The sequence below is a fragment of the Methanococcoides methylutens genome (genome assembly GCF_000765475.1).
GTDB classification, from domain to species: Archaea; Halobacteriota; Methanosarcinia; order Methanosarcinales; family Methanosarcinaceae; genus Methanococcoides; species Methanococcoides methylutens.
This window is the reverse complement of the sequence record NZ_JRHO01000013.1, coordinates 173,015-230,685: the sequence shown is the minus strand read 5'-3', so window position 1 is coordinate 230,685 and position 57,671 is coordinate 173,015. Positions and strand designations below refer to the sequence as shown.

55 protein-coding genes, 1 tRNA gene and 1 pseudogene (2 of these 57 running past the window's edge) are annotated in these 57,671 nt (G+C 40.1%); 39 read left to right on the top strand and 18 right to left on the bottom strand.

Going from position 1 to position 57,671, the window contains the following annotated elements:
- Positions 1-81, bottom strand: the 5' portion of a protein-coding gene (locus LI82_RS07235; RefSeq protein WP_048194580.1) for a hypothetical protein. It extends 804 nt beyond the left edge of the window; the window shows 81 of its 885 coding nt (coding positions 1-81); it begins with the start codon at positions 79-81; its stop codon lies beyond the left edge, outside the window.
- Positions 82-400: 319 nt separating this feature from the next.
- On the opposite strand from LI82_RS07235, the gene LI82_RS07230 reads away from it, so the two are divergent.
- From LI82_RS07230 to LI82_RS13405, 5 genes are read left to right on the top strand one after another with little or no spacing between them, the layout of a single operon-like run.
- Positions 401-1,042 carry a hypothetical protein gene (locus LI82_RS07230; protein WP_048194579.1) on the top strand — a complete coding sequence of 214 codons (642 nt, stop codon included), beginning with the start codon at positions 401-403 and terminating at the stop codon, positions 1,040-1,042.
- Between the two features lie 12 nt (positions 1,043-1,054).
- The gene (locus tag LI82_RS07225; RefSeq protein WP_048194578.1) at positions 1,055-1,387 is read left to right on the top strand and encodes an HNH endonuclease signature motif containing protein; all 333 of its coding nucleotides are present in this window, start codon (positions 1,055-1,057) and stop codon (positions 1,385-1,387) included.
- Entirely contained in the window at positions 1,380-3,275 is a 1,896-nt protein-coding gene (locus LI82_RS07220) for a DNA polymerase (RefSeq protein WP_236622704.1), read from the top strand. The genes LI82_RS07225 and LI82_RS07220 overlap by 8 nt, the downstream gene beginning before the upstream one ends.
- Positions 3,238-3,498: a hypothetical protein gene (locus LI82_RS13410; RefSeq protein ID WP_236622703.1), complete on the top strand. Its 261-nt coding sequence runs from the start codon at positions 3,238-3,240 to the stop codon at positions 3,496-3,498. Before LI82_RS07220 ends, LI82_RS13410 begins: the two co-directional genes overlap by 38 nt.
- Positions 3,495-4,049 (top strand): hypothetical protein, encoded by a 555-nt coding sequence (locus tag LI82_RS13405; RefSeq protein ID WP_236622702.1) that lies wholly within the window; start codon positions 3,495-3,497, stop codon positions 4,047-4,049. Before LI82_RS13410 ends, LI82_RS13405 begins: the two co-directional genes overlap by 4 nt.
- Positions 4,050-4,065: 16 nt before the next feature.
- On the opposite strand, the gene LI82_RS07215 is transcribed toward LI82_RS13405, so the two are convergent.
- On the bottom strand, positions 4,066-5,499 hold the full coding sequence (locus LI82_RS07215; protein ID WP_048194577.1) for a hypothetical protein: 1,434 nt from the start codon (positions 5,497-5,499) through the stop codon (positions 4,066-4,068).
- An 821-nt stretch (positions 5,500-6,320) separates the two neighbouring features.
- Positions 6,321-6,539, bottom strand: coding sequence for an MTH865 family protein (locus LI82_RS07205; RefSeq protein ID WP_048194573.1), 219 nt, complete (start codon positions 6,537-6,539; stop codon positions 6,321-6,323).
- A 191-nt stretch (positions 6,540-6,730) separates the two neighbouring features.
- Between LI82_RS07205 and LI82_RS07200 the strand changes: the two genes are divergently transcribed.
- Together LI82_RS07200 and LI82_RS07195 are read left to right on the top strand one after the other, a co-directional pair.
- Positions 6,731-7,483: a winged helix-turn-helix domain-containing protein gene (locus LI82_RS07200; protein ID WP_160174964.1), complete on the top strand. Its 753-nt coding sequence runs from the start codon at positions 6,731-6,733 to the stop codon at positions 7,481-7,483.
- 237 nt (positions 7,484-7,720) lie between these two features.
- Positions 7,721-8,800, top strand: coding sequence for an epoxyqueuosine reductase (locus LI82_RS07195; protein WP_048194569.1), 1,080 nt, complete (start codon positions 7,721-7,723; stop codon positions 8,798-8,800).
- Positions 8,801-9,473: 673 nt separating this feature from the next.
- On the opposite strand, the pseudogene LI82_RS13720 reads toward LI82_RS07195, so the two are convergent.
- Positions 9,474-9,611, bottom strand: a pseudogene (locus LI82_RS13720) (CRISPR-associated endonuclease Cas1); the annotation flags it as partial.
- Positions 9,612-9,716: 105 nt separating this feature from the next.
- Between LI82_RS13720 and LI82_RS07190 the strand changes: the two are divergent.
- A complete protein-coding gene (locus LI82_RS07190; protein WP_048194567.1) occupies positions 9,717-10,346 on the top strand; it encodes a type 1 glutamine amidotransferase family protein in 630 nt (209 codons plus the stop codon).
- 95 nt (positions 10,347-10,441) lie between these two features.
- On the opposite strand, the gene LI82_RS07185 is transcribed toward LI82_RS07190, so the two are convergent.
- A complete protein-coding gene (locus LI82_RS07185; protein ID WP_048194565.1) occupies positions 10,442-10,699 on the bottom strand; it encodes a hypothetical protein in 258 nt (85 codons plus the stop codon).
- Between the two features lie 117 nt (positions 10,700-10,816).
- Between LI82_RS07185 and LI82_RS07180 the strand changes: the two genes are divergently transcribed.
- A complete protein-coding gene (locus LI82_RS07180; RefSeq protein ID WP_236622701.1) occupies positions 10,817-11,680 on the top strand; it encodes an SDH family Clp fold serine proteinase in 864 nt (287 codons plus the stop codon).
- A gap of 174 nt (positions 11,681-11,854) precedes the next feature.
- On the opposite strand, the gene LI82_RS07175 is transcribed toward LI82_RS07180, so the two are convergent.
- Positions 11,855-12,343, bottom strand: coding sequence for an AraC family transcriptional regulator (locus LI82_RS07175; RefSeq protein WP_048194562.1), 489 nt, complete (start codon positions 12,341-12,343; stop codon positions 11,855-11,857).
- Between the two features lie 343 nt (positions 12,344-12,686).
- Here LI82_RS07175 and LI82_RS07170 point away from each other — a divergent pair, with 343 nt between their 5' ends.
- Positions 12,687-13,916, top strand: coding sequence for a M28 family peptidase (locus tag LI82_RS07170; protein WP_048194560.1), 1,230 nt, complete (start codon positions 12,687-12,689; stop codon positions 13,914-13,916).
- A gap of 457 nt (positions 13,917-14,373) precedes the next feature.
- Positions 14,374-16,263: an acetate--CoA ligase gene (acs, locus tag LI82_RS07165; RefSeq protein ID WP_048194559.1), complete on the top strand. Its 1,890-nt coding sequence runs from the start codon at positions 14,374-14,376 to the stop codon at positions 16,261-16,263.
- Between the two features lie 280 nt (positions 16,264-16,543).
- Here acs and LI82_RS07160 read toward each other — a convergent pair whose 3' ends face one another.
- A complete protein-coding gene (locus tag LI82_RS07160) occupies positions 16,544-17,794 on the bottom strand; it encodes an MFS transporter (protein WP_048194557.1) in 1,251 nt (416 codons plus the stop codon).
- Positions 17,795-18,044: 250 nt separating this feature from the next.
- On the opposite strand from LI82_RS07160, the gene LI82_RS07155 reads away from it, so the two are divergent.
- Positions 18,045-18,224 (top strand): hypothetical protein, encoded by a 180-nt coding sequence (locus tag LI82_RS07155; RefSeq protein WP_048194554.1) that lies wholly within the window; start codon positions 18,045-18,047, stop codon positions 18,222-18,224.
- Positions 18,225-18,232: 8 nt separating this feature from the next.
- On the opposite strand, the gene LI82_RS07150 is transcribed toward LI82_RS07155, so the two are convergent.
- Entirely contained in the window at positions 18,233-18,754 is a 522-nt protein-coding gene (locus LI82_RS07150) for a DUF2115 domain-containing protein (protein ID WP_048194552.1), read from the bottom strand.
- 235 nt (positions 18,755-18,989) lie between these two features.
- On the opposite strand from LI82_RS07150, the gene LI82_RS07145 reads away from it, so the two are divergent.
- Positions 18,990-19,463 (top strand): hypothetical protein, encoded by a 474-nt coding sequence (locus tag LI82_RS07145; protein ID WP_048194551.1) that lies wholly within the window; start codon positions 18,990-18,992, stop codon positions 19,461-19,463.
- A 302-nt stretch (positions 19,464-19,765) separates the two neighbouring features.
- On the opposite strand, the gene LI82_RS07140 is transcribed toward LI82_RS07145, so the two are convergent.
- The gene (locus LI82_RS07140) at positions 19,766-21,880 is read right to left on the bottom strand and encodes a thioredoxin domain-containing protein (protein ID WP_048194549.1); all 2,115 of its coding nucleotides are present in this window, start codon (positions 21,878-21,880) and stop codon (positions 19,766-19,768) included.
- A gap of 2,222 nt (positions 21,881-24,102) precedes the next feature.
- A complete protein-coding gene (locus LI82_RS07135; protein ID WP_048194546.1) occupies positions 24,103-24,642 on the bottom strand; it encodes a hypothetical protein in 540 nt (179 codons plus the stop codon).
- A 117-nt stretch (positions 24,643-24,759) separates the two neighbouring features.
- On the opposite strand from LI82_RS07135, the gene LI82_RS07130 reads away from it, so the two are divergent.
- From LI82_RS07130 to LI82_RS07120, 3 genes are all read left to right on the top strand, one after another.
- Complete coding sequence (locus LI82_RS07130) at positions 24,760-25,080, top strand: DUF2551 domain-containing protein (protein WP_048194544.1); 321 nt, start codon at positions 24,760-24,762, stop codon at positions 25,078-25,080.
- Positions 25,081-25,107: 27 nt separating this feature from the next.
- Positions 25,108-25,509, top strand: a complete 402-nt coding sequence (locus LI82_RS07125) for a hypothetical protein (protein ID WP_048194542.1) — start codon at positions 25,108-25,110, stop codon at positions 25,507-25,509.
- Between the two features lie 68 nt (positions 25,510-25,577).
- Positions 25,578-25,653, top strand: a tRNA-Gln gene (locus LI82_RS07120).
- A gap of 519 nt (positions 25,654-26,172) precedes the next feature.
- Here LI82_RS07120 and LI82_RS13685 read toward each other — a convergent pair.
- Positions 26,173-26,379, bottom strand: a complete 207-nt coding sequence (locus LI82_RS13685; RefSeq protein ID WP_394297411.1) for a NosD domain-containing protein — start codon at positions 26,377-26,379, stop codon at positions 26,173-26,175.
- A gap of 88 nt (positions 26,380-26,467) precedes the next feature.
- On the bottom strand, positions 26,468-26,593 hold the full coding sequence (locus LI82_RS13570; RefSeq protein WP_269078520.1) for a hypothetical protein: 126 nt from the start codon (positions 26,591-26,593) through the stop codon (positions 26,468-26,470).
- A gap of 276 nt (positions 26,594-26,869) precedes the next feature.
- On the opposite strand from LI82_RS13570, the gene LI82_RS07115 reads away from it, so the two are divergent.
- A complete protein-coding gene (locus LI82_RS07115; protein ID WP_048194540.1) occupies positions 26,870-27,394 on the top strand; it encodes a hypothetical protein in 525 nt (174 codons plus the stop codon).
- Between the two features lie 151 nt (positions 27,395-27,545).
- A complete protein-coding gene (locus tag LI82_RS07110) occupies positions 27,546-28,889 on the top strand; it encodes a hypothetical protein (RefSeq protein ID WP_048194538.1) in 1,344 nt (447 codons plus the stop codon).
- A gap of 460 nt (positions 28,890-29,349) precedes the next feature.
- On the opposite strand, the gene LI82_RS07105 is transcribed toward LI82_RS07110, so the two are convergent.
- Positions 29,350-29,556: a hypothetical protein gene (locus tag LI82_RS07105; protein WP_048194536.1), complete on the bottom strand. Its 207-nt coding sequence runs from the start codon at positions 29,554-29,556 to the stop codon at positions 29,350-29,352.
- Positions 29,557-29,940: 384 nt separating this feature from the next.
- Between LI82_RS07105 and LI82_RS07100 the strand changes: the two genes are divergently transcribed.
- On the top strand, positions 29,941-30,132 hold the full coding sequence (locus LI82_RS07100) for a TRAM domain-containing protein (RefSeq protein ID WP_048194628.1): 192 nt from the start codon (positions 29,941-29,943) through the stop codon (positions 30,130-30,132).
- 400 nt (positions 30,133-30,532) lie between these two features.
- Here LI82_RS07100 and eif1A read toward each other — a convergent pair whose 3' ends face one another.
- On the bottom strand, positions 30,533-30,853 hold the full coding sequence (gene eif1A / locus LI82_RS07095; protein WP_048194535.1) for a translation initiation factor eIF-1A: 321 nt from the start codon (positions 30,851-30,853) through the stop codon (positions 30,533-30,535).
- Between the two features lie 697 nt (positions 30,854-31,550).
- On the opposite strand from eif1A, the gene LI82_RS07090 reads away from it, so the two are divergent.
- From LI82_RS07090 to LI82_RS07080, 3 genes are all read left to right on the top strand, one after another.
- Positions 31,551-32,300: an ABC transporter ATP-binding protein gene (locus tag LI82_RS07090; protein ID WP_048194531.1), complete on the top strand. Its 750-nt coding sequence runs from the start codon at positions 31,551-31,553 to the stop codon at positions 32,298-32,300.
- Positions 32,279-33,502: a SufB/SufD family protein gene (locus LI82_RS07085; RefSeq protein ID WP_048194529.1), complete on the top strand. Its 1,224-nt coding sequence runs from the start codon at positions 32,279-32,281 to the stop codon at positions 33,500-33,502. Before LI82_RS07090 ends, LI82_RS07085 begins: the two co-directional genes overlap by 22 nt.
- Before the next feature lie 268 nt (positions 33,503-33,770).
- Positions 33,771-36,602 carry a DEAD/DEAH box helicase gene (locus LI82_RS07080; RefSeq protein ID WP_048194527.1) on the top strand — a complete coding sequence of 944 codons (2,832 nt, stop codon included), beginning with the start codon at positions 33,771-33,773 and terminating at the stop codon, positions 36,600-36,602.
- Between the two features lie 126 nt (positions 36,603-36,728).
- On the opposite strand, the gene LI82_RS07075 is transcribed toward LI82_RS07080, so the two are convergent.
- Positions 36,729-37,412, bottom strand: coding sequence for a DUF169 domain-containing protein (locus tag LI82_RS07075; RefSeq protein ID WP_048194525.1), 684 nt, complete (start codon positions 37,410-37,412; stop codon positions 36,729-36,731).
- Positions 37,413-37,640: 228 nt separating this feature from the next.
- Positions 37,641-38,342 (bottom strand): DUF169 domain-containing protein, encoded by a 702-nt coding sequence (locus LI82_RS07070; protein ID WP_048194523.1) that lies wholly within the window; start codon positions 38,340-38,342, stop codon positions 37,641-37,643.
- 178 nt (positions 38,343-38,520) lie between these two features.
- Here LI82_RS07070 and LI82_RS07065 point away from each other — a divergent pair, with 178 nt between their 5' ends.
- From LI82_RS07065 to LI82_RS07040, 6 genes are all read left to right on the top strand, one after another.
- Positions 38,521-38,985, top strand: coding sequence for a NifB/NifX family molybdenum-iron cluster-binding protein (locus LI82_RS07065; protein ID WP_048194520.1), 465 nt, complete (start codon positions 38,521-38,523; stop codon positions 38,983-38,985).
- Positions 38,986-39,065: 80 nt separating this feature from the next.
- On the top strand, positions 39,066-40,985 hold the full coding sequence (locus tag LI82_RS07060; protein ID WP_048194518.1) for a Coenzyme F420 hydrogenase/dehydrogenase, beta subunit C-terminal domain: 1,920 nt from the start codon (positions 39,066-39,068) through the stop codon (positions 40,983-40,985).
- Between the two features lie 71 nt (positions 40,986-41,056).
- Positions 41,057-42,292, top strand: a complete 1,236-nt coding sequence (locus tag LI82_RS07055) for a cation diffusion facilitator family transporter (protein ID WP_048194626.1) — start codon at positions 41,057-41,059, stop codon at positions 42,290-42,292.
- A 29-nt stretch (positions 42,293-42,321) separates the two neighbouring features.
- Entirely contained in the window at positions 42,322-43,176 is an 855-nt protein-coding gene (locus LI82_RS07050) for an ATP-binding protein (RefSeq protein WP_048194516.1), read from the top strand.
- 19 nt (positions 43,177-43,195) lie between these two features.
- Positions 43,196-43,378 carry a CGGC domain-containing protein gene (locus LI82_RS07045; protein WP_048194514.1) on the top strand — a complete coding sequence of 61 codons (183 nt, stop codon included), beginning with the start codon at positions 43,196-43,198 and terminating at the stop codon, positions 43,376-43,378.
- Entirely contained in the window at positions 43,375-44,253 is an 879-nt protein-coding gene (locus LI82_RS07040) for a 4Fe-4S binding protein (protein WP_048194512.1), read from the top strand. The genes LI82_RS07045 and LI82_RS07040 overlap by 4 nt, the downstream gene beginning before the upstream one ends.
- A gap of 42 nt (positions 44,254-44,295) precedes the next feature.
- Here the strand turns inward: LI82_RS07040 and nadA are convergent, their stop codons facing one another.
- Positions 44,296-45,216 (bottom strand): quinolinate synthase NadA, encoded by a 921-nt coding sequence (gene nadA / locus LI82_RS07035; RefSeq protein ID WP_048194510.1) that lies wholly within the window; start codon positions 45,214-45,216, stop codon positions 44,296-44,298.
- A gap of 322 nt (positions 45,217-45,538) precedes the next feature.
- Here nadA and LI82_RS07030 point away from each other — a divergent pair, with 322 nt between their 5' ends.
- The 10 genes from LI82_RS07030 (at position 45,539) to LI82_RS13565 (ending at position 56,018) form a co-directional block, all read left to right on the top strand.
- On the top strand, positions 45,539-45,742 hold the full coding sequence (locus LI82_RS07030; RefSeq protein WP_048194508.1) for a heavy-metal-associated domain-containing protein: 204 nt from the start codon (positions 45,539-45,541) through the stop codon (positions 45,740-45,742).
- Between the two features lie 148 nt (positions 45,743-45,890).
- Positions 45,891-48,674 (top strand): heavy metal translocating P-type ATPase, encoded by a 2,784-nt coding sequence (locus tag LI82_RS07025; RefSeq protein WP_048194506.1) that lies wholly within the window; start codon positions 45,891-45,893, stop codon positions 48,672-48,674.
- A 263-nt stretch (positions 48,675-48,937) separates the two neighbouring features.
- On the top strand, positions 48,938-50,269 hold the full coding sequence (locus tag LI82_RS07020) for a COG1470 family protein (protein WP_048194504.1): 1,332 nt from the start codon (positions 48,938-48,940) through the stop codon (positions 50,267-50,269).
- 184 nt (positions 50,270-50,453) lie between these two features.
- A complete protein-coding gene (locus tag LI82_RS07015) occupies positions 50,454-51,008 on the top strand; it encodes a helix-turn-helix domain-containing protein (RefSeq protein ID WP_048194502.1) in 555 nt (184 codons plus the stop codon).
- Positions 51,009-51,069: 61 nt separating this feature from the next.
- Positions 51,070-52,743: an AMP-binding protein gene (locus tag LI82_RS07010; protein WP_048194500.1), complete on the top strand. Its 1,674-nt coding sequence runs from the start codon at positions 51,070-51,072 to the stop codon at positions 52,741-52,743.
- A 139-nt stretch (positions 52,744-52,882) separates the two neighbouring features.
- Positions 52,883-53,125: a 4Fe-4S dicluster domain-containing protein gene (locus tag LI82_RS07005; RefSeq protein ID WP_048194498.1), complete on the top strand. Its 243-nt coding sequence runs from the start codon at positions 52,883-52,885 to the stop codon at positions 53,123-53,125.
- 24 nt (positions 53,126-53,149) lie between these two features.
- Positions 53,150-54,211 (top strand): 3-methyl-2-oxobutanoate dehydrogenase subunit VorB, encoded by a 1,062-nt coding sequence (locus LI82_RS07000; RefSeq protein WP_048194496.1) that lies wholly within the window; start codon positions 53,150-53,152, stop codon positions 54,209-54,211.
- A gap of 2 nt (positions 54,212-54,213) precedes the next feature.
- Positions 54,214-55,641 (top strand): 2-oxoacid:acceptor oxidoreductase family protein, encoded by a 1,428-nt coding sequence (locus tag LI82_RS06995; protein WP_048194494.1) that lies wholly within the window; start codon positions 54,214-54,216, stop codon positions 55,639-55,641.
- Positions 55,642-55,688: 47 nt separating this feature from the next.
- Positions 55,689-55,865 (top strand): hypothetical protein, encoded by a 177-nt coding sequence (locus tag LI82_RS13105; protein WP_160174963.1) that lies wholly within the window; start codon positions 55,689-55,691, stop codon positions 55,863-55,865.
- Positions 55,866-55,889: 24 nt separating this feature from the next.
- On the top strand, positions 55,890-56,018 hold the full coding sequence (locus LI82_RS13565; protein ID WP_269078519.1) for a hypothetical protein: 129 nt from the start codon (positions 55,890-55,892) through the stop codon (positions 56,016-56,018).
- Between the two features lie 108 nt (positions 56,019-56,126).
- On the opposite strand, the gene LI82_RS06990 is transcribed toward LI82_RS13565, so the two are convergent.
- Positions 56,127-57,353 (bottom strand): ammonium transporter, encoded by a 1,227-nt coding sequence (locus tag LI82_RS06990; protein ID WP_201770307.1) that lies wholly within the window; start codon positions 57,351-57,353, stop codon positions 56,127-56,129.
- A 283-nt stretch (positions 57,354-57,636) separates the two neighbouring features.
- Here LI82_RS06990 and LI82_RS06985 point away from each other — a divergent pair, with 283 nt between their 5' ends.
- A protein-coding gene (locus LI82_RS06985; protein ID WP_048194490.1) for an ABC1 kinase family protein crosses the window boundary here: on the top strand, positions 57,637-57,671 show its 5' end (the start). It continues 1,591 nt past the right edge of the window; only the first 35 of its 1,626 coding nucleotides appear in the window; it begins with the start codon at positions 57,637-57,639; its stop codon lies off the right edge, out of view.

Sequence of the window (57,671 nt, the reverse complement as noted above, 5' to 3'; positions counted from 1 at the left end):
ACCTTTTTCAGAAACATAATCAACAACTTCGTTGTCAAATTCTATTATTTCTTCTTTTCTTATAGATTTCTTAGTGGACATTCTTAGTTTCTCCAAGAAATAAGCTGTTCTATATCAACAACGATATGAATACTACATCAATCTATACATCAAATATGTATTTATTGCCATAAATATATTGCTATTTCTACATCATTTTCTATATCAAACTATACATCAAATAGGTACTTAATGATAGCTTGTGTACACGTTTTTTGATGAATATGAATCAAACAACAAGAGTTATCGTATCGCTTTCTCCTTACCTGAAGGAGAAACTTATGCAGAAATCAGAAGAATACGGATGTTCTCAGGCAGAAATTCTCAGAATGGGATTAATTCGACTTTTGGAGGTTGAGATATGAGCAGAAAGAGATTCTCTAAAGAATACAGGACTTATGGAGAATGGCTCAAAGCTCAACCAAGAACCACAGAGTATGCCAGAAGGATAATCCGATTCCATGAGAGATTCCCAAACCTCAGTTTGAATGAACTGAGAAATACCAGGCTAAAAGATCATGATCTGAGTACAGCATCTTGGAATATTTTGAATTCGCAACAAAAGAGGGATAGAAAACTATCTCTTCAGATTCTCAGGCTCATGAGGAAAGATGTTCCATTTTCAAAAGCCGTTGAAAAGACTGGGATTCACAAGAAAGATGTAGTCAGAAATCTTGGAAAGTATCTCTATAAGTCCAAAGGAAAGTGGAAGGTAACTGCAACAGACAGAATTGAAGTTGAAATGCTGATTTATGACAGAGATGCAGGTCAAATATCAATAGTAACCACAAATTCAATTGATAGATCATTGATTGGTTCATATTTCAATGCGGTTAATAGAGCCTTAAAGACTGGAGATTCAAGTTTATTGAAAAGATTTGATGATATACAGATCATTGATGCAAACGGTGAAGAGCATTCGTTTGTAACTGACCTCGACGAGCTTTATGAGATTCAGGATTCTCAGGAAGAGCCTGAATTCTTAGAGATATATGGAAACTGAGGAGTGGATACTATGGAAAAGGAAAGCTATGCTAATTACATTAAAAGAAATAAGAAAGGGAAGAAGCCACCTATTGCTTGTGCAGTATGTGGGGAAGATGATGCAAATATCATTGAGATGCATCATGTTGAAGGAAGGAATAATTCAGAATGGATCAAACCACTCTGTAAGAACTGCCATGCAAAGATAACAGCAGAACAGAACAAGCTCAGTCCTAAAGTGAGATACAGCAAGGCTTCTTTACAGAACAAAAGAGCCTTTAATATCATTTCAATTGGTGCATTATTGAGAGAGCTTGGACAGCAGTTGATTAATGTTGGAATGGGAATGACCGAAAATGTCTAAGATTGCTGTAAGGGGATATACTCAGAAGATTAAGGGATCTTCAGGAAACCCTTTCTTCAAATCAAAAGAAGTTCCACTAAGGCACAATAGGATATTGGCATTTGATACTGAAACAACAATAGATCAATACCAGAATTTCAAGATCGGTTTCTTTCAGATATATCAGGAAGGTTACATTCAGCATGAAGGGTTATTCTATGATCCTTCAATGCTCACCGAAAAAGAAGATAAGACTTTTTCAAGCTATGCAAGAAAGAATGAAATTCCCCTTTATCTTCTGAATGAGTTTATTGATGATGTTTTCTATCCTGAAATCTTTGAATCGGAAACCCTTTGTGTTGGATTCAATCTCCCTTTTGACATAAGCAGGATCTCAAAAAGAGTTGGAGATTCAAGAGGGAGGAACAAGGGAGGATTCACTTTTACTCTTTCAGAGAACAAATTCAATCCTCCAATTATTGTTAAGAAGATGGGAGATGCTCATTCCTTCAAATTTACATCAACTAAGGAGAATAAAGGGGATAACAGAAAATACGTATATTTCCTTGATGCTCAAAAGCTTGCTGAAGTATTGCTTCAAACAAAAAGAATCTCCCTAGATAAAGCAGGACAGAAGCTCAATACCAGTATTAAGAAGATGAAAGGAATTGAGCATGGAAAGATAACAAAGCGATACATTGATTATTTGATTCAGGATGTTGAAACAACCTATCAGGTTTATGAGAAGCTTATTGATGAGCTTGATCTGTACCAGATAGACATCCCACCAACCAGAATATTCAGCTCTGCGTCCATTGGAAAACATGCTTTAAGGCAATTGGGTATTCAATCGTTTTTAGATCTTAATCCCGATTTCCCTTCTGAGATGATTGGAAACATCATGACGTCTTACTATGGCGGGAGGTGTGAATGTAAGATCAGGAAAGAGCCTGTAAATGTAACAACTCTTGATTTTACTAGCATGTATCCAACCATTACTATGGATATGGATCTCTGGAAATACATGATTGCTGAATCACTTGAGATGAAGGATGCTACTGATGAGATCAAAGACATGCTCTCAAAAGTAGATTTTGCCTATCTTCAAAATAAGGACAACTGGAAAGATTTTGTTGTAATGGTTAAGATTGTACCTGATAATGATATATTGCCTGTCAGGATGGATTACAAAGGCTCTGGAGCAGGGTTTAACGTAGGGATTAATTACTTTAGTTCTGATCTTGAGTTATGGTATGCTCTGCCTGATATCATAGCCTCAGTTATTCTTACTGGCAAAGTTCCAAAGATCGTTGAAGCTATCAGGTATATTCCAAAAGGTATCCAGAAGGGATTAAGAAAAAGTCAGATACTTAGAATTGACATTGATCCCTCAAAGGATAATCTTGTTCAGGTACTTGTTGAGGAAAGGCAGAAGATCAAGATTAAGATGAAGGGTATCAACAGGGTAGATCCAGAATATCAAAAGCTAAAGAGCAGAGCACAGGCTATCAAGATACTAGTTAATGCTATGAGTTATGGGATCTTCATTGAGCTTAACCCAGAGGATAAGAAAAGTGATATTCAGGTTTATGGTTTGGATGACTTCAATACATCTGAGAACAGGTTTGAGAAGGCAGGTAACTATTATCATCCCTTGCTTGCTGTTATGATTACAGCAGGATCTAAGCTGTTCTTGGCAATGGCAGAAGCCAAAGTTAAAGAGCTTGGTTCTGTCCATGCCTACATGGATACGGATTCAATCTTTGTTCCTCCTGAACATGCTCAGGAGATCATTGATTATTTCCAGCCACTCAACCCATACAACCTTAATATTGATCTGTTGAAGCCTGAAAAAGAGGAGATGTGGTTTTATGGGATTTCCTCCAAGAGATATGCCCTTTACTTATGAAAATGGAAAGATCAAGTTCATGGAAGGAGAGAGATCTTTCAAGTTACATGGACTTGGGCATTTAACAAATCCGTTTCCAAAAGCTGTTGAGGATTGGCAGGCTGAGATCTGGGTAGATATTCTCAAGCTTCATTATGGGATGATCTCAGGAATAGACATTGAAGAGAATATTCAGGATTATATGCTATCTCAAGACTTACTGTTTCAACTGCAAATGTTTTGAGAAGGTTCAAGGGATTCAATGCAGGCAGAGAATGGAACGACCAGATCAAGCCATTCAATTTCTATCTTGTAGGATTCCAGGCAGTTGAGGAAGATGGTAATGCTGTAAAGCCATTAGCTCCTTATTCAAATGATCCTCAAAAGGTTGTTTATGAACCATTCATTGATTATGAAACTGGATATCTCAAGGAAGGTTCTCATTATTTCAAGCCATTGAGCAGGACAATTGGGCAATATGTGGAACATCCTGAACACAAGTTTAATGGCGAGGTTGGGATTCTTGAGAGGAAACATGTCCATGCTGATGGTGTTGTTTACATTGGGAAGGAAGCAAACAACATTGATGAGCAGGAATTGGATGTGAAGCAGGCTCAGGTATTTGTTGATGTGGAAGAGGTAAAGAGGAAGATTCTTTCTTTAACACCTGCTGAAGCTAGGAAGATTGGAATCAAGTACAGGAGTACATTAAAAAAATTGAAGGATAGGGTGAGGGGAGGGGAGTTTAAGCTGGATACGAAGGAAATAAGAAAGATAGTTGGTACAATTACATAAATTTTAAATTATTAGTTTAGAACAAATAATTAATTAAATGATTGATAACCATTTTTAGAGTCCAATGGTCTAGAATTAGTTGAATTAATACTAAGAATATCTGGACAAAACTAATAACGATTATAAGAACAGTCAGAAGCAGAACAATATTTTGCATCTTTTTACTATATTCTATATTTTTTAGTGCTAAAGTGTTATCTGAGTGGCGATTTAATGTATTAATAAATTCATCCATATAATTAATATTTCGATTTATATTTTCAATAATAAAATCAAATAAATATTTCTTTTGTTCACCCAGTAATTCAAATTTTGGGCTATTATTAGTAAGCCTAAAATCAAATTTATTAATTTCTATTTTAAATCTTTCAAAATAGAAAAGGTATTTAGCAATCTTCTCTCGGTTGGAAATGACCTTCTTAAAATCATTTTTAGTAATGTATTCTAGTTCTTTTGAAACTAACAGATTTAATTCGGTAGCATTTCTTTGTTCTATCTCTAACCATCGATTAAGGCTAAGCAATTCAAATGAATAATGATTGAGTGGGTATTGAATCGAGCTTTTTATGCTAGAATACATTTTATTCTGATTTGCTGTTTTACGATTTGCAATTATCAAGTAATTTGAAAAAACATCATCAGTATAAGACTCAAAAAAAAGATAATTATCACATCTATATACAGTCAGCGGGTGAGCCGAAATATTAAAAGAGCTATAAAAATCATTATTAAGTAACCATTCATTTATCTCTTCTGTTTCTTCAGGATAGTTTAGAGAAAACAAATCAATAGACGGAACATTTGATATGTGTTTCTTGGCTTGCTTGAAAAAAAGTCCCTCAAAATATGTTGATAAAAAGTTAATAACATGATTTTTTAGATTATTTCTAATTTCATCTATCTCTTTTTTCTTTATACTGCTTGGTTGATGTATAGTTGTAACTTCACCATCTAAAGTGTCAATTTTTTCTTCAACTTTATCATGATATGTATATATTATGTCATTTATTTTATCAGAATAACTCGAATCCAAACTTGCTTGAATTTGTAAATTTATAACTGATGGTAAAGTAGCTTGTAGAGTTATATTTATACTATCAATATTGTCGTCTAAATCTTGAAAAGTTCCATGAGTAAAAACTTGACCTTTAAATTTTGTATTTATTATAGGTGGAAGGTATAATGAGCCTCTAAATGAATTATTCTCGTCATCCTGAAGTATCTTTCTATACATCAATCTCGACTTTTCATAGTCTTTTAGATTTGAATATAACTGATCTAATCCATCAAAAAGGTTACTAAATTCCTCGATGCAAATCATCTCTAATAAAATAATTGAATCGTAGTGAATATTTTCATTGTTGGGAAGAAAACAGCGTTCATTATCGCGTTTGACAAAATCATTATTTGAAACCTTTCCCGATTTTATATTTCTTGTTTTTTCATTCATATTATTCACATAACTTTTAAATTATTAGAAATGATTTTATATTAACAAATGGAAATTTTAATCAACTATTGAAGTTTTTAAGTTAATGGAACACATTTTAAAAATAACTTTTGACACATTTATATATTTCACGCAATTTTCTGTGAATAATATGTGGTATATTCTAATCCTTATACATAATACTGTAAAAATGGGAGAATCTCTACAAAATTATCAGTAGCCGTTCTCTTAGGTGTTTGAAATCGGGTTGTGCATATTTATTACACAAGCCCGTACACTTTTTTCTTGTTAACTATATCCCCGCATAGCATTTCGGGGATATAGGCAAATAGGGAAAAGGCAACTCCCGAAAATTAATTTAAAATATTCGTATTAGTAAGACACTATATCTCTACCCATATTTTAATAATGTTGTGCGTAGGTAGCTCCTAAAACTTCTCGGAAGTTATCGATATATTTGAAGATTGTTATTAAGTCTTATTTTTTTTAAAAAAAATAGGATTACAATTATAACTTCGAAGTCAAAATTTCCTTGTGATTTTGGAGATCCATTTCGAACAAAAGGTTATACTATCAAGCATGAAATGAAGCATTGTGCGAATTAGTCCAAAGAAAGAAACCATGCCATTCACAATAAAATAAGCATACAGCATTACAATAAATATATCAAAGGTTAGTACTCTTTTCTTAAAATAGCTTTTTACATTCATTTAGCACCATTTCCCATTCATGATAGTCCTCTAATAGAGACGCTTAGGTTCTATCGATTTCAACCTTAACGACTGCTTTTCAAAAAAAAAAGAATGAGAAAGGGAGGGAATTTATAGCCCTGCCCTTTCAACGAGGATGTCAGCAATCTGCTTTGCACTTTCGATTGGGAAGTCCTCTGCTTTAATAAGTTTACGGACATCTTCTGTCTGACACGCGGCGTCTGGACCTGCAGGCATTGCTGCAAGAAGGTCTTCGGGTGTGTTTATAGGGAATGTTGCATCTGCAAGTCCACCAACTATCTCGGAATGGATTTCTTCTTTTACGCTCATATTTTTGTCTCCTTTATAGGCGTTGTATATGGCTGCATGTCTTCCGGAAGATCAGAACCACAACAGATAAATGGAAGGTTTCTAATATATACTTAAGCGGCATTGAAATGTATCTATGTCAGGTAGGTTATTCAAATGACCTATAAGGTTGTATGGGTAATCCTTATTAGCAATGGATGCGAATTTCCATTATGAGCAAAAAACCCAATTTTGAAATTGAAGACATCGGTGCAAAGCTCGATGTAATTCACACAGACATAAAAGCATTTATCGAAGATTCTAATAGGCATCAACTTGAGTCCATCTTGGCGTTTGTTAGGAGCGAATATACCACTGTCCTGGAGAATCATCTTGTTGCTAATATAGAGATGGGACTTTCAAAGAACATGGTCAAAAATTGTGAACGTATGGAACAATGTAAATCTGTGTTCACGGATTTGTTACAAAAAAATGCAGCACTTATCAAGCAGCCCCATGTAGATGTTAAACTGATTGATAGCAAACGCGTTGAAATAAAGACTTTAGGGGATGTGATGCCATATGACAAGTGCGAAACCTGCTTATCCGAAGTCTCAGACCTTCTCGAAACGCAAATAGATCTAATGCAGTCTCTGAAGGTATATGAAACAAATGCAGACAAAGAACAGGATATTTCAGATGTTAAATCAGAGTCTATGGTTAATGATGTGCTCGAACCTCTTTGTAACATCACGCGTTTTGATATACTTAAAGCAGTTTCCAGCCAACCAATGAGTTTTTCGTCCCTTTCCAAGCTTACAGGACTTCGTGGCGGCAACCTTTTTTTCCATCTACAAAAGCTTTTGGATAGCAGAATGATCATACAGCAGCATGAGAGGGGTGATTATATGATAACAGGTAAAGGGTTCAGGCTAATGGAAGAGACCACTGAAATGTATTCCATCTTTGTTCATGACAATAGCTGACCTTTTAAAATGTGAACTTTAAGTTGCTTGCTAATGTTCCTGATCTAAAAGTCTCTTCTATGAAAGTCTAGTCATTCTCCTTCTTGTAAATTGTTCTAGAAGAATATGTGTAAAAAGGTTACTTGAATATACTTTATAACTTCGGTACACTGGAATGCAGATAAAGTATATTAACCTAACACCAATAATACTATATTAACGCTTAATCGTTCCAATTTAATTAATGGAGAGATAAAAATGGAAGAGCAAACAGAATTAAACATGGAATATTTATCCAAAACACTTCAGGAGATGGCTTTAACTCTTGGAGCATTCAAGGCGGGGATTGCAACAACTGAAACCCTTGCAGGTGGGCCTCCATCGGCAGATCTGACATATGTGCTTCCAGAAGCAAAATCTGCAGTTGTTTTTGCCATAGCTTTTGATCAGAATCTTATTGAATCTTATTTCAGGAAAGAAGACCACAAATCTATGGAAACAAACAAAGTGCGATCCACTACTCTTGCCAATGGAATTGCTCTTGAAATGGCAGCTTTTCTGGAAGATTTTGGCTTTAAAGCCGTTCCCTTAAATGCAAATTTTGTTTACCGTGAGAAAGTTATGGAATTTATGAAAGAACAGAAATCGGAACTACATCCTCCTGTTTCTCACAGGTATCTAGCTGTACGTTCCGGCATAGGCCATTTCGGATATTCAGGCCACATTATTACCAAGGAAAATGGGTCTGCAATTGTATTAGGGTCTGTAGTTACGGATGCTGAACTCATTCCAACAGAACCTTTGCCTGAAGAAGAGAACTATTGCGATGGATGTAAGATATGCCTTGCAGCCTGTTCATCTGGATACGTGGATCCGCTTGAAAAGGTTACCGTGACCCTTGGGGGAAAGGAGTTCAGCTACGGCAAGAGAAAAAATTTCTTCCGCTGTGGTCTTGTCTGTGGAGGACTTGCAGGTCTGAGTTCTTCCGGAAAATGGTCTACCTGGTCGCCGACTCGTTTTGACATTCCTGAAAAAGATGAGGATTTTCGAGCAGCAATGATCGAAAACCAACAGGCTCAGTGTGGAAGGCCGGAGGCAAAAGGTGGTTTCTTTTCAGCCGGAGGAAGAATGGAATACACATGTTCCAACTGTAATTTAATCTGCCATCCTGATAAAGAAATCAGAAAAGCACGATTAAAGATGCTCAGAAAAAGTGGAGTGGTTATCGAAGAACCCGATGGAACTCGTAGAGCTGTATCTCCAGAAGAAGCAAAAGAGTATCTCAAATCCATGCCTTTAGAGAGAAGAAAGTTCTATGAAGATGTTTCAGAGGAATAAGTAGCTAAAACTAGAATCATCAGAATATTGAGGAAATGTCATAACGACATTTTCTCTGTAATTCTTCAAATCCCATCTAATTCAAATTTTAATCACATGTCCTACGAAGGTGTGCTTGACCATTTATTCTCTAGTTAAAATTAGTTCCATTTACATTCTCACAGTTTAATGACTATGAAGCGCATAAGCATTAACTTAAAACGAATAAATATTAACGATAACTGGATATAGATTAATCTAAAAGTAATATCTTCTATTGAACTATTTATTCCCTATTTAGAAAAATACCGAAGATTAATCGAGACTTATATGAGGTCGATATTCTTAAAAAAAGAATAGACTAAAGATAGTCTCTTTAGTGTTTAGACTAAGATAATAAACTATAATCTAGGATATAGACTAAAATAAAATTTTTGCTTCAATATCCTAAATTTAGATTTAAACTCGAAATATTTATAGTGTGCCTAAAAAACGATATAGATATTTCTCTAAGAGATAGATAACTATAAGCGCTAAGAGCTTTACTAAAACCGTTAAGGATCTAACTAAATACGTTATAAATATGCCGTAAAACGGCATAAATATATACTTAAAAGGTATACTCGATAGTTATACTTTTTTTAGAAGGTACATAGCTAGAACTATTTCTCATACTTACCAGCACGTATCCTGCTTAACTTTCCCTTACATGAGCGTTAAGTGTAATAGGCTTATCAGACTCGGCGTTCTGCTTCATGTAATGCAAAGTATCTTTAGAAAAACCCATCTTCTTCCATTCGGTGTAAGATATGTCAATAATCTTCTTTCTCAACTGCTTGAATACTGCCTAAAGTAAATTTCAAAAATAGTTTTGTACCTACAAGTCAGTTTAGTAAATGAAAATATAGAATCACATACCAAAATCAGGAGTAATATAATGACTAAAATAGCTCATCTTTACGTTCTTAACACGATGGCCGACTGGGAGCCGAGTTACCTGATCGCTGAATTGAATTCCGGCCGTTATTTCAGGAAGAATGCAAGCGAATACACGGTCATGACAGTAGGTATTACAAAAGAGCCTGTTGTTACCATGGGTGGGTTGCGTATTGAGCCAGACATTAGCCTTGATGAATTAATGACTGACGATGCCGGAGTGCTGATCCTGCCAGGTGGCGATACCTGGCTTGAAGATATTCACACGCCAATACTGGAGAAAGCAAAGGAGTTCCTGGATGCAGGTATCACTGTTGGTGCCATATGTGGTGCAACTCTGGGTTTTGCTAAAGCCGGCCTTCTGGATAACAGACTCCATACAAGTAACGATCTGGATTACCTGAAAACGGTCTGTCCCGATTACACAGGAGAATCATTTTATCGTCAGGAGCCTGCTGTGACTGATGGTAACCTTATAACTGCCTCAGGGATTGCCCCTCTTGAATTCGCAAAGGAAGTTATCAGGAACCTGGATGTATTTTCGGCTCAGACCCTTGAAGCATGGTATCAGTTATATGTTACTCATAAGACGCAGTATTTCTATGCAATTATGGAGTCGCTGGAAGAGTGAGGTAAGAGTTTACAGTGTATTTTAGGTTTGGTATTCTGCTCCATGTCGTCCAAAAATGGATATATAAAAAACTAAGATATTCTTTGTTAAGGGAATTAAAAGGTGGGAACAATGGAATTAGGCGCATTTTCAGTTAGTCTTAATGTAAAGAATATTGAAGCTTCAAGGCTCAGAGATCCACTTCTTCCATACACAACAATACTATCAATATCCATTCTCTTTGGAGAGAACACATACTCTTCTTTTTCAGGCTTCAACAAATCAATATCAAGATTGTATGGATTAAGTGGTTGGAAATAATCTATGATCTCCTGAGCATGTTCAGGAGGAACAAATATTGAATCTGTATCCATGTATGCATGGACTGAATCAAGCTCTTTTACTTTAGCTTCTAATTTGACAGTCTCATTGATGTAAAAAAAGATTAGAGAAGTAAGGTTATATGGGTTATGTAACTAAAAAGTAATATAGTGGATATTATTGCTGATCAAGGGGGTATCATTCTGGTCTCAATTTCCGAAATCACCGTCACAGAAATTCTGATAATCTTATCTCTGATCTTCTTCTTGTACGCTTTTGTCTATCCTCAGTCCCAGCTCAAGAAGATTAAGATGCAAAGGCTTTCCATGATCAAACGGATGGAGCGCATGTGGGGCACAAAGGTTCTTACCATGATACACAGGAAAGAAGCAGTTTCTATGGTAGGTTTTCCTGTCTACCAGTACATAGATGTTGAGGATGCTGAACAGGTACTTCGAGCCATCAGGGAGACCGGTGACCGGCCCATAGATATTATCATGCAAACACCCGGAGGTCAAATGCATGCCAGCATACAGATCGCACGGGCTCTTAATAATCATAAAGAAAAGGTCAGGATAATGATTCCTCACTATTGCATGTCAGGGGGTACCATCATTGCCCTTGCTGCAGATGAGATTTTAATGGATCCTGATGCAGTCATAGGCCCAATAGACCCACAGGTGGGTGATCTCATTCGTGGAACATACCCGGCACCCTCATGGATCTATGCAGCCGAAAAGAAAGGAATGGATGCTGATGACACGACCATCATCATGAGCGAGATATCAAAAAAAGCAATGGAGCTTACAAAAGATGTTATCATGGAATTGCTTGAGAAGAAAATTCAAGATGAAGAAAAAAGGAAGTCCGTTGCTCAAAAACTATTAAGTGGGGAGATGATACATGTCACTCCGATCTCTGCAAAAGAGGCTATTGAACTTGGTCTGCCGGTCAGCACTGAATTGCCTTCAGAAGTCCATGATTTCATGAAGTTTTTCAGGTCTGCAAAGATGAGCGTGGAATATGTTGAGTAAATTGATTTTTTGAATTACTTGATTTTAAGAAAGGGTTAACAACCTTTCTGATTACCATTTTCAAACTTTTCCACTAACCCTTCTATCCTATCTTTCTAACCTCCCCCTTCCAATCCCAGATTACGATTGTTAAGAGAAGCATTTACATTTCAGAAATGCCCCTCTGGTTCTTATTCACTTGACTGGCATGCATATATCAAGAATATGATGCTTTTCCGGATGCTCCTCTGGATCATTCAAATAGATCTCATAACTTGCCCGGGACATATCCATTTCAAGATTATTTTCCATAAGCCACCCTACGATCTTTTCCCATGCAGGGCCATATTCTTCTGCTCCTGTCAGTTCTGCATGCATTACTACATACTTTCCACCGGGGAGTTTCTGCTTCTTGATCTCACCCTCGACTTCAACATCATCGTCGATGGTCATGCATGCATCCAGCTTAAGTTCTTCCGGAGGGGTAACGCCCGGATCATCGTAATAGGCAGACATAAAAAGAGTATTCGGTCCCATCAATTGCTTCGGGCCTGCCCAGTTGCCCAATTTACCGAACAGCTCTGCAAAGACCTCTACCTTACCCACATAGTTACCGACAAAGGAAACGCATGCTACGGTTCTTTCTTCTAATTCTGTTATCTCTGTTTCGTATATTATTTCCAAACTTAGCACCCACCTTTAATTTCAAATTATTTTTTGTAATAAGTACTATAAAAGCTCATAGTAAGTTGATTGAAAGTAATAACCATTCCTTACCAGAAAATCCTGTATGGGAGCCATCATACAATTGATCATCTATTCAATTCCAAAAGACATAGTTAAACTCAAGGGGTGGAAAAATGTTAACCAGGAATGTTGATTGACTATTATTAAATGTTAATCGTAGCAAATATATTTTTTACGATGAAGATCTAAGTATAGATGGGTACAGATTAATTCACACTAAAATAAGGAACTATCTTCTGATTAGCAAAGATGGGTTATATCAATTCTTGGAGAAATTAATATGAAGTTTAATAAAAGAACTGAGAATGAAGAATATTCAGAAAAAGCAAAGGTCTATTTGAATACTTTATGTGATGTAAAACCTAGCAGAAGCACTGGTTCGGCAGGCAATCGTGAAGCAACAGACTTCTTTGAAAGAATTGTCAGCCCTTATGGATATACAGTTGAAAGCGAGTCCTTTAATTGCATGGATTTTGAGAGCGGGGAATCTTCCCTTAGAGCTATGAACAGATCATTTGAGATATATCCGAGCCCTTTTTCTCTTGGATGTGATGTAGAAGCGGAATTAGAAACTGTTACTACCATTGAAGAATTAGAAAAATGCAACTGTAGGGGCAAGATCCTATTTATGAAAGGTAAAATATGCGATGAACCGCTGATGCCTAAAAATTTTGTGTTCTATAATCCGGAAGAGCATAAGAAAATATATTCTCTTTTAGAAACAAAAGAACCAGCAGCCATAATCACTGCGACGGAAACCAAGCCCGAACTTGTAGGGGCAATATATCCCTATCCACTTATAGAAGATGGTGATTTTGACATACCTTCTGCATATTGCACGGACGATGTTGGAGATGAAATAGCTGAAGGAACAGGGGGCATGTTCAAATTAAGGATCAATTCCAAAAGGATCCCTTCAACCGCCTGTAATGTCATTGTGCGGAAAAATCCGGACGCAGAGAAGAAAATTGTTATTTGTGCACACATAGATTCAAGGGCAAGCACACCCGGTGCATCAGATAATGCTTCAGGGACGGTGGTACTATTACTCCTTGCTGAAATGCTTTCTGATTATCAAAGCAACATTTGCATTGAAATTGTGGCTTTCAATGGGGAGGATCACTATAGTGTGGCAGGGCAGATGGATTACCTGCATAAATATCAAAAAGAGTTCGATATAATAATTCTGGCGATCAATATAGATGATGTTGGTTACAAAGAAGGTAAAACCGCTTATTCATTTTATGAGTGTTCAGATGAAACAAAACGAAATATCTATAGCACTTTATCTAACTACAAGGGCTTAACAGAGGGTGAATCCTGGTATAGCGGAGATCATATGATATTTGCACAAAATGGCATAGAAACTATGGCATTAACATCAGAGTGCATTCCTTTTTTGATGAAAACAATTACACATACAGAAAAAGATACGCCAGATATCATTGACTGCGATAAACTTGTGGAAGTTGCAGCTGCACTAAAGGATATTGTAGAGAATTGTAATTGAGTGCTGATTTTTTTTAGAGCAAAATTCTTCAAAGGAGACTATAAAATTAGTTAAATCTATTTCAAAAGGTTGTACACTTGAAATTGAGATTGTGGTCTCTGATAACTGATGGTCACTCTTCCTTTTTTTCATCATTTTCTTTGCGAACAGCAGGGGCCTATATTATGGCACTTCTGTATATTGGGTTCCATTGATGTCTTTTTTTATTCAATGGGTTGCTAATCCAAAGACCACAACAGATAAATACATCCCTCATCATTATTCATGATGGATGGGAACTATTAACCTGTGGTTTCATTATCTCTTCCTTATTTGGTCCCATCAATTTCCATAGCAGGCAGCTGTATTCTCCTCCTAGTGAAATCGATTGTATGGTTCCAAAGCTGAGTTCAATTGATCTGAAACAAAGTCAGGTCATGTGAAATCTGTAATGAATATTAGTTAGGAATAGAGAAACATGTCTGAAAATTTTGATATTAAGCTTGACAGTAAATGTTACTATCCTGATCCATCGGTAAAGGAAAACTCCTGGATGCAGGATTATGAAAAGATCTACAGTGAATCTCTCAAGGATCCTGAAAAACACTGGGAAAGTGTGGCAGAGGAACTTGAATGGTTCGAAAAGTGGGACAAGGTTTTGGAATGGGACCATCCTTATGCAAAATGGTTTACCAATGCCAGGATGAACATAACCTCCAACTGCCTTGACCGCCATGTATTCAATGGGAAAAGGAACAAGGTCGCAATGATCTGGATAGGCGATGGTGGAGAAGAGCAGGTTATCACATATCGTCAGCTTTACCGTGATGTCATGAGATTTTCCAATGGTCTCAAATCCCTCGGTGTTGAGAAAGGGGATAAAGTATGCATATATATGCCACAGGTTCCTGAGCAGATCGTGGCCATGCTGGCATGTGCACGTATCGGTGCAGTCCACAGTGTCGTTTTCGGAGGCTTCGGTGCCAAAGCATTACATTCCAGGATAAAGGATGCACAGGCAAAGATCGTCATTACTGCAGATGCAAGCCTTCGGCGTGGTAAGCGCATTGATCTGAAGTCTCTTGTGGACGAAGCTGTGGTCAATGCGTCATGTGTTGAGAAGATAGTGGTCCTGAGAAGAATGACTCCTCAAATGGAACTCTTTTCTGAGATCGAGGTTGACTTCTATGAGATCATGGAAGATGTGGAGAAGGAATGTGAACCTGAGATGATGGATTCCGAGGACCCTCTGTTCATCCTCTACACCAGTGGAACAACCGGTCCGGCCAAGGGAATAGTTCATGCATGCGGTGGCTACATGGTAGGCACCTACTACACCACAAAGAACATTCTGGACCTGAAGGAAAATGATGTAATGTGGTGTACTGCAGATCCCGGATGGATCACAGGCCACAGCTACATTGTCTATGGTCCTCTTTCTATGGGTGCAACGATCCTCATTTCCGAGACAACACCCGACTATCCGGATCCGGGTGTCTGGTGGAACATAATTGAGGAGTTCGATGTGAGTGTTTTCTATACAGCACCAACAGCGATACGCATGTTCATGAGACTAGGGGAAGAATGGCCCGGGAAGTATAACCTGAGTTCCCTGAGGATCCTGGGTTCGGTCGGAGAACCTCTGAATCCCGAAGCGTTCAAGTGGTATTATCGTGTTATCGGCAAGGAAAAATGTCCTATTCTGGATACCTGGTGGCAGACCGAGACAGGCATGCATATGCTCACCACAGCGGTTGGGGAACCCATGAAGCCGGGATTCACGGGAAGGCCTGTACCAGGTGTGGTTGCTGATGTTGTAGATGAGAATGGTGACCCGGTACCTGCAGGAACAGGTGGTTTCCTTGTGATAAAACAACCCTGGCCTTCCATGATGAGAACCGTTCATGGCAATGATGAAAGATATCGCCAGTATTGGACAACGATCCAGAATTACTACAGTGCAGGTGACTTGGCCGTAAAGGATGAGGATGGCTATATCATGATACAGGGGCGTTCTGACGATGTACTTATCGTTGCTGGCCACAACATTGGCAGTGCAGAGGTCGAGAGTGCGCTTGTATCCCATGAGGCCGTGGCTGAAGCTGCTGTAATAGGAAAACCTGATCCTCTGAAAGGTGATTCCATCAAAGCTTTCGTCATACTTCGCATGGGCTTCAACTATTCCGATAAACTGAAGCTTGATCTTATGTATCATGTAAGAATGAATCTGGGCCCAATTGCAATGCCTTCCGAGATTGAAATTGTTGACTCGCTGCCAAAGACCCGCAGCGGTAAGATCATGAGAAGGTTGCTTAAGGCACAGGAGCTTGGAATGGATCCCGGGGATGTATCCACTTTGGAAGACTAAGTTCCTCCATCCAGATCTCCAGCTCCAGATCACGCTTCTGGAGCGCGGAACGAGGTGATGAGCTACGCTCTCATCACCTCATTTTAACATGATGGCTATACTGTAATTTATTAAAAATAAATTCTGGGTAGTGTGGTAATAACTTTTGAGCCCGATGATAAGATCGAAAAAGAACCTGTTATGTGAGTCGATCCTTCCAATTTCTTTCACATGAGCATTAGACTAAACGTTCTCTGGATCCTGGCATCCTGCAATTATCCGAAATATGTCCTATTTTCTCTCAAACCTCTTCCTGCACTTCCTTTTCAAAAGAAAGCATCCTGAAGGACAGCAGGAATACTGTGTAAATGATCACTGCTGCTACTATGAACGACACTCCTCCAAGTATTTCATAGAGGAATCCTCCTAGGATCAGTCCTGCAATGCTGGCCAGGCTTGAAAAGCTACTGGCAAAACCCTGTACAGCACCCTGATGGTCCTTGCCTGCAAGTTTTGAGATTATTGAAAGGATCGAAGGCCACATGAGTCCGTTCCCAAGTGCAAAGAAAGCGGCTGCAAGGTATGTAAGAGCAATATTTCCGGATACGAGCAGGAGGAAGTTCGTGCCAAGTATAATGCTTCCTGCTATTGCAAGGTATGCATCTGAATACCTCTTTACCGCCATGCTGAGGATCGGTCCCTGAACTACGATCATCAGGATGCCTAGTACTGAAAAATAGATTCCCATGTCAGCAACAGACCACTGAAGTGTGCGGATCGCATGAAGGGGGAATGCTGTGTAGAATATATTGAATCCAAGGAATATCAGGAAATATAGCAGCAACATATATGGTATGTTCTTTAGCCCGATCACTTCCCTGAAGCTGATCTTCTTTGCTTTCCTTATGGTACACTGCCTTGATTCCGGAAGGTACAGAACGATTGCAATAGTTCCTGCAAGGGATATGAGGGCAGCAGCAAGTACCGGGATAAGTTCTCCGTAGATCGTTATGCTAAGCAGGCCTGCAAGTGCCGGTCCTATTATGAATCCGAGATTTGCAGAAATGGACATTTTTCCAAAGTTCTTATTGCGGTCCTTTTCTTCAGTTATGTCTGCAAGGTAAGCATTTGCTACGGCTATGTTCCCTCCCGTCAGCCCGTCAAAGCTTCTGGCGATGAAAAGTATCAGAAGTGGTATCGTGATAACAAATGCTCCAAAAAAAGCTGAATTAATGCTCACAAGGCTCTTCACAGGGGTGAAAAATGCAAGGAGGAATATGATCCAGGATAACAATGTGCCTGCCTGGGATATTAACAATATCTTCTTTCTTCCGTGAATATCAGACCATCTTCCAAGTATGGGAGCTCCTATTAGCTGGAATGCCGGATACATGGCACCAATGAATCCGTAAACGATTGCATTTCCACCAAATCTCTCTACCAGAAAAACAAGGAATGGGATGACTATTCCAAAGCCAAGGGTATTGATAAAGTTGATTAACAGTAAAGGAAAAAGCCTTGGTTTTTTTGGTTCACAGCCATTCTGGTCCATCTATACATATTTTCTGTTTCTAACTATTTATAGGGTCATGTACCATGAAGGAATTGAATTCTAAGCTGCTTTTTATGGATATTTGATGATTTGAATTACCAAATTGTTCATTGAGAATATGTTCGGTTTTTACTGAACCATTTTAATCAATTTTAGTTGATTATTTGTTAAATATAATTTTTAAAAACAGTTATATACCATCAATTGGCTATTTACTATTATAACATAAAACTCAAAAAGAGGTGTAGTCATGGCATGTTGGGAATATGATATTAAGTCCGTTCGAATGGGTGAAGTTGGTAAGACAAAAGAAGATCTTAATCAGATGGGTCTTGATGGCTGGGAATTAGTCAAGTTTGTTGGTCAAGTAGATGAAGATGGTATGTCTACTGCATTTTTCAAGCGTGTTTTGGATGGAGCTAACATCTAAGCTTCATCTTATACCTCCATTTTCCATTTATCTCCTTTTACCATTTCTTCTGCATCCCTGCAAATACAGAATTTACACAGAGCACACTCCACATTATTCTGCTTGTCTTTAACAGGGCAATAGTATATTCCATCCTTTTCCAGGACCTGATCTCCTCCCGGAAAGACCATACCTATTGGATGGATTGGTTTTTTGACGATGAATACAAGATAGGGTGCTGTAAGATTAACTAATTGATTGAAATACTTTTGATTCTTATCTTCTGGAACGCCCATTTGTTCCAGCCTTTTCATAAGATCTTCATACTCTTCTGCATCAATGGTCTCATTCATTTCAGGTTGTTTTGAATTGCTGATCTCTGTAAAGATGGTATATAGGTAGTTGAAAAGCTCAGTTGAATAGGCTTCCCTGTACTTTTTAGGCAAACCGGAAGCTGATCTGACCATGAAGGCCCTTGCTTTCATAATATCTGATATAGGAATGCTTCGTGCAGATTTTTGAAGCGAGCTAAGAAGATCTGCAGTGTTCATAAGGGATATTGTGTTCTTCTTTCATTTAAAAATTTGTAAGAATTCATAATATCATATTTTATTAACTTCATTTAATGTAACTTTTAACCTAACAGAAACATTTATATAACATTGGTTCGCATATACACGAACGTTGATATTAAGTCTTATTTTCTTTAACTAATTTACTTAATTACTTACATTTTTTCTTGTTTGAATCGACCTTGAAACACAAAAAATTTGATGGAGGCAGACCATGACCGAAAAGGAAAACAACGATGATGGTTCAGTTCCTCTTCCGATGAAGGAACTGGAAGAAATTGTCAGATCCCTTATTGAGCGTATCATGGACGAGATGGCTGAAGAGGGATTCGAAAAACCCGCATTTTATGGTTTTTCCGTAGTCTACAATGGAGCTGATAACTCTGAGCAGCAGCACTTCTCTACCATAAAACTAGGCGATAATAACTTCTTCTATGTTTCAAAGAAGGATGCAGTCGTAGAATACACTGAGGTCGATGATAAGCTGTATGTTACAGTTGATACCGGAGTTGATGTTGATGATATCTCATACACTGCATCAGGTTCAGAACTTGAACTTCAGTTCGAAACTGAAGAACAGGTCTTTACCCAGCATGTTGAGCTTGAACCAAAGGTCGATCCGGAAAGTTCACAAATGACATGCAAAAATGGAGTTGTTGAGATCGTGTTCCAGATACTCGATGAGTGATCATCGTAACTGTACACGACCTCCTTTCTTTTTATGGTTTAATTCTTCAGTTCTCTTATTTTGTCTTCTTTCTAAGAATAGCAAAAGCTATAGCTACGCAAAGAAGTGCAATTGCCGGACTTAAGGGGCTATCCTGCTCATCCGCTAGGGGCTCAAGAACCACTCCTTCAAGGAGATACAACTCGGTTTCGGGATGGAATGCATACCATGCGAACCAGAAGTCCCTTTCTTTAACTATTTCTTCCCGGGTATTCTGGTTGGTTATAGTGACAATTCACACATCGTCCCTTTCTATCTTTTGCTTATTTCTTAGCTTTAAGCAACTGCATCATCTTTTCCGGATCAGTAGTTGGTTCTTTGCAACTTAGATCTCTACATACGTAAGCAGTTGCTTTTCCATCTTTCATAACAATATTCTCAGTGTACTCCGCGATCCTGGTGATCGCATTCCCTTCGGTTCCCGATGGTTTGACCATCACGACCTTGTTAGGAAAATACTCCTTATGAAGCTGTGATAGCATCAACTTTGTGTCCTCAGAATTAAGGTCACCTGCGATCACAACTTCACTTGAAGGTCCCAGAATAAAGTTCACACCCGACAGGAACTGGGTATATCCTATAGGTATGGCTGAAATTGTTCCGGAAAATGCCGTCATGATCTCATAGGCCTTCTTCCCAAGTTCGTTATTCCCAGTCATTCTTCCAAGGCGGATCAGGTTAGAAAAAGCAATAGAATTACCACTTGGGATCGCGCCGTCATAAACTTCCTTTTTCCTGAAAAGAAGGCTTTCTGAAGTATTTGCTGTCTGGTAGAATCCGCTATTTTCGTCATCCCAGTAATTGTCAAGCAGATATTCGTTGAGCTTCAATGCTGTATTTAGATATGATGTTTCAAAAGTAGTCTCATATAGCTCGATCAATCCCCATATTAGGAATGCATGGTCTTCCAGGAATGCCGGTGTTTCTGTTCTTTCGCTGCACAGATGGGAAAGACTGCCTGTTCTCATGTAGGTGCTGGTGAGAATAAGGTCTGCACATCTTTTAGCCATATCTGTATATCTCTGTTCTCCAAGTGCTCTTGAAGCGATGGCCAGTGAAGCTATCATTAGTCCGTTCCAGTCAGTGAGTATTTTATCGTCCTTTGAAGGGTGAACCCTTTTCTCACGAATTTTAAAGAGCTTCTGCCTGATTTTCTCAATGGTACTTTCAAATTCTTCGATCGTTATATTGTGTTTACGTGCGATCTCATCAGGACTAGTTTTAATGTGTAATATGTTCTTCCCGGTACGTTGGCGAGTGCTTTCATCAAGGAAATTGCCGCTTTTTTCCACGTTGAAATGATTTATGAACAACTTTGCATCAGTTTCTTCAAGAATCTCTCTGATCTCATCAATGTCCCAAACGTAGAACTTACCTTCAACACCCTCGCTGTCGGCATCTTCAGCACAATAAAACCCTCCTTCCGGGGATGTCATATCTCTTTCAATATAGTCGAATATCTCTCTGACCGTTTCTGCAAATTCAGGCTTGCCTGTTGCCTGGTATGCTTCTGAATAAGCTATTGCCAGCATTCCCTGGTCGTATAACATCTTCTCAAAGTGAGGTACTAGCCACGTACTATCCGTGGAATACCTGTGAAACCCAAAACCGATTTGGTCATAGATGCCTCCTGATTTCATTGCACTGAGGGTTCTTTCTACAATTTCCAGTGCTCTTTTATCACCGCTCCGGTTCCAGTATCGAAGGAGGTACATGAGATTGTGTGGGGATGGGAACTTAGGTGCATTTCCAAACCCTCCATTATCTTCATCGAACGTATCCTCAAGATGCTTGAAGGCCAAATCTAGGACATTATCATCAATTGTTCCTTTTGCCATAGGCTTCTTAGTTGTTCTTTCAGAGAAATGGGAACGTATCATGGATGTCTGCTCGTCAATCTTGTGATGTTCTTTTGTCCAGATCTCATTTATTTGTGGTAGAAGTTCCATCAGCCCAATGCGCCCTAGAACGCTCTCTTTTGGCATATACGTTGCAGCTACGAAGGGCACTTTTTTAGGTGTCATTATAATGGTAAGCGGCCAGCCGCCATTCCCGTTCATGGCCTGGCATACTTCCATGTAAACAGCATCAATGTCAGGTCTTTCTTCCCTGTCCACTTTTATGGCAACAAAATTGCTGTTCATTATATTTGCCAGATCCTGATGTTCAAAAGACTCCCTTTCCATCACGTGACACCAGTGGCAGGTCGAATATCCTATTGACAGGAAAATGGGTTTGTTCTCATCTTTTGCTTTTTTGAATGCTTCTGCTCCCCATGGGTACCAGTCCACTGGATTATATGCATGTTGCAAAAGGTACGGACTTTTTTCATGGATTAGCCTGTTCGTCTTTCTGTTGTCATTATCATATGTTTTCATTATAGCCCCCCCATCTCCAACTTTGCCAGTATTAATCAATATTTATTTGCCTGGTATATAGTTACTTTCCATCTAATTTCAAGGTCAGCCATCCTCATATTTGTGAGGGCATAGCTATACATTTGTACATTCTTAAAAACAAAAGGTAAAAAACGATGAGTTGTTGGCACCTTATGGTACTGAAAATAATAGTACACTTACAGTTATATACTATTTAGTATTTACATTATATAGTTAGCCTTTATTTAATTATAAATCAATATGTATATTTAATTAAATACTATTAATTATATTTTTCATATAATTTATACAATTATGATTATATTTTTAAAAAATAATATTTATTTATCTTATGTTATTTAATTAATATATTTAATATTTAATGAATGCTTTTTATTATATACTTTTAAACATATTATTTAATTTATTGCCAATATTTATATTTATGGAATATGATATTAAAAGACATCACTTTTTGATGTATGTTGTAAACTATATATGTTGAATTGCAATAGCATTTGTTACAATTTTAATAAGAATCTCTATGGGGATCTTTAACCATATAATAAGATATTTACACACACATACACACACACATATATATATATTAATTAAATCAAAATAAATCAATTTATTATTATTTAACTTTGGTAATGTGTAAATTTGTTAAGTAAACGTTGAATTTAGTCATTTTTAAAATAATGGTTTTAATTTTATATGCCTATATTTATTTATTATTTTATAACTTGAATAGTGTATAGGTTTTGATTTGAAAATGCCTTGATTCGTATAGATAACTGATCTATAAAATTTACATAGGACTGGCTATTATTTTTAGTATACTTTAAATTATATACTATATAATAGTTACTTTATAATAATTACTTTTTACTATATTTTTAATTTGCTATGCTATTTATTATCTTTTAAAACGTATAGTCATTATTTAGTATATTATAAACTATAGATATTAAGATAAGTACATTATAAAACTTATTTTTGTAGCTATAATAAGTATTGCATTATTAGTAATTTAGAAACTTATTTTTTATAATATATATTATACAATACATTTTTACAAAAGTTATTATTATATGCCTATTTTTATATAATACTTTATTACTTACTGAGTCTATAGGTGCCGCTTCAAAAAGACTCTAATAAACATAGCAAATTTTAGCTAAAAATTTTAAGTTTTCAGTATTTCTAGTGAAAGTAATCAATTATTTAGATAATCTAATCGAGATATTTTTAACTTAATTATTAACTTTAGCTAAAAAGCGCTCCTTTGTTCGGAGTAGATCTCAACAAACTGCATACGAAGACCATTCACATACAATATAGGAATGGAGTCCACGCAGGTGCTTAATCGGGAACTTTTCCAAACAGGACAATTCTAAATACTATAAGAATATGCGGTTTGTGACTTGCAGACCCCCTATTCTCTGCAAAAAATAATCAAGAAATGCATAATAGGAATATTACTCCAACTTATACACATATACTATGTGAAAGGAGTTTTCAATTTTTAATCTCTCAGTCATTCCAGGCATGATCATTAAGCAGATCTAATTTGTTTGAATTTTTTCAATTATATCTTCAAATTTGGTCTATTATTACTCAAAAACGACTATGTTTTTCTATGGTTTTTCAGATTACAACTGGTATAGGTTGCATTCAATGTTATACCGAAAAAGCATAGATATTTTTGCCCATAGTTAATTGCTCTATTGGAGCAATAAGCAAAAAGTGAGATCTTTTAATACTAAATCATCACTTCTTTTTTTGAGTTAGATTTTAGTAAAAACATTCTTTTCTTCCTCTTTTTCTTGTAGTTAACAAAATATCCTTAATTATTTTTTAAAAATATGCCTATGTGTTTTTACCATTTTTTAGTCTGTAACATATACACTCTGCAATTTGAAAGTGTTTAAAAAAACATAGAGTTAAATTGGACAACTTTTTTAAATTTTGTAGCCATTATAATAATCTGATATTTGATCTTTGTTTCTCATCTAGAAAATTAATTATGTTTATTTTGTTTGGTCATATGTAAACAGTTGCAATTAAATAAATCAGTTCCTAGTTTAATTTATTACTTAGTATATAATTAAGTAATAAATTTAAATTATATTTTTAAATTAATTATCGTAATATTATATTATTACATTAGAACTATTCGTATATTTTCATTTCCCAAAAGTGAAACTATATGTCAAATTTTAAATTGTGAGCTTAACTCCAAAGACGTCTTCAAAAGTTTGATACTTCTTTCTGGCATTATAGAGATATTGTCTTATACATTCCTCACCTTTCGCACGTGCAAAAAGTGCTGTGATCTCTGTGGGTGAAAAAATAGCCTCTATCTGTTTCATAGGGATGCTGTTCAATAGTTTCAGGCCATCAATTTCAGGCATTTCTGCATTTTTTGGACCTTGAGCATTAAGTCGTGTTCCAGATAGTTCATCGGTATTGTTTTCAGAGACAGATCTGGAAAAGTGAGGGATGGCGATTTCACAGACCCAGTTCCAGCCAGGATCATAGATGTTTGCGGAGAGAATTCCACAATTCGTACATTTGCCTGCAACAATGAATTCGTCATCTGTTTCATGATAACTGAGACTTATGATGGTAGATTCACAATTGCCACAAGTGCCTATCTCATTTTCCTCCAGCTCATAAGCAGGCACCTGTTGGTCTCCTGCGTAAAGTAGATTTTCTTTCAGATCGTAACTATAATTTCGAGTATCCGGAGTGGTCATTATAATCCCCTTATGAATTAATTATTCTGATACCAATTTTGCGTTATTATTTTACAAAGATATATATACTGCTATCTACATAATATGTGTTACTGTTCTTTAGGGAGAATACATATCATGGCATCTATTCGATCTAAAATTAAAGACCGACTTGAGAAATTTATTGAACTGGATGTTAATGGACTTAGGAGCTACGTCCTATCATTATTTTTAAACTTAAAGAAGTCTACTGTAGATGAATTACACAAGACCATCACTAAAAAGTATGATGTTTCCAGAAGTGCAGTTGCTTCAATGGTGGGCTACATACATTCAAAGCTGGGAATTCTCAGATCCCATAAGGAATCTTACAAGACCCCTACAGTTTATTCTTTAAAGGAAGAATATGCTGATCTTTTACAGTCAGAGCTTAGTTCTAAGGGGATTGCCGCAAGCTGATCTTTGATCAGCAGGCTTTGATCTTAAATGGTATCTGTAAAAGATGCTCCCAGAACCTCTACGACCTTAATGATACGTTCCGATACAAATGCGCGCATAACTCGCTCCAGAGATCCTTATTTTAGCCTTATGCGCCGTCTTTTCCAGGAAGATGCCACAGCCATGCGCGGGCAGAAGTTCCTGATAATGGTCGAAGAACGCCAGAAGGCGGGCAATCCTATCAAGACCAGCGAATGGCAGGATGTCATAAAAGAGCTTGACATAGGCCGTGCATCGTTCTACGCAATGCGAAACAAGCTGCTTGGTGCCGGCATGATCACTAACAAGAACCACAAGTATCGATTATCAAGCCAGTTCAGCCACGATCTTATGGATATGGCAAGATGGTGGATGACAGCCATTCTGGACGAGAATCCTGACGATCTGTGAGCCTTATTTAAGCACCACCCGATACCTTTATTAATTAGAATTACTATGTAGGAGCTGCAATCATAAGCAGCCCGGTAGTGTAGTGGTCAATCATGCAGGACTCTGGATCCCGCAACTTCGGTTCGAATCCGTGCCGGGCTACCAATTTCTTTTAGGTAGTCTCGTTTTTCAATACTAATTTTTGAGTTATTTTTTATATACAGATTATCGTATGATTTTCACTTATTCTATAATATGCATATATCTTGGCATATATAATTCTACGATTATAATCGTATGCCTCTTGCAACCATATCTTCCTGACAATTGTGGAGTCTTTCACTGAAGGAATAGACCATTTTCAATCTTGTATACCATTTCCTTCTCAAGAAATTCTCCAACAATCTCGAGATTATATTGCAGTTGATTTTTCAATTTTGATTAATGCTTGTCAAGCCACCTAGAAGTATCCTTAACATCTGCTTTAATTGAGATAATTTTACCAAACACGCAATTGTATCATAAAGTAAGTTGAGAATTATACCAAGAATAGCACAAACTCCATAGGTAATGGCTTTCCATGACCCTGCACCGGATACAAGTGCACACTTCGTGAGTGTGAATTATTTACCGCCTGCGCTGCAAGTCTTGGTGCCGACTTTGACAATCGGAAGCGTTATAGAGTCACCTTCGGTAAGTGGTTTTTCTGAAAATGGCGTGGATTGAATTTGTGACATGCCTGGTGCTCTCACGTTGGATTAATAAAACGGAACCGATGGCAGTATTATTTTGCAAAATATTATTGCTGGACTTCCATAACCAGATCCCTTTTAATCTGCTGTAGCTCATGTCGTTATTCTTCAGTGTATTGTTATCGGAATCAACTAAAATGATACTTATGCAAAATATTAATAAACTACAAAGATGTTTTTAATATATGAATATTTTCATCTAATGTTTCGACCCATTTCAATGAAAGTTAGTCATTGTTCATCTTCTCATACATCTCCTTCACACCCTCCAGCATTGCGATTACTGTCTCAATCTCAGCTTCCTGTAGCAGAGTCAACGTTATATTAATCACTGGTTCTTCAGTGACCTTCATCCATTTGTGATTGCAGGATGCTTATCATTTTTGTTCTGAAAGCATGTTCATTTTTTTTATTTGCTGCATCACTTAAGGATTGTGTATAATGTGTGTTTTCCTATTTGCTTCAGATCATTGACAAAAAGGACTAATTTTGGTTCCATGTGTCGTATTGTACATCTATTCGATTTTTCAATAGCAAAATATAAATACTTATAAAAGTTTTAGCTAATTTTACCGATGAATATGTGGGGTACTAAATCGATGAGGCCAGTCTTCAAATTAATATCATGTATGGCAATTGTGATTCTGTTGCTTACTACAGTAACTTTAATTGATACGGATGATGCATCAGAATCCATAAGAGGGGTAGCTGGATCTACACAAAACAAAATGCCAACCATAGAAGACACTTTGATGTCAGAATTAACTGAAGTATCACTTGATTCTGAGGTGAGGATAGTTGGAATAAGTTACTACGAAGACATTGATGCAGTAGTTATCGGCCTTGAAAAAAGGACATATTCTGATAACGAACATTTGCGTAATGCAATGATCAATTCAATTTTTGAGATCATGCCTGTAGTTCTTGATCATCAAGAAGAGTTGAATGAGACAAATATTGTATTTACCGGCAGCTCGATCTCGCTGACTGCAAGGGGTAGTCGTACAATGATGAAGATATTTCACACTGAAATAAATTTTGATCTGGCCACCCATATCGATTGGAATAATTTCACTACTAATGAAGATAAAGACCAATTATTATTAGATGAATTTGAATACGTGTGGTGGCATGCAGTGGTCAAAAGGGATTGATTTTTTGTTGATGTTATCACTATAAGTTTCTTAATTTTTCCTCATTTTAACTTAAATTCACTTTAAATTTATCCTCAATTTTCATTTTAAATTTGACGTTCCCGGACGAAATGGTATATAGTTTCCCACTAAAATAAAAAAGGGGAATAATATGTCTGGTAATCTGAAAGAAAGGGACGTTTCTAAGGAATCGATAATTTCGTCGGCTCAGAATTACATTGGTTCTATGCTTAAGAACCTTCCACAGAAATTGAAAGAATCAACTGGCGAGGTGGCTTTGAACATTATTTGTGAGGAGGTTCGTAAAATGCCTGTACCTCTTCTGGGTACTGTACTTGCTTCTACCATAAGGCGTACCTTCGGGGAAGAACAGGGCATGGGCAGGAATTATTCTGATGCTATCGAAATGCTAATCAGTATTCAGAATTCGACCAGTTCATTTGAGAACGAATTGAGGTCCTATAATATTCAAATGGATGAGATCGCAAATGAGATATCTCTTCTAAGGCAATTATTAATGGAGAAAAAGGAGTCTTCATGCCTCAGGATGATCAGGCCTACTTTAGCTCTGGATTACCCCCAGGGGGACAATGAAATACATTTCATACTGGCCAATACAGGTTCCGGATCAGTTATTGTAGAGGAGATCTTCCTGGAGGTCGAAGAGTGGGAACCTGACACCACAATTGATTATTCCTTGCCGGCAGCTCCATTGAACTTTGTTATGCTTGAGGCTAAGCTCAGCATACATGAAACGCAATATCCATTGCTTAAGCTGAACAGTGAACCTGAGCGTACATTCAGTGCCAAAGGTGAAGGTGCAGATAAGATCGTCATCAACATTTCATCCCTGGAAAATGCCCGTTATAGTCTTAGATTAAGGATACCTTATTTCGATATTGTTACAGGGGAATCTGGCACACTTTATTACCCGGCCACCGATGAGGAGGCCTTTGTTGTTCCCTTCTATTTTGCTCCGGGCTGGAAACATCTTGAGCCAGCTAACTTATTGGACCGGGATGTGATCTTCCAGGAACTAAAAGAAACTTTCCAGAGCATTCTTGCTGTCTTTGAGAACCATCCTGTTTCCAATCCATTGAGGGAGCAGAAGAATTGTGAAATCCTGGATGAGCTTCAAATCTGGTATGATCCTGAGAATTCAATAAATCGTACATTCTCTTTCTTAAGTATATTTATTCCTCCTTTTGTGGGCATGGCTGTCCTTGAGAAGGAACAGGACGTAGTTGAACTGATTCTCAAACTCCTCTGTCATGAAGCAGAATATTTTGATGACCAGATAAGGAATGAATGCAGGAATGCGATAGAGGCTGGAAATACAAGATACTATATTCCGGAATATTTCAGCGATATGTTAATTCTTATCAATGATCCAGAGGCCGAACAATTAGTTAAAGATCTCATGCTTGAAACTGAGTTTAAGCAGAGAGTGGATTTATCAGATATGATATTATCGAAAATAAAGCCCCTATGTTAATTTTTTGTAGGAATTTATATCTCTATTTAGATCCATATTTATACATCCATCTATGCATGTATCTATGCGTTATTTGCAACACTACAAAATAAAGCAGAAACATAGATAATGCATAAATTAATGTGTTTTCAAAAAGAAAAATAAATTGTGTCTGAGCCTTCAATGAGATCGAGGGGCCTATACAACTTATGTATGCTTCTGCGGATTCTTTGATCCTGTCTTTCCCCCCTTTATAGCAAATACAGCATCTGCTACACAATAATACCATTCTATAGTTTTTCTATTAAGCTATTTATAGGGATTACAATAGGATGGTCGACATCTGGATTACTAAAATAGAAGTAAATATCAGAATGATCAATTGTCAGAATAAGAATTAAGTTACATATAATGTAGATATGAGGGAATTTATAAAGTTAAATAAACAATAAAATCATGGTCAAGGAATGAGTCCTTGATCTTACTCAGCTAATTTAAGCTTCTTAACTGCAGCATATCCTATCATGACCATTAAAGGAGCTATTATAAGGTATGTGTTCCTTTCAAGGAATACGCTCACCCCGAATCTCATTGCATTTATTTCCAAATGAATGAGTATTTCTGCTAGTAAACCAAGTGAAGCATATGCTAATATTATCAGACTATATGAATAGTATTTAGATTCCATCTGTATAAATCTCCCCAATACTCTATGTATTTGATTTTTTAAATATGTGATATGTTGAACATTCTAATCTATCAATAGCCATTGTATAAAAGAATTTCTAATTTATTCTAGTTTTTTAGATTTGCCTTTAAATAACTAATTAAGATAAGTCAAAACAGAAATTATCGATATGTTTCTTTTCAGTTGATGGCGATAATATTATCCAAAAGCTTTATATGTAAATAAGGTGTTTTTAGATTGCTTTTAGAGGATTAACGCTGCTTTGATGAATATATAGGTTTGGATGGTATTGCTTTAACTGTTTTGCTATTTCTCCTTATGTTTACTAGTCTGGTTATTATCTTTTTAAGCACTTTAAAGGAAGTGAAATATTTGTTCAATAACATGGAATCCACTGCACCAGTAGAAGCTGGCGAGACATACGACGTAACAATTGAAGATATCGCAAGAGAAGGCGATGGAATCGCTAGAGTAAGCGGTTTCGTAATTTTCGTCCCAGGCGCAAAGGTCGGCGACGAAGTAACAATCAAAGTTACCAAGGTCATGAGAAAGTTCGCATTCGGCGAGCTCGTTTAATTACAGCTTTATAAGCTCAATGGTGGAAGGTCGTATTATTCGATCTTTCATTATCACTTTTTTGATGTTAATTTTAGTTTATGCTAGTTCTTATTTATCCTAATTAGCATTTAAATGATGCTCATTTAGTTGATTCTTATTTTGAATTGGATTTTTAAATTACAATCTCTATTTCAATATTTTTTTGTCTGATTGTGAAACCTCCCCTTATATATTAACTGCATCTCCCATCCATCCGTATTTCTCAATCTAGTTGAAATATGAGCATAGCTACTGGCATGGTTATTAAATTTAATAAAATAATGAGAATCAGTAATTATATTAAATAAAATTTGATACTGAAAACAGATTATAGGAATAGATTATGAAAAGAAATAATGAATGATCATACATTCATTATTTATTTCAGGTAGCCCTTGCGCTGAAGCCAGTTTACCTGTGGCATTGTGTACTTCCAGATCACATCAGCTTTTGAATCCTGGAAAGACCATGGAGTAACTATTACAATATCGCCTTCGCGAACCCACATCCTTTTTTTCTTTGAACCAGGGATCCTACCCATCCTTACAACGCCATCCATGCATTGTAATGTGACTCTTTTTCCACCAAGCAATGTACCAACAGTTGCTAAGATCTCATTTTTATCCTTTCGTGGGGTACGAACTCTTGTAACTTCCGGAGTATCGGAAGCTTTGCCGCTTGCACCCTTATTTTTCCTCATATTGCTTCTATAATTAGCCAGATTAATTCCTCGTTGTTAGTATGTAGATAATTAGAATGTATGTATAACATTCTGCCCTATTCTATAAACAAATAATGTGAAATCTGTGAATTGTTACAAATCACCTGCACACTTAATGGGATTCAATTCCGGAAAGTTTCACTGATATTATTTGTTGGAAGATTAGCCAAATATGATCAATATAATTTATCATTCAAAAAAGTGGAACTAATTTTTTTAATAACAAACCATAAGCATATTTGTTTATGATATTAAACAAACTCAATGCATATAAAGTCTGTTGAAGAAATGGCAATAGTCTAAGCATTTTTACTCATTTTCAGCTTAAAATTAGAGTTTCACATATATAGTTTCAAAAAACCTCCGAGATTATCTTTCGGAGCTAGAAGTTACTTTGCCGGACTTCATCCTCATTTTCTAAAGATAAGTTATATATCCAATCAATCCCCATTTCACGCCGTTAACTCAAACACAAAAGCTTATCAGCAATGTCCATTAGACTAACGGCCTGAACATTTTTGTCGATAGAACTAAGTAACAGATACTCATGTTCTGATTTGAAAAATGCTATGGAATGCTACAGATTCTCAGTGATTAGTAACTAGTTAGATTTGATCTGTAATTTTTGTGTTAAATTCATAGGTAATTAATATCTCTTCAAAAAATTGGAGGAAACATGCTCGAGGTAAAAGATCTGGTAGTTGAGATTGGTGGCAGGACTATCCTGAACAAAGTCAATCTCAAAGTAGAGCAGGGTAGCACCACTGTTCTTTTCGGCCCCAACGGAGCTGGTAAATCCGCACTTCTCATGACGCTTATGGGATTTAGCGGTTACAATATTGTTAGTGGGCAGATAATATTCAAAGGTGAGGACATAACTAACCTTTCAGTTGATGAAAGAGCAAAACGAGGATTGGGTATCATGACCCAGAGACCACCTAACATGACAGGTGTTAAGCTCGAGACACTCGTGAGTGCAATATCAACGGACAATAGTCTCGACACTGAAGCAGTCGCAAAGAAGCTTGATATGGAGCGTTTCATGGAAAGAGACGTCAATGTTGGCTTTTCTGGTGGAGAGATCAAGAGGTCTGAATTATTACAATTATCAGCACAAAACCCATGCATGTATCTGCTCGATGAGCCGGAGTCCGGTGTTGACCTTGTAAGCATCGAAGAAATAGGCAAGACCATAGATGAACTTCTGAAAAGCAGGTCAAACTGTTTTGTTGACCATAACAGAAGGGGAAATTCCGCACTTATCATAACACATACCGGTCAGGTATTGGACTATGTTGAGCCGGATATGGGCTACATACTTTGCAATGGTGCTGTTGTGTGCAAAGGTCATCCACGTGAGATGCTTAAGGAAATAAAGAGTCAGGGATATGGAGAGTGCATTAAATGCAAACGGGGACAGCTTTAAAGGAAAAGGCTGAAAAAGCCATAGCAAAGATTGCAATGTATGGAGAGGACTTCGATCTCAACGAATTCGAGGTCGGTACAAAGGAAGTACCTCTAACTGAAGATCTTGAGGACCTCGATAGTGAGTTTAAGAAAACACTTCTCAATGTAGGTGTTCTCCCTGATGAGAAAGACCGTTCAGGCAGTTTCCTGATGCTGGACAATGCAATATCCCATTCTTCGATCAATGATCCTGACATTGAACTGATGTCACTGCATGAAGCAATGGAGAAACATGACTGGCTGGAGGAATATTCATGGAAGCTTGTTCCTGTGGATGCTGACAAGTACACTGCAAAAAGCTATCTTGAGAATGCTAATGGTTATTTCATTCGTGCACCTGCAGGTAAGAAAAGCTCTATGCCAGTACAGACCTGTCTTGTAACGGGTCATAAAGACGCGACACAGACCGTTCACAACATCCTTATTGTAGAGGAAGATGCACAGCTTGATGTCATTACAGGCTGTACTACCAAGAAAGGCGTGGAAAGGGCAATGCACCTTGGTATTTCAGAGATATACGTCAAGAAAGGCGGTGTCCTTAACTTCACAATGATACACAACTGGGCCGAAGATATAGGCGTGCGCCCAAGGACTGCTATCCATCTCGAAGAAGGTGCAACGTTTGTTAACAACTATATCCTGCTAAAGCCTGTGAAGTCAATTCAGTCCTATCCAACTGCCATCCTGGACGGAGAAGGTGCTTTTGCGAGGTTCCATACTATTGCTGTTGCACACCCCGGTTCAGAACTTGATCTTGGAAGCAGGGTAATTTTCAATGCTCCAAATACAAAGGCAGAGCTTGTTTCAAGAACTATCACTACAGGTGGTAAGATCACTGCCAGGGGAGAGATGGTTGCAAACGAACCGCATTCAAAAGGTCATCTGGAATGCCATGGACTTGTACTTAACAACAAAGGTACACAGCGTGCAATTCCAATACTGGAAGCAAATGTGGATGATGTGGAGCTTACACACGAAGCTGCAGTCGGAAGGATTGCAAAAGAACAGGTCGAATACCTGATGGCACGTGGACTTTCCGAAGAAGATTCTGTAGGAATGATCGTTCGTGGTTTCCTTGATGTGGGCATAACCGGCCTTCCTGAAGAGCTTGCAGAAGATATTGACAAAACGATCGCACAGATCGGAAAGGATGCGATCTGATTACAGATTGGTCCTTTTTCATTCTTTTTTATTTATCACTTATTACGGATAATTATCCACTTTCAGGATATATGACATGAAGTATACTATAAATGGTATATGATGCATGTATTATGCGCAATATACAATTAATTCATCCAATCTGTTTACATTTTGATTGGTTTATATATTACCTTTTAATTATCTTCTTCCTCAATACTCAAACAAATTCATTTCGCACTATTTTAAGTATCATCAATTCTGTTATGGATGACGGAGTTGCACTACAATGGATGTCCCTCACCTTATAAATGTTATCCGTTCCTCGCGCAGGTATGAAGGCCAGATGGTTCATGTTGAGACCATTCCTTCAAAAGAGCCGGAATACGGTGAGGTTTTACTGAAACCGTTGATAACGTATGCTCTCAGCGAAATGGGCATTGAGAAGCTTTACACTCATCAGGCAGAGGCCATCGAGACAGCTAAAAGAGGTGAGGACCTTGTTCTCTCCACCAGTACAGCAAGTGGTAAATCCCTGTGCTATATGCTTCCTATCTTCGAGACATTGATGGAAGATCCCAATGCAACTGCCCTTTATATTTCACCTTTGAACGCACTGGTCAATGACCAGCTTGATACATTTAAGAATTTCCGTGATCTCATGGGCATCGAGATGAACATCAACAAGTTCATCGGTACCATGTCCTCTGAGGAAAAATCCGCGGTAAAATATGGCAATCCCAGAATACTTTTTACAAATCCGGAAATGCTCCATTTGAGCTTCCTGCAATGGAAACACCAGTGGAAGAAATTCCTCTCTAACCTGAAGTTCATCGTTCTTGATGAGAGCCATTCCTACAGCGGTGTCATGGGAAGCAATATGGCAAACCTGCTTCGGAGGCTTAATCGTGTTTGTGATCATTACGGATCTAACCCGCAGTACATCTGCTGTACAGCTACCATTGGCAATCCGGAAGAACATACATCTGCTTTGATAGGTAAAGATGTAACACTGGTCAATAAGGATGGTTCTGGCAGTGGAATGCAGAAGTTCATTTTCTGGAATCCTCCTCTTTATACTCGTTCACGCTCCAGCAATTTCACTCTCCGGAAAGCAAGTTTTGGTGAGACCGTCGGCCTGTTCACCACCTTTGTGCAGAATGACCTGCAGACCATTGTGTTTGCAAGATCAAGACAAAAAGTCGAAAGGATGTATGTAGAAGCAAAGAACAGACTTGAGCAGAGGGGGGAGCAAAAGATCATCAGTCCTTACAGGGGTGGCTATCATGGGAATGAACGTGAAGCGATAGAGAAGGGACTCTCAAGTGGGAATGTTGCAGGTGTCATTTCTACTATGGCTCTCGAACTTGGTATTGATATCGGAGGTCTGGATGCCTGTATAATGGATGGTTTTCCGGGGACCATCATGAGTGCCAGGCAGCAATCCGGACGAGCAGGACGTGGAAGTCAGGAGAGTGTCGTTGCCCTTGTGGCTGATTCCAATGCACTTGACCAGTATTATATGAGAAATCCGACTGACCTTTTCAAGAAAGAATGTGAAGAGGCGGTTATCAACGTTTCTAATCGCTATATTCAGGCCGGCCATCTGCTGTGTGCAGCAAGAGAACTGGCATTAAGGCCGGAGGATGAGAAGTATTTCGGTAGTGATTTTGCCGAGATAATGGCAGTACTTGAAGAAGAAGGATTGCTTGAGGGTGAAACCGAAAAACTTTGTACTGACGGCAAGGCTCACATGCGTGTGTCCATCAGGGGAATTGATGGCGATGGCTACACTATCTTTGAGAAAGGAAGCCGTGCTCCCCTGGAAAAGGACATTGGCAGGCTAAGGGCATATAGGGAGGCTTTCAAGGGTGCTGTCTACATCAACAAAGGCACTCCTTATTCTGTTACTGAACTTGACCATGAGAAACAGATCATCCGGGTGGAGAAAGCAAAGGATGGCTATTACACAAGGTCACAGGTGGCTTCAGACATACAGATAGTGGATGTGATCGATACAAAGCCTCTTCAGACCTGTGATGGTGTCACTGTTGGCTTTGGTGATGTTGACGTCACCCAACAGGTCACCGGCTTCAAGAGGTTCATGCAGCGTACTGATGAGGAGCTTGGACAATTTTCCCTCACTATGCCAAAGTTCAGTCTTGAGACCGAAGCCCTCTGGCTTGAGCTTCCTGAATACCTTGCCGATCTGGTGGAAAAGTATGAAAGGGATTTCAATGGCGGCATCCATGCCATCGAGCATGCGATCATAGCAATGTATCCGCTTCACCTTCTTGCTGACAGGAACGATGTGGGCGGGGTTTCAACTCCTGAACATACTGACCTGAACAAGAAGAGCGGGATCTTCGTCTATGATGGTCATGCAGGAGGTGTCGGGTATGCAGAAGCCGGCTATGGCAGGATTGTCGAAATGCTCGAGGTTACACTGAAAGCTATAGAGAGCTGTCCCTGCAAGGATGGATGCCCAAGCTGTATCCAGTCCCCTAAGTGTGGTAATAACAACAATCCTCTGGATAAGGATGCAGCAATCATGATCCTCAGGAAGATGCTTGGCAAACCTGAATACATCCCGAAGAGGAAGTACCTGTCTGAGATCTCAAAGCAGAGGTCAGGATCTCCTGCTTTGAACAGGCAGCACGAGAAGAAGGATCAGAATGATGCCGCTGATGCATTGAACAGGGCAAGAAGAAAGCTTAAGCGTCAGGGATCAGGATCAGCTGCCGAGTGGGTTAAAATGGGGATCGCTGCCGGCAGGGATGAGAAGGATCACAAAAAGGCATGTGATTGCTTTGACAGAGCCTTACAACTGGATCCGGATAATAGTTCAGCACTTTCGAACAAAGGTGTCACATACATTATGATGGGGAAGCATACGCTGGCATTGCAATGCTTTAACAGGCTTTTGGACCTTGGTTATGGAAAAAGTCATGTGGTCTGGAAGAACAAGGGTACAGCTTTGAGACTGCTTGGGGATCGTGTTGGTGCAATTGAGGCATACAATGAAGCCCTCAGGATAAAACCGGATGATGCCGGAACAAAACAGATGAGGGATAAATTAAGGGAAGCTGATAATGCTCTGTATGCTCGCGATGGCATGTGATCGAAAGAACCGATTGTTGAATATATTCAATAAAAAGTGTATGAAAGATTGAGTATATTTAATATGGAAATGGATTTTAAAAAAAGTTGAACTTAAATTTAAGAAAAAGATGTAAGAAAGAGATGTTCAGGCGAACATCTCATTCACAGCTTCCACAAGGTCGTGGAGCCTTTCAACAGGGATTCCGATGATAAGCTCATCGTCTGCGATGTTTGCGAATTTCCTGCTTCCTCCGCATCCGACAGTTACGCTGATCTTACCTTCCTTGTATGGAAGAGCAACGCCGTCTGCACAGACACTCTGGATACCTGCAAAGCTTGCTTCTACTCTGCCACCAAACTTGTAGATCAATGCCTGGGAAAGCTGCATGACCTGTTTTGGCGAGGTTACGATAACAACTACATCAGGCTTGAAAGTAGCTGTTTCAAGTGGTCCGTATACGACTGCTTTTGTGGTTCCTGCTTCTACCTTTGTTACCTTTTCCATGGTACGTCTTGCTGCATTGATGGTGCTGAAACGCTTGAGGTTATAGTAGGTGTCACCGATAGCCAGCTTGTGTGGCATTTCCTGCAAGCCCATTACAGAAGACCCACCCTTGCACATCTGGTCATCTGCTAAGGAATAGAATTGCTTTCCGGTCTTTCTGACAGTGTCCACCATCTGGCAGTGTCTTGTGGTCTCGTCTATTCTTTCGATACCTTCAGGTATATCATGACCTTCAGGAATAAGTGATACTGCAACTGGTTTTGTTTTAAGGTTCAGTATTTCGGTTAGCTGCTTTCCAAATTCATTTATTTCCTTGATGTCCATATTGATCACTCTGTTTTATGTAAAATATAAACGGATTAATTTATTACTTTTTCTTAGCAGTGTTGTTGTTACTGCTTACGACGGTTTGTTTCGGTTGTGTTATAAGTGTACACAACTAGTTTTATATAAGCTTTACTATTGATTATTTCAGAAAAAATTGGTAGCTATTTTATGCTACCTGATAATTCAAAATTAGTAGAAAAGAAAAGTGGTAGGATAAGAGATCGTTTAAGATCTCATCCAATCGTTCCAGGCACCTGCTTTCATTTCCAGAATGCCTGTGATGTCCTCAAGCTGTTCTGCAGGAATACCTACAACCATCTCATCGTCCTTGAGTCCTGCATTCTTGGCAGCACCGTCACAGCCAATAGAGATGTTAACTTCCCCGGTGGTGTAAGGTGAACCGGTAGCATCAGCACATGTGGACTGGATACCTGCAAAGTTTGCAGTCATACGGCCACCGCGCCTGTAGATCACGGAATGTGCGATCCTTCTGGCTACAAGGGTGTTTCCGATCACAATGATAACATCAGGTTCTGTTGGTGTGCTGTCCAGTGGAGCAACGACCGTTGCAACAGTTGAACCGGGAGCAGGCCTTGGCATGTTGTCTACAACACGCTTAGCGACACTCAGGGAGATCTCTTTTCCAAGCTTATCAAAATACAGTTCTCCGCTTTTGATCTTGTCAGGATAGTCCTGTAGACCGATGGCTGCAGCGCCACCTTTACAGGCATGCTCATCCATGGTAGCAAAAGTTACCTTGTCATCGAACCTGGCATCCTGAAGCATCTGGCAATATCTTCTTGGTGCTTCGATCTTTACCAGACCTTCAGGAATATCCTTTTCTCTCTTTAACAATGATATTGCCACTGGTTTCCCATTAAGTTCCAGTGCCTCAATAAGTTTCTCACTCATTTTTGCATAATCCATGTTAGTACCTCTAAATTTTTACTGTTATCAAGGATAAAATTTCATTTACCTCTTATCATTTAACAGAGTATAATCTCTCATAGGTGTATAAATATATAGTTGTTTCCGTAATGTTTATATATTTACTCTCATTTGTGTCATATACAATAAAGAAATAAATTGTAAACGAGGAAGTAATATGAAGATATGCGTAACAGCTACAGATAAAGATATTAGTGCAGCAATGGATTCACGTTTTGGAAGGTGCCCTTACTTTGTGGTCGTTGATCCAGACACGATGGAATTCAGAGCATTTGACAATGAAGCAGCTTCTGCATCTGGCGGAGCAGGTATACAGGCTGCCCAGAACATTTCTGACAAAGGGATCACTGTTCTGCTTACCGGCAAAGTCGGTCCTAACGCTTTCCCGATCCTTTCCGCAGCTAAAATTAAAGTAATGGAAGGAGCCAGTGGATCAGTTGCAGATGCGATCCAACAATACAAGGAAGGTAAATTGCATGAAGTATCTGCCCCTACCGCAGAGGCACATGCTTCAATGGCTGCACCCGGTCGGGGAATGGGTGGACGTGGCAGGTCCGGTGGCTCTGGCAGGGGCATGGGAGGTGGCGGTGGAGCCGGAAGGGGTGGTGGAATAAACCGCTAATGCACGAAAATAAAGAAAATTGATTGATTAAAAAAATTAACACATAAAAAGATAATAAAAACTAAAACGAGATGAGACCAATGTCAGAAGAATACACATGGTTCTTAAAAGATTCAGTAGTTGATACAGGAATGTGCACCTTATGCGGTGCCTGCGCTGCGGTTTGCCCTTACGAGATCATCGAATTCGATGAGAATGGACCAAAGTTAAAGGAAGAATGCTACAGGAACGGAGAAGGAGCATGCAAGGATGTTTGCCAGCGTGTCATGACAGATGCAGCCCGTATCTCCATGAACGTGTTCAATTTTAAATCACTGCCTCCATCAGCTATCGGCCAATACCAGAAGATCGTTTCAGCAAGGGCTACAGATACTTCAATAGCTGAAAAAGGACAGGATGGCGGAGCAGTGACCGCTCTTCTTGGATATTGTTTTGACAATGGTCTCATTGATGGCGCTGTTACAACTGCAGGTTTTACAAAACCGGATTCCTGTGTCGTTACAAGCAAAGAAGAACTGATGGATACCCAGGGTGCCAAATATTCCGCAGTTCCCGTGATGGCTGCACTTCGCCAGAATGATGCTGAATTTAAAAATGTCGCAATGGTGGGTGTTCCGTGCCAGACGTACGGAACCAGAAGAACACAGTTCTTCACAGGCCTGAACGTTCATCCACCGGAAGTCGGAATTAATGGTGAAAAGGCTGAGATCCCAAATATACCCTACACAATCGGCCTGTTCTGCATGGAGAACTTTGACTATGGCAAGTTATCCGAATACATGAAAAGCATAGGGATCGACCTGGACAAGATACGGAAATATGCCATCAGGCTCGATGAGATGATCGTTACTACCGATGACGGGGAAATTGAGATCTCACTGAAGGATATCGCTAACTGTGTATGGGATGGATGTCGTATCTGCAGGGATGCGGTTTCAAAAGTTGCAGACATATCAGCAGGACATGTGGGTTCATCCACCGGCTGGACAACTTTGATCGCCCGCAATGATAAGGGACTGGCACTTCTTGAAGCAGCAGAAAAAGCTGGTTACATCGAGACCATCGATGATGTTGATATCAGCATGCTTGAGGACTTTGCAGCTATCAAGATGAGAAAGTTCAATAAAGAGCTTGGTAAGCGTCTTGATGATGGAAAGAAAGTCAACTTCTATTGGGTACGCGACTATCCGGGTGTAAGACCAGAGGCTAATGGAACGAATTTCGTGAAGATCAAAACCAACTCCGGCATCGTACAGCACGATTACATTGCCAGGGTTGCTGAACTTGCAGAGAAGTACGGTGACGGCAGCCTTGAGCTTACCACAAGGAAGAGCGTTGAGATCCAGGGTGTCAAAGGTGAAAATGTCGATGGCCTGATGGCCGATGTTTACGGTAGTGGGCTCAAGACCATTGGAATGGGCTATGCTAACGCCTGTCCGGGAATGGATTACTGTCCAGAGGGGCTTGTTACCACCAAGGATCTTGCAAATGAGCTCACAATGCAGTTTGCCCAGAAGCTCACTCCGCACAAGATGAAGGTCGGTGTGGCCGGATGTCCGAACAGCTGTGTCAGAGCAGAGAGCAATGACATAGGTATTGTAGGCCAGCTCCGTCCGAAGGTCGATACGGAGAAATGTACCGGGTGTGGAAGATGCAGTGAATTGTGCAAACTGAATGCTATATCTGTGATCTCAGGGAAGGCTGTTATCGACAGGGATCTCTGCATTAACTGTGGATGGTGTGTCAGAGGATGCCCGCATGAAGCAGCTGTTGAAGACGAGAGAGGTTATTCTGTATGGATCGGCGGGAACGATGCAAGAAGGCCAACAAATGGTGTTCTCCTGAAGGCATTTTCCACAAAAGAGGAGATCCCAGCTCTGATAGACAAGGTAGGGAAGACATTTGTCAAATATCGGACCAAACCTGGTAAGGAAAGACTCGGCAACATTATTGAACTGGTAGGAGAAGGTCAGTTCATCAGTGAGGTCCTGAAGGAATAATTCCAGTTCGAGATCCCCCAAAGGGATCATTTTTTCTTTTTTGATGTTAATTAGTTATGGGGGAACAAGATTTGGCTGTAAAAGAAGAACTTCGGCTAGGTGCAAAAGCTTCGAAAAACTCTACCATTGTACTTGTTTTTCTTGCAGCTATAAAAGGAACAGTAGGTTTCTATTCAGGGAGCTCTTCCCTGATAGCGGATGCTATCCATACGTCAATGGACATCTTTACATCCCTCGCTGTCTGGGTAGGCCTAAAACTAAGCTTAAAGAGTAGTGGGGAACACTTTCCCTACGGATACTACAAAGCAGAGAACCTGGTAGCCCTTTTTGTATCGCTCCTGATCATATTGTCCGGAGTTGAACTTGTCCGCGAGGCACTCTCAACTATAAGGGCACCTTCTGAGATCGAATTCCAGGAGCTGGCACTTGGAGCGGCAGTATTCTCAGTGATCACGATCTATGCCCTTTCACAGTATAAGTTTAAAATCGGAAGACAGATCGGTTCACAGGCATTGATCGCAGATGCCACCCACTCATACACAGATGTATTCAGTTCCATGGTCGTTGTCGTTGCCATCATTGGTTCAATGTTCGGAATGCCATGGATTGATAGCCTGGGTGTCCTTGTAATATCTGTTGTCATCTTCAAGCTCGGGATCAGCACAGCAAAGGAATCGGCACTTACACTCATGGATGCATGGCTGGACAGAGAATCCATCGAAAGCATCCGGCATTCGGTGAAACAAATTCCAGGCGTGAACAAGGTTGATGATATCAGGCTCAGAAGATCCGGTCTTGTGGTATTTGGTGAGATGCAGGTAGAAAGTGCAGGAGAATGCGACCTGAAAAGGGTGGAAATGCTCTCCGTTGAGATCGAAGAGGTGGTTAAAAGTGAGATACCAAATCTTGAACATATTTCAGTTGATATAAAACCTGGAAAGATATCCGTGCTCAAGGTTGCGATCCCTATAATAAAGCCAGAAGGATTACAGTCGAAGCTATCCAGGCATATCGGAAAGGCTCCCTATTATATCATCATTCAGCTGGAAGACAACAAAATAATAGACTGGGAAATTGGTGAGAACCCCGCTGCTGATCTGGAGAGGAAAAGAGGTGTAAAGACGGCGGAGTACCTGCAGGAACATGGCGTTAACATTGTCATCATAAAGGATATTGGGGAAGGTCCATTCCACAAATTCCATGACAGTTTTATCAAACTGTTAGATATGCCGGATGATGTGGAAGATGTTGAAACACTCATTGGAAAGATCCCTGAGCTGAGTGCTATCACCGCTCCTACAGAGTAACAATAATTTGAGAAACGGAGAAACTGGTAATGAAAATTGCTATCGCAAGCGGAAAAGGTGGAACAGGCAAGACCACAGTGGCAGTAAATCTTGCACTTTCCCTAAATGATGCACAACTGTTCGACTGTGACGTGGAAGAACCCAATTGCAACCTGTTCCTGAGATACGATCTTGAGAAAATCGAGGATGTGAATGTTCCGACACCGGTTGTTGATAAAAGCAAATGTGACCTTTGCGGTAAATGTTCTGAGTTTTGCCAGTTCAATGCCCTTGCCGTTTTGCCTGAAGATGTAATGATCTTCCCAACCCTATGTCATGGATGTGGTGGATGCACTATTGTATGTCCGAATGAAGCTATCAGTGAGGTGGACAGGAGAGTCGGAACCATTGAAGGTTCAGTAAACGAAGAACTCGTGTTCTATCAGGGAATGTTGAAGATAGGGGAACCCATGACATCACTTGTGATCAAGGCCCTTCAGGAGCATATCGATAAGAATACGACTGCTATCATCGATGCACCTCCGGGTACTGCCTGCCCGGTCATTGCTTCAGTGAAGAATATCGATTACTGTATCCTTGTAACCGAATCTACACCTTTTGGGTTCCATGACCTGAAACTTGCTCTTGATGTGATGAGGATACTGGGAATACCGTTCGGTGTGGTGATAAATCGATGCGATATCGGTGACACCAGCGTAGAAGAATACTGTATTGAAGAGGGGATCCCGGTCTTGATGAAGATCCCTTATGATATGGAGATAGCAAAGTTGTACTCACAGGGAATTCCCTTTGTAAATGAGATGCCGGAGTGGAAGGACAGATTTCTCAGGCTTTTCAGAGATGTTACCTCACTGTCTGAAATGAGGGAACTTCCTGAACAATGATCAGAGGAGTTGATAGTAATTGGTAAAGATAGGATTGGCAAGGTGTGAAATTGCCTCCAGGTACTGTCCTGAAATCTCCTGTTTTAAGGTGATAAAGAGCGGGACAGGTACTGAAGAGTTCAAGGATGAGGATATTGATATCATTGGCATGATCACATGCAGAGGATGTCCGGGATATTTTAAGATCGGAGAAATTACATGAAGCAGCTTACTGTCATAAGTGGCAAAGGTGGTACCGGAAAGACCACTATAGCAGCAGCTTTTGCCTCACTTGCAGATAACGCAGTGATAGCTGACTGTGATGTGGATGCAGCCGATATGCACCTGATATTGGCCCCGAAGATAACTGAGACAATAGACTTCTATGGACTGAAAGAAGCATCTATTGATAGCTCCCTGTGCATCCAATGCGGCTTGTGTAGAGAGAATTGCAGGTTCGATGCAATTACTGATGATATCAGGATCGATAGCCTTGAATGTGAAGGCTGTGGTGTATGTGCTCATGTCTGTCCTGAAGGAGCTATAACAATGGTAGAAAGAAAAGCAGGAGATGCATATCTTTCTGAAACCAGATTCGGACCGATGGCACATGCAAAGCTCAGTGTCGGAGAAGAAGCAAGTGGTAAATTGGTAGCGTTTGTCAGGGAGAATGCCAGAAAACTTGCTGATAGATATGACAAAGACATGATCATCATTGATGGACCACCCGGCACAGGGTGCTCTGTGATCGCTTCTATTACCGGTGTTGATATGGTTGCGGTCATAACTGAACCCAGTGTATCAGGGATCCATGATCTTGAACGGGTTCTGGGTGTAGCCAGCCACTTTAATGTTCCAGCTGTGGTCTGCATAAACCAGTATGATATAAATGAAGAGAACACCCGCATTATTGAAGATTATTGCAGGGAAAATGGGATCAATGTTGTAGGAAAGCTTCCTTTTAGCAAAATTCCGACCAAAGCAATGATTCAGGAAATAACGGTGATCGAATATTTAGATAATGAACTGTCAAATGAGTTCTCAGAAAAACTAAAAGAAATATGGGAAAACATGATGAGAAGCCTGAAATATGATTAAATAAAATGTGTTTTTATTTTCAAGCTATGCTCTCATATAAAATTACATCGTGCGTTTTACCGCAAGCATCCTGTCAAGTGCTTCTTTTGCTTTGAGCCTTGTCTCTTCAGGCACGGTGATCACATATTCCATGTTCTCAAGTGCATTAAGCACTGATTCAAGGGTAGTGATCTTCATGTTAGGACAGATCGTAAACTCGGACAGGTAATAGAACTTCTTATCAGGGTTCTCTTTACTTAACCTGTGAAGCAGGCCATTCTCAGTACCGATGATGAACTCTTTAGCATCAGAGCTTTTAGCATAGTTGAGTATACCGGTAGTGCTTAAGACCTCATCTGCAAGCTCAAGGACCTCTGTCCTGCATTCCGGGTGTGCGAGGAACAGGGCATCAGGATGTGCTTCCTTTGCCTTGATGACATCATCTGCACGCATCTGGTGATGGGTTGGGCAGAATCCTTCCCATGTAATGATCTTCTTGTCGGTGAAATGTGAAACGTAAGTCCCGAGGTTCTTGTCAGGGACAAAGATTATCTCATCCTCTTCAAGGGAGTTCACTACATCAATTGCATTTGCGGATGTACAGCAGATATCGCTCTGGGCCTTGATCTCGGCAGAGGAGTTCACATAACAGACCACCGCTGCATCGGGGTGCTCCTGCTTTACATCGTCCAGGGAGATCACATCGACCATCTCGGCCATCGGGCAGCCGGCGTCCTTTTCAGGAAGAAGTACAGTCTTTTCCGGGCTAAGTGTTGCAGCGCTTTCAGCCATGAAGTCTACGCCACAGAATACTATCACATCGGCATCGGTAGCGACGGCCTGCTGGCTAAGACCAAGTGAATCACCTGTGAAGTCTGCAATATCCTGCACTTCAGGGCGCTGGTAATTGTGGGCGAGGATAACTGCATTGTGTTCTGCTTTCAGGGAATTGATCCTGTCAATTATATCATTCATGTCCTGCATATTCCCACCACATCATAATTTCTATTATATAACATGTCAAACAACTTAGATTTCTATAACGATATTTATATCTAAATATGCGTTTTCGTTTTTATAAATATGGGTAGTATTTATGTATGTTAACGGCGTTAACCTACCGCCTGACAGTTTAAGTAGTTTGCGCTGGCAGGAAAATTCTCTGCAAGTGATAATATACTAAAGTTTATATCAATGAGTTTTGTACACTTATACCACATCCGAAATAAACCGTTGCTGGAACAATAACAGATAATGGAAAAAGTATTAATTAAAGAATAGTCCATTTCTTTATGGGAGTATAAAAATGACTGAAACCACTATTAAAGTAGAAGGCATGTCCTGCGGACACTGTAAGATGGCTGTAACTAAAGCAATATCCGGGTTAAATGGCGTTTCTTCTGTTGATGTCGATCTTGAAAAAGGAGAAGCCAGTGTTTCCTACGATCCACAGGCAACAGATATTGATGCTATCAAAAAAGCAGTCAATGATGCCGGCTATAAGGCCTGACCTTACAGCTTTAATTTATTATAAATAATAATGATTTGATCGACATTTGATCAATATTAAGTCGGACATTTAGTGCCTGGTAGCACTAAATGTACGATCGACCAACCGTCAGACGAACAAATTTCATTTATTCTTTTGGTGTGATAATATGAAAGTCACAATTGATGTTCATGGAATGACCTGTATGCATTGCCATGACAGAGTTACAAAAGCAATTTCTTCTCTTGAAGGTGTGGAAGATGTGGAGGTAAGCCTTGAGGAGAACAATGCTACTGTTAGTTTTGATCCTGAAAAAGTGACCCTTGATGAGATCAGGAAGGCAGTTGAAGATGCCGGTTATGAGACAGGCGAAGGTAGCGGTTCAGAAGATTCAGCAGAAACACTCGCAGAAAGTTTAATTGAAGCTTCAACTAAGGCTACAACTGAAACCACAACAGAAGAGATGGCAGAAGAGACCGCTGAAGTACCCACTGATTCCACATTGAAAGTTACAGGTATGACATGTGCCGCCTGTGCATTGCGCATAGAGGATGCGTTGAAGAAACAGCCCGGCGTCCTTTCGGCAACTGTCAATCTTCCGCTTGAAAAGGCATCCGTAACCTATGATCCGAAGCTGATAAACACTAACAGACTTGAAGAAACGATCGTAGATACAGGCTATGGCATACTGAAAGATGAGGTTAACTTTGATGTAGGAGGCATGACATGTGCCGCTTGTGCATCAAATATAGAGCGTGCTCTCAGGAAACTTGATGGCGTAAGCAAAGCCAGTGTGAATTTCCCAATGTCCAGTGCGCATGCTGAGTATGATTCCTCAAAGGTTTCCGTAGCTGATATGCTTAAGGCAATAGATGATATTGGCTATACTGCATCCGTTAAGGAGGAGGGTAGGCCTGCTGATCGTGAACAGGCTGCAAGGGACCTTGAGATCACACACCAGAGGAACAACCTGCTTATTGCTTTCCTGTTGACAATTCCAATAATGCTTGGTGGAATGAGTGGCGGGTTCCCACAGTATCTTTATTTTGTACCCCCTATCCTTGCTGATCGATTTGTACTTTTTGTTCTTACTACAATAGTAATGGCTTTCCCAGGCAGACAGTACTTCGTTGGTGCCTACAAAGGGCTTCGTCACGGTTCTGCTGATATGAACCTTCTTATTGCAACGGGTACCGGTGCTGCTTATACTATCAGTGTTGTGACCGGGTTCATCGACCTTGGACCGGGATACCAGCATACTTTCTTCGATTCAGCTGCAATGCTGATCACATTCATAACCTTTGGACGTTACCTTGAAGCAAAAGCAAGAGGCAGGACATCCGAAGCCATCAGGAAGCTCATCGGATTGCAGGCAAGAGCAGCCCGGGTCATCAGAAATGAAGAGGAGACCGAAGTAGCTGTGGAAGATGTGGTCACAGGAGATATTGTTGTTGTCAGACCAGGAGAGAAGCTACCAGTGGATGGTATCGTTACTGAAGGTTCATCTTCCATTGACGAATCAATGATCACCGGTGAGAGCATTCCGGTTGAGAAGAATATTGATGACCAGGTCATCGGTGCTACTGTAAACGGTACTGGTTCTTTCAGGTTCAAAGCTACCAAAGTAGGTGCTGATACTGCACTTTCACAGATAATCAAGCTGGTAGAAGATGCACAAACATCCAAGGCACCGATCCAGAGAATAGCTGACTTTGTTGCTGGTCGCTTCATTGTCGCAGTCATAATAATTGCTTTGCTTTCATTCATGTTCTGGCTCTTCATCGGATACAACATGTTTGATGTTGCACAGTACTCTGTTATCACAAGTCCGTTCCTGTTCTCCCTTCTGATCGGAATAACAGTTCTTGTGATATCCTGTCCATGTGCTGTAGGACTTGCAACTCCGGTAGCCATAATGGTAGGTACCGGCAAAGGAGCAGAAAATGGTATACTTATCAAGGGTGGTGAAGCACTTGAGGTCAGCCGGAAGATCAATACGATCATATTTGACAAGACTGGTACGCTCACAGAAGGAAAACCTGTACTAACTGATATTGTCGCTTTTAGCGGACACACTGAAGATGAAGTACTTTCCCTTGCAGCTACTGCAGAAAAGGGATCAGAACATCCTCTGGGTGAAGCTATTGTAAACGCTGCTGTGGAAACTAACGTCCCCATTATGGATGTGTCATCCTTTGATTCCATCCCGGGACATGGGGTAAAAGCACTGATCAATGAGCAAGAGGTGCTGTTGGGTACCCGAAAGCTCATGACTGACAGCAATGTTGACGTATCTTCCCTTACCGGTAGGCTTGAAGAACTTGAACATCAGGGTAAGACAGCTATGCTGGTCTCAGTTGATGGCAATGCAACTGGTATCGTAGCAGTAGCAGATACACTCAAAGCCAATTCCATAGAGGCTGTTTCCAGGCTCAAAGAGATGGGACTTGAGGTTGTAATGATCACAGGAGATAACAGCAGGACCGCATCAGCTATTGCATCTAAAGCGGGTATTGATCGCGTTCTTTCTGAGGTGTTACCTGAAGACAAAGCAGCTGAGGTCAGGAAACTACAGGATGAAGGCAGGATAGTTGCAATGGTCGGTGACGGTATAAATGATGCACCGGCACTTACTCAGGCAGAAGTTGGGATAGCAATGGGAGCCGGTACAGATGTGGCAATTGAATCAGCACAGATCGTACTCATCAGGAACGACCTGCTTGACGTGGTAGCTTCCCTGCGCTTGAGCCGTCTGACCATGAGAAAGATAAAGCAGAACCTGTTCTGGGCCTTTGGGTACAACAGTCTTGGTATCCCGATCGCTGCAGGTGTCCTCTATCCGGTATTCCATCAGGTACTTGTCACTCCTGCAATGGCAGCAGCTTTCATGGCAATGAGCTCGGTATCTGTTGTGACGAATTCACTGCTGATGAAAAGAAGCAGGATCAAATGATGGAACATTAGCTAATCGATTGGTTGATAGATCATTAGTTAGTTAGTTAGTTAATTGATTGTTTGATCGATCGATCTACCAAACGATTATCTGATCATCAGCAAGTAATTAATTAAGTGGCATGTTTTAAGCATGCTGCTCTTTTTTTCTTAATATTATAACTACGAATCAATTCGAAGTTTAGACAATTCTTTAATAAGTCAACATCATATTGTAACATGTCGAAAGACGATGACAATCACGATCATAAAGGAGAAATTAATATGAAGAAATATTTCACATTTGTTACACTCGGTCTGCTGTTGCTCAGCATGACGGCAGCAGGTGTTGCTGTTGCCATCTCTGAGCCAGTGGCCGAAGAGCCTGTACTGATAGCTGAAAAGATCGCTGCTGATGGATATTACCAGGACATGATATATCCTGAAGCTGCACGAGAGGTCGTTCCCCTCTATGTTGATCCGGGATATTCATATCTTACAATTAAACCCGGTGAGTCAGAGGAAGTAACTGTTGTGCTCTACAACCACGGTGAAGAGACGATGACAGTTGAGCCTTACCTTGTACCACAGTTCTACAACGACAATGAACTTGATGATGAATGGGTTACTATTTCACCTGCAAAAGCTGAAATGGAGACCGGCGAAAAGCAGGAGTTCACGATCAAAGTAGCAGTTCCTGAAGATGCTGAACTTGGCCACTACAGTGCAAACGTCTTCTTTAGCGGTCTTGAGGGAGATGTTGCTTCCCTTTACCCGGGTTACAACGGAGCGCTCGAACTTTCAGTGAATGTATGGCTGCCACCAAACATTGAGATATTCAATTCATACATCAGCGACCGCGTTGAAGCAGGTGCTGAATATGAGTATTCCATAAATCTCAAGAACGTTGGCGACAAAGCAATTTCCATTGATCCACAGTTCGAAGAGATCGAGGATGAATGGTACAGATACAGTTCACAGGTATCTCTTGATGAGAAAGATGTGACCATCACAGCACCTTCTATTATAAATCCAGGAGAAAAAGCTGTTGTGAAGGTAAATGTGAAGATCCCGGCTGATGCAGAAGGAAGTGTCAATGGTATGATCAATCTGAATATCGATGACAGAACCATCACCGAATGGAGCCAGAAGGTAAGCATGAACTTCGATGTCTGGCAACAGCCCGAAGAACCATTCATAACAACTTTCAACGCAATGACTGATGATCCTATCACTATCAAGCTGTTCTCAACGGACTACAACTATGGTAGCAGCAGCACATCTTCTACAACACCTTCCTTTGAGGTTGTATTGAAGAACGCAAAAGGAGAGGTGAGACCGGTAATTGTGAGCACAAGCTACAGGGGCTCTGTCAATCTTGGACAGCAGTATCCTGGTCCTTACATGATGGCAATGGATGAAGCTGCCGGCAGCTACATTGAAGTTGAATCTGTGATGACTGAAGATATGGAACAGCCTGATGTCTACCAGCAGGGATCTACCGGATATTCAGAGACATATATTATCGATGGTGGTGCCGGTGAGTGGATACTCGAGATCATGCCACACAACACCGAGAACTTTGAATACTCAATTAGTATTGGTCTGACTGAATAATTCATTCCCAATATCCCGATTGTGTCATGTGTTAACATGGCACCCACTACCTTTTTTAACTTCCTGTATGTTAAAATACGAAAAAGGATCGCAATATCAAGTTAAGTTGCTTGAATATTGTTTCTTTCAAAATTCTATTTTATTTTGTAAGTATCTTCCTTATTAACCAATAAAAGTTGATATCATGCAGGAAAAAATAAAGGAAATCTCGTCACGTATCCATGAATTGCGCGAGCTGTCAGAAATCAGTTCAGAAGAAATGGCAAATTATCTGAATATCCCTGTTGAAACCTATCAGCAGTATGATACAGGTGAAGTCGATATTCCTGCCAGCATACTTTTTGAGATCGCACAGTTCCTGAAAGTTGATATGACATTACTTCTAACCGGCGAAGAACCACGCATGCATATCTTTACTGTTACCAGGAAGGACAAGGGACCAACTGTTGAAAGAAGAGAGGCTTACAAATATCAGAACCTTGCCCCAAATTTCATACACAAAAAGGCAGAGACTTTTATTGTTGAGGTTGAAGCAGGATCAACAGATGCTAATAACCCTATGAATTCCCACCCTGGACAGGAGTTCGATCTTGTTCTTGAAGGTACCTTAAAAGTAAAGATACATGACAACGAGATCGTTCTTGAGGAAGGAGATTCCATCTATTTTGATTCCAGCTATGGTCATGGAATGGAAGCCCTTGGGGATAAGCCTGCAAAGTTCCTGGCTATGATAGTCTGAAAAACATAAATTTGATCCAAATTTAAGAATTGATCTATTAGAAATGGAAAACGGTGTAAATATGTCATCTTTTTTAGAAGAATATGTTTCACGCACGGAATTCGAATCGTATGATGACTATAAGGAGAACTTTAAGATAAAGATCCCTGATAACTTTAATTTCGCATACGATATTGTCGACAGGTACGCAAAGGAACAACCTGAGAAAAGAGCACTTGTATGGTGCGATGATGATGGTGAAGAACTGATATATAATTTCAGGGACCTGAAATACTACAGCGATAAAGCTGCAAATCTCTTCAGAAAATATGGCATCAAGAAAGGCGATGTTGTAATGCTGACCTTGAAGGGAAGGTATGAGTTCTGGATATGTATCCTTGCCTTGCACAAGATAGGTGCTGTTACTCTCCCTGCAACCCACATGCTGACAACCAAAGATGTGACCTACCGTATTGAACTTGCAAAGATCAAGATGGTAGTAAGTGCAGACGATGAAGGTCTCATGGGTTACATCGATGAAGCTCACAAAGGGTACGAGGATGTCCTGCTTCACAAAGCCGTCCTCAATGTTGAGAAAGAGGGGTGGATCAATTTCAATAAGGAGCTTGAAGAGGCTTCTGAGGACTTTACCAGACCTGAAGGCGATGAAGCAACAAATAACGATGATATTGCTCTTTTGTACTTCTCGTCCGGAACAACCGGTCTGCCAAAAATGGTCCAGCATGACTTCGCCTACCCCCTTGGCCACATAATCACTGCTAAGTACTGGCAGAACGTGATGGACGATGGATTACACCTTACAGTTGCAGACTCAGGTTGGGCAAAATGCGTATGGGGTAAGCTCTACGGCCAGTGGATCTGTGGCACTGCTGTTTTTGTCTATGACTATGAGCGTTTCAATGCAAAGAACATGCTTGAGAAAGCCAGCAGATATGGCGTGACCACATTCTGTGCACCGCCTACTATCTATAGGTTCCTCATCAAGGAAGATCTTTCACAGTATGATTTCAGCAGCCTTGAGTACTGTGTGGTTGCCGGTGAGCCATTGAACCCTGAAGTGTATGAAAGATTCCTTGAGTTCACAGGCCTGAAACTCATGGAAGGCTTTGGCCAGACCGAGAGTGTGGTAACAATCGCAACCTATCCGTGGATGGAACCAAAGCCCGGGTCAATGGGAAAACCATCACCTGAATACGATATCCAGTTGCTTAACCTTGACGGGAAGCTCTGTGATTCCGGTGAGGAAGGAGAGATCGTCATCAATACTTCCAGCGGCAAACCAGTAGGTCTTTTTGCCGGATATCGTGCAGATGAGGAGAAAACAAAAGCCACCTGGCATGATGGCTATTATCATACCGGTGACATGGCATGGAAAGATGAGGATGGTTATTTCTGGTTCATCGGAAGGTCTGATGATATCATTAAGAGCTCCGGTTACAAGATAGGTCCTTTCGAGGTCGAGAGTGCACTGATCGAGCATCCTTCTGTACTTGAATGTGCTATTACCGGCGTACCGGATCCTGTTCGTGGCCAGATCGTCAAGGCGACCATTGTTCTTGCCAAAGGCTATGAAGCAAGTGATGAGCTTAAGAAAGAGTTGCAGGACCATGTCAAGAAAGCCACTGCACCTTACAAGTATCCAAGAGCTGTAGAATTTGTGGATGAGCTTCCAAAGACCATCAGTGGCAAGATAAGACGTGTCGAGATACGTGATCACGATAAAGCAACAAACTGATAAACCTTAATTACTTCATGTCAGGAAGCTGGAAGGTTTCCTGTAATGTATTTAGTAGCAAATATTGAAAATACTCTGATCCAAGATGATCTTACGATCGATCATTTTAGATCATATTTCCGTTCATTGAGTTGATATTATGGCTGAAAATAAGGAAAAGATGCAACCATATCCTGAACTGAACATTATTGAGTGTAAAGGATGTGAGAGATGCGTAGCTGCATGTCCCAAAGATGTACTCTTTATGAGTGAACAAATTAACGAACGCGGCTACCATTATGTTGAATACACGGGAGAAGGATGCATAGGATGCGGAAATTGTTACTACACCTGTCCTGAGCCACTGGCTATTGCTGTGCATATCCCGATCAAGGAAGAATAAGCCAAAAAAATGAGGTGATATTTTATGGCTACACAATTAATAAAAGGCAACTCCGCAGTTGTCATTGGTGCTTTATATGCCGGTTGTGACTGTTATTTCGGATATCCGATCACACCTGCAAGTGAGATCCTTCATGAGGCTTCCCAGACATTCCCGAAGCTTGGAAGGAAATTCGTACAGGCAGAATCAGAAGAAGCTGCAATTAACATGGTATATGGTGCAGCATCTGCCGGACACAGGGTTCTGACAGCGTCATCAGGTCCCGGCATGAGCCTGAAACAGGAAGGTGTATCATACCTTGCAGGAGCAGAACTCCCATGCGTGATAGTAGACATCATGAGAGCAGGTCCTGGTCTTGGTAATATTGGTCCTGAACAGGGAGATTACACACAGGTCGTAAAGGGTGGCGGACACGGAAACTACCGCAACATCGTTATCGCACCAAATTCCGTTCAGGAAATGTGCGACTTTACAATAAAGGCATTTGAGCTTTCAACAAAGTACCGCAACCCTGTTGTAGTACTTGCAGATGGTGTGCTTGGACAGATGATCGAGCCACTCCAGTTCCCTGAAGAAGCTGTGGAGCCAGTCATTGACGAGTCATGGGCTGTTTGCGGAACAAAGGAAACACGCCAGAACCTTGTAACATCTATCTTCCTGGACTTTGACCAGCTCGAGGACTTCAACTACAGGCTTCAAGAGAAGTATGAGACCGTCAAGGAAAATGAAGTTGAGTACGAGGAATACATGATGGACGATGCATCAATTGTACTCGTAGCATATGGTATCAGCAGCAGGATATGCCGTTCAGCTGTAGAAGTTGCAAGGAGAGAAGGTATCAAGGTAGGACTTTTCCGTCCGATAACATTGTTCCCATTCCCTGAAAATGAACTGAAGGCCCTCGCAGATTCAGGTGATAAGACCTTCGTTTCCGTTGAGATGAGCAATGGTCAGTTGATCGATGACGTACGTCTTGCAACAGGTTGCAACAAGCCTGTGGACCTTGTCAACCGCATGGGTGGAAACCTTATTACAATGGATCAGGTCATGGAGAAGATTAGAGAAATTGCTGCTAGGGAGGAATGAACATGGCAGAAAAGATCATTGGAAGACCATCTGGAATTTATGAAGAGTTCCCACGCAAAGGTGGAGCAGCACCAACTGCAACCCACTACTGTCCTGGATGTGGACACGGTATTTTGCACAAACTGATCGGCGAGGCTATGGAAGAGCTTGAGATCCAGGACAGAAGCGTCATGATCAGTCCTGTAGGTTGTGCAGTTTTTGCTTACTACTACTTTGACTGCGGAAACCTTCAGGTCGCACATGGACGTGCACCTGCTGTAGGTACCGGTATGTCAAGGGCACAGGATAACTCTGTTGTAATATCCTACCAAGGTGACGGTGACCTCGCATCTATCGGTCTTAATGAGACCATGCAGGCAGCAAACCGTGGTGAAAAGATGGCTGTGTTCTTCGTGAACAACACTGTCTATGGTATGACCGGTGGCCAGATGGCACCAACAACGCTGATCGGTGAAAAGACCGTAACATGTCCTGATGGAAGGGACCCTCGCTTTGCAGGATACCCAATGCACATGTGTGAGTTGCTGGATAACTTAAAGGCCCCAGTCTTCATCGAGCGTGTTTCAATATCTGACATCTCACATATCAGGAAAGCAAAGAAAGCTGTCAGAAGGGCACTCGAAGTTCAGAAAGAAGGCAAAGGGTATGCATTCGTAGAAGTACTTTCCACATGTCCGACCAACCTCAGGCAAAATGCTGAACAAAGCACTGATTTCGTGAATGACCTGATGGAAAAGGAATTCCCTCTCGGAAACTTCAGGGATAAATTCGATGAAACAGAACCATTGTGGCGCTCTGAGAGTGATTTCTCCAAGAAAGGGATCGATAATCTCTACAGTCTTGAAAGCAGTGCATCTCCTGATGCTGTACCAGACCCTGAGTTTGGCCAGGCACTTGTTAAGATCGCAGGATTTGGTGGCCAGGGTGTCTTAAGTATGGGACTTACACTTGCTCGTGCAGGATGCCGTGACCAGCGCTATTCTTCCTGGTATCCTTCATACGGACCGGAGCAGCGTGGTGGAACCTCCAACTGTTCAGTTGTCATCTCAGGAGAATCAATTGGTTCACCTGTCGTCTATGAGTCAAATGTGCTTGTAGCTCTTAACCAGCCATCCCTGGAGAAATTCGCAGGCGATGTGAAGAAAGGAGGACTCATACTTTATGATGACACAATTGGTGATTTCGATGCTCCTGAAGGAGTAAGGGCAATTGCAGTACCTTCCATGCAGATCGCAAAGGATGCAGGCTCAGTAAAAGCTGCAAATACCGTCATGCTCGGTGTGCTTATGGCACAGGGAGACACACGCCTTCCGGAAAAAGTATTCAGGGAAGCAATAGAGGATACTTTCGCAAGCAAGCCAAAGCTTATCCCGATGAACCTGGATATCCTTGAAGCCGGTGCAAAGTGGTCAAAAGAAAACTTTAAATAAGTGCCGGTTTATTTCCGGCTACTTTATATTTTAACGATCTGGAGACCATGATAAGAATACTTCATTTTTTAATAGCTTTCACCGTATTTGCTATAGTAACTGTTGCTATAACAGCTCTGCTTCAGGAAATGATCTTCTTTTCTGTTTTCGTAGGACTTCCTGCCGGTACAATTGCAGGAGTTGTTACTTTCATTTATCTTCGGGTTAAAAACAAAGGCCAATGAATGCAGATCCGATGGACCACGAGCATGAAAGGTTTCGATGATGCCTACAGTGTCCGTAAAGCTGTTTTTATTGATGAACATGCCATCCCTAAAGAGATTGAGTATGTGTGGATGCTAAGGAAAGGACAGATCGATAATCTGATAATTTCCTGAATCATCTAATAATTATCAAATAATCATCTAATTATTCTCTAATAATAAAGAATAGAACCTCCTGCAAAGCAGGAGAATTATTCTCATTTATTCATCTTTTTAAATGGATCAGTCAATTGACAGATCATAGTCGTATGCTAGTTCCCCATGGATCATTTCATCCAACCCTTTAAGTTCAAATTCTTCTGAAACCTTCACGGGTGTTACAAATTCAATTATTCTCAGCATTCCGTAAGTGAATATGAATGCATAGACCGATGCTCCAACGACTGCACCTACTTCTGTTATAAAGAACATGAGTTCTCCTCCGAAGAACAGGCCATCTGTTGCAGCCGGATTAACTGCTGATGAACTAAAAATACCCAGCATGATCATTCCCAGCACTCCACCTACTCCATGGAGTCCCCATACATCCAGTGCATCATCCCATTCCATCTTATTCTTGAACTGGATGGCAAAGTAACATGCTGTTCCTCCTACAATACCATAAAGAGCAGCTGTTGGCATAGAAACATATGCTGCTGCAGGTGTTATTATCACAAGTCCGGCAAGAGCACCTGTCAATAAGCCTACAAATTTTGGTTTTCCTTCTCTTGCCCATTCGATCATGAGCCATGAAATTGCTGCGAAAGAAGCTGAAATGTCAGTATTTATCAGTGCCAATGCAGTAAATTGGTCAAGGTTAAGCTCGCTTCCTGCATTGAATCCATACCATCCAAACCAGAGAATACCTGCTCCAATGGCTATTAAGGGAATACTGTGAGGTTTTTCATCTTTTTCTCTCCTTCCACCTACATAAAAGACAGCTCCTAAAGCACCGAATCCTGCTATTGCATGTACCGGAATACCGCCTGCAAAGTCAAGAACGCCCATGGAAGCCAAAAAGCCACCTCCCCATACCATGTGAACAAATGGATAGTAGACAAGGAACTGCCAGAGGACAAGGAAGATCAGGAATGCCTTGAAGGTAACACGGTTGACAAATGCACCGGTTATAAGTACCGGAGTTATGATCGCGAACATCATCTGGTAAGAAATGAATACCAGTTCAGGGATCTTTGCATTTCCTGAAAATACAGAATCTGCTGCAACTCCCTGCAAAAATGCTTTATCAAGATTTCCCAAAATAGCCCCGTCACCACTGAAACATAAAGAATAGCCTACGCATAACCAGAGGATACTCGTTATTCCTAATGATACAAAAGTTTGCATCATTATACCAACTATATTTTTCTTATTTGCAAGCCCACCATAAAAAAACGCCAGTCCTGGTGTCATTAACATAACAAGACTGGTCGCAACTATCATAAAAGCCGTAGTTCCTGAATCAAACATGATTGCTCTCCAAATCGTATCTAGGTAATATGCAGCGTACTTCCTTTGTTATATTACTTAAAGTTAACTTAAATTGCCTATAAAATCAAACTCAGAAGGCAGTTTTAAAAGAGGCACATTAAAAATAACAATTGTATTTAAGCTTTGCGTAGGTCTTATAGGTATTTGCCAGCTCCAAACACATATAGCAAAATACTATGCAAAAAATCAGGGTCTGAAAGACATCATTTCTGAACTTGTCCCCCCTCTATTTATTTACTATAACTAAACATACATTATATTAATGTTCAAGAAGACACGGCGATATATCTCCATTAC

Coding starts and splice junctions, on each gene's coding strand:
- LI82_RS07230 (WP_048194579.1), top strand. CDS start 401: ATGAGCAGAAAGAGATTCTCTAAAGAATACAGGACTTATGGAGAATGG.
- LI82_RS07225 (WP_048194578.1), top strand. CDS start 1,055: ATGGAAAAGGAAAGCTATGCTAATTACATTAAAAGAAATAAGAAAGGG.
- LI82_RS07220 (WP_236622704.1), top strand. CDS start 1,380: ATGTCTAAGATTGCTGTAAGGGGATATACTCAGAAGATTAAGGGATCT.
- LI82_RS13410 (WP_236622703.1), top strand. CDS start 3,238: ATGGGATTTCCTCCAAGAGATATGCCCTTTACTTATGAAAATGGAAAG.
- LI82_RS07215 (WP_048194577.1), bottom strand. CDS start 5,499: ATGAATGAAAAAACAAGAAATATAAAATCGGGAAAGGTTTCAAATAAT.
- LI82_RS07205 (WP_048194573.1), bottom strand. CDS start 6,539: ATGAGCGTAAAAGAAGAAATCCATTCCGAGATAGTTGGTGGACTTGCA.
- LI82_RS07200 (WP_160174964.1), top strand. CDS start 6,731: ATGAGCAAAAAACCCAATTTTGAAATTGAAGACATCGGTGCAAAGCTC.
- LI82_RS07195 (WP_048194569.1), top strand. CDS start 7,721: ATGGAAGAGCAAACAGAATTAAACATGGAATATTTATCCAAAACACTT.
- LI82_RS07190 (WP_048194567.1), top strand. CDS start 9,717: ATGACTAAAATAGCTCATCTTTACGTTCTTAACACGATGGCCGACTGG.
- LI82_RS07185 (WP_048194565.1), bottom strand. CDS start 10,699: ATGGATACAGATTCAATATTTGTTCCTCCTGAACATGCTCAGGAGATC.
- LI82_RS07170 (WP_048194560.1), top strand. CDS start 12,687: ATGAAGTTTAATAAAAGAACTGAGAATGAAGAATATTCAGAAAAAGCA.
- acs (WP_048194559.1), top strand. CDS start 14,374: ATGTCTGAAAATTTTGATATTAAGCTTGACAGTAAATGTTACTATCCT.
- LI82_RS07160 (WP_048194557.1), bottom strand. CDS start 17,794: ATGGACCAGAATGGCTGTGAACCAAAAAAACCAAGGCTTTTTCCTTTA.
- LI82_RS07155 (WP_048194554.1), top strand. CDS start 18,045: ATGGCATGTTGGGAATATGATATTAAGTCCGTTCGAATGGGTGAAGTT.
- LI82_RS07150 (WP_048194552.1), bottom strand. CDS start 18,754: ATGAACACTGCAGATCTTCTTAGCTCGCTTCAAAAATCTGCACGAAGC.
- LI82_RS07145 (WP_048194551.1), top strand. CDS start 18,990: ATGACCGAAAAGGAAAACAACGATGATGGTTCAGTTCCTCTTCCGATG.
- LI82_RS07140 (WP_048194549.1), bottom strand. CDS start 21,880: ATGAAAACATATGATAATGACAACAGAAAGACGAACAGGCTAATCCAT.
- LI82_RS07135 (WP_048194546.1), bottom strand. CDS start 24,642: ATGACCACTCCGGATACTCGAAATTATAGTTACGATCTGAAAGAAAAT.
- LI82_RS07130 (WP_048194544.1), top strand. CDS start 24,760: ATGGCATCTATTCGATCTAAAATTAAAGACCGACTTGAGAAATTTATT.
- LI82_RS07125 (WP_048194542.1), top strand. CDS start 25,108: ATGGTATCTGTAAAAGATGCTCCCAGAACCTCTACGACCTTAATGATA.
- LI82_RS13570 (WP_269078520.1), bottom strand. CDS start 26,593: ATGAAGGTCACTGAAGAACCAGTGATTAATATAACGTTGACTCTGCTA.
- LI82_RS07115 (WP_048194540.1), top strand. CDS start 26,870: ATGGCAATTGTGATTCTGTTGCTTACTACAGTAACTTTAATTGATACG.
- LI82_RS07110 (WP_048194538.1), top strand. CDS start 27,546: ATGTCTGGTAATCTGAAAGAAAGGGACGTTTCTAAGGAATCGATAATT.
- LI82_RS07105 (WP_048194536.1), bottom strand. CDS start 29,556: ATGGAATCTAAATACTATTCATATAGTCTGATAATATTAGCATATGCT.
- LI82_RS07100 (WP_048194628.1), top strand. CDS start 29,941: ATGGAATCCACTGCACCAGTAGAAGCTGGCGAGACATACGACGTAACA.
- eif1A (WP_048194535.1), bottom strand. CDS start 30,853: ATGAGGAAAAATAAGGGTGCAAGCGGCAAAGCTTCCGATACTCCGGAA.
- LI82_RS07090 (WP_048194531.1), top strand. CDS start 31,551: ATGCTCGAGGTAAAAGATCTGGTAGTTGAGATTGGTGGCAGGACTATC.
- LI82_RS07085 (WP_048194529.1), top strand. CDS start 32,279: ATGCAAACGGGGACAGCTTTAAAGGAAAAGGCTGAAAAAGCCATAGCA.
- LI82_RS07080 (WP_048194527.1), top strand. CDS start 33,771: ATGGATGTCCCTCACCTTATAAATGTTATCCGTTCCTCGCGCAGGTAT.
- LI82_RS07075 (WP_048194525.1), bottom strand. CDS start 37,412: ATGGACATCAAGGAAATAAATGAATTTGGAAAGCAGCTAACCGAAATA.
- LI82_RS07070 (WP_048194523.1), bottom strand. CDS start 38,342: ATGGATTATGCAAAAATGAGTGAGAAACTTATTGAGGCACTGGAACTT.
- LI82_RS07065 (WP_048194520.1), top strand. CDS start 38,521: ATGAAGATATGCGTAACAGCTACAGATAAAGATATTAGTGCAGCAATG.
- LI82_RS07060 (WP_048194518.1), top strand. CDS start 39,066: ATGTCAGAAGAATACACATGGTTCTTAAAAGATTCAGTAGTTGATACA.
- LI82_RS07050 (WP_048194516.1), top strand. CDS start 42,322: ATGAAAATTGCTATCGCAAGCGGAAAAGGTGGAACAGGCAAGACCACA.
- LI82_RS07040 (WP_048194512.1), top strand. CDS start 43,375: ATGAAGCAGCTTACTGTCATAAGTGGCAAAGGTGGTACCGGAAAGACC.
- nadA (WP_048194510.1), bottom strand. CDS start 45,216: ATGCAGGACATGAATGATATAATTGACAGGATCAATTCCCTGAAAGCA.
- LI82_RS07030 (WP_048194508.1), top strand. CDS start 45,539: ATGACTGAAACCACTATTAAAGTAGAAGGCATGTCCTGCGGACACTGT.
- LI82_RS07025 (WP_048194506.1), top strand. CDS start 45,891: ATGAAAGTCACAATTGATGTTCATGGAATGACCTGTATGCATTGCCAT.
- LI82_RS07020 (WP_048194504.1), top strand. CDS start 48,938: ATGAAGAAATATTTCACATTTGTTACACTCGGTCTGCTGTTGCTCAGC.
- LI82_RS07015 (WP_048194502.1), top strand. CDS start 50,454: ATGCAGGAAAAAATAAAGGAAATCTCGTCACGTATCCATGAATTGCGC.
- LI82_RS07010 (WP_048194500.1), top strand. CDS start 51,070: ATGTCATCTTTTTTAGAAGAATATGTTTCACGCACGGAATTCGAATCG.
- LI82_RS07005 (WP_048194498.1), top strand. CDS start 52,883: ATGGCTGAAAATAAGGAAAAGATGCAACCATATCCTGAACTGAACATT.
- LI82_RS07000 (WP_048194496.1), top strand. CDS start 53,150: ATGGCTACACAATTAATAAAAGGCAACTCCGCAGTTGTCATTGGTGCT.
- LI82_RS06995 (WP_048194494.1), top strand. CDS start 54,214: ATGGCAGAAAAGATCATTGGAAGACCATCTGGAATTTATGAAGAGTTC.
- LI82_RS13105 (WP_160174963.1), top strand. CDS start 55,689: ATGATAAGAATACTTCATTTTTTAATAGCTTTCACCGTATTTGCTATA.
- LI82_RS13565 (WP_269078519.1), top strand. CDS start 55,890: ATGAAAGGTTTCGATGATGCCTACAGTGTCCGTAAAGCTGTTTTTATT.
- LI82_RS06990 (WP_201770307.1), bottom strand. CDS start 57,353: ATGTTTGATTCAGGAACTACGGCTTTTATGATAGTTGCGACCAGTCTT.